The following is a 48,394-nucleotide window of genomic DNA, read 5'->3' as shown; positions in this document are numbered from 1 at the left end:
CCGAAAAGGCGGCCACAGCCGTGCGCGGCCATTGGGGCATCGAGAACCGGCTTCACTGGGTGCTCGACGTCCTGTTCAAGGACGATCAGTCTCGCCTGCGCAAAGGCCACGGCGCCAGGAACATGGCTGTCGTCCGGCACTTCGCGCTCAATCTCATCCGAACGGCCAAAGACAAGAAGTCCCTCAAATCACGCCGAAAACTCGCCGGATGGTCGCCAGACTACCTCGCCAGCCTCCTCGATCAGACGCAATGAAACATGGATTCGGAGCCCTGAGAACATCTGGGCCTATCTGCGCGCAAACAAGCTCGCCATCAGTGTCTTCGACAGCTACGACGACATCGTCGATCGCTGCTGCGAGGCCTGGAACTTCTTCGCAAACGATCCTGACCGCATCCGATCGATCGCTGATCGGCAATACGCACAAGCGGTCAGAGATTAGGGCCGTTGGTATAACGGTCGTCCGTGATGTTCGAAGGGCCGGTTCTGCGCCTGAGAATCGTCTTGTCCTCCTCGAAACCCCCGCTGCGTCATGCGGCAGCAACATGGCGGCCGGACGGCTCGCATGGTTCTTCATGGCATCGTTGCCATGGCCGCAGCAACAGCTTTGTGACGGGAAATTCGGCAAAAGGCCATGGGTGTCGCGCAAGTCGGCAGACGACGTCGGCGCGCCGGGCCCGGCGAGGGAGCCTGCGCCGGGTTGCCCGGCCTGCCGGAGATGGCGACGCATTCCCGCGGCAATGGCCGCGCCCGGCGCGGCGGAGATCTGCGATCTCGACGATCCCTCGAAGCCCTCGGAACCCCCATCGCGAGGGCGATGACGTTTTGGGCTCGACGACTTCGCCGGCGCTCAGCCGTCGAAGCGCGCTGCGGCGATGCGCTTTGCCGCGTCGAGCGGCGGGGCAGGGGTGCGGGTGTCGAGGTCGCTGCGGGAAAACACGATCGGCGTTCTGAGGCCGGGAACGCCGCCTGCCTCGATCTTCAGGCCGCGGGCCGCGATCTGCGGCTCGGCGAGCGCTTCTGAGACGGTGTTGATCGGCCCGCCCGGAACGCCTGCCGCTTCCAGCATGGCGATGAAGGCGGCGCGGCTCTGCCGGGCGATCGCCGGGCCGAGCAGCGCGGTCAGGCGATCGCGGTTCTCGACGCGGGCGGGATTGGTGGCGAAGGCCGGGTCGGCCGCCAGCCCGCCGAGATCGAGCACGCCGCAGAGGCTCGCGAACTGCCGGTCGTTGCCGCAGGCGACGATGACGTGGCCGTCGCTCGCGGCGAAGACCTGATAGGGAACGATGTTCGGATGGGCGTTGCCCATCCGGCGCGGCGACCTGCCGGAGACCAGTGCGTTCATCGCCTGGTTGGCGAGCGCCGCGACGCCGCAGTCGAGAAGCGCGAGGTCGACATGCTGGCCGAGGCCGGATCGCTGGCGCTCGATGAGCGCCGCCTCAACGGCGATCACCCCGTAGAGGCCGGTGAGGATGTCGATCCAGGCGACGCCGATCTTCTGGGGCTCGCCCTTTGGGTCGCCGGTCAGATCCATGATCCCGCAGAGGCCCTGGATCAGGAAGTCGTAGCCGGGGCGCGCCGCCTCCGGCCCGGTCTGTCCGAAGCCGGTGATCGAGGCGTAGACGAGGCGCGGATTGCGGGCCGAAAGGCTCTCGTAGTCGAGGCCGAAGCGCTTCAGCCCGCCGACCTTGAAGTTCTCGACGACGACGTCGGCGCCGTCGATCAGGGATTTGAGGGCCTCGAGTTCGGCGGCGTCGCGGAAGTCGCAGACGAAGCTCTCCTTGCCGCGGTTGGCGGCATGGAAATAGGCGGCGCTGCGGCCGCCTTCCTTTTCGACGAAGGGCGGGCCCCATGTCCTTGTGTCGTCGCCTTCCGGCGCCTCCACCTTGATCACCTCGGCGCCGAGATCGGCCAGCGTCTGGCCGATCCAGGGGCCGGCGAGAATGCGGGCGAGCTCGACGACCTTCAGGCCCTTGAGCGGCGCATCCGCCATCAGAAGAAGGCCTGCAGGCCGGTGATGGCCCGCCCGAGGATCAGCGCATGGACGTCGTGGGTGCCCTCGTAGGTATTGACGGTCTCGAGGTTGATCATGTGGCGCATTACCGGGAACTCCTCCGAGATGCCGTTGCCGCCGTGCATGTCGCGGGCCTGCCGGGCGATGTCGAGCGCCTTGCCGCAGTTGTTGCGCTTGACGAGCGAGATCATCTCCGGCGCGGCGTTCGCCTCGTCCATCAGGCGGCCGACCCTGAGCGAGGCCTGCAGGCCGAGGGCGATCTCGGTCGCCATGTCGGCGAGCTTCTTCTGGTAGAGCTGCGTCTGGGCGAGCGGGCGGCCGAACTGCCTGCGGTCGAGGCCGTATTGCCGCGCGGCGTGGAGGCAGGCCTCGGCGGCGCCCATGACGCCCCAGGAAATGCCGTAACGCGCCCGGTTGAGGCAGCCGAACGGGCCCTTCAGCCCCTCGACGTTCGGCAAGAGCGCGTCTTCGGAGACCTCGACGCCGTCGAGCACGATCTCGCCGGTGACGCTCGCCCGCAGGGACAGCTTGCCGCCGATCTTCGGCGCCGAGAGGCCCTTCGCGCCCTTTTCCAGGACGAAGCCCTTGATCTTGCCGCCATGCGCTTCGGACTTCGCCCAGACCACGAAGACGTCGGCGATCGGCGCGTTGGAGATCCACATCTTCGAGCCGGAGAGGACGTAGCCGCCGGCGGTCTTCTTCGCCACCGTCTTCATCGAGCCGGGGTCGGAGCCGGCATCGGGCTCGGTGAGGCCGAAGCAGCCGATGAATTCGCCGCTCGCGAGCTTCGGCAGGTAACGCCTGCGCTGCTCCTCGGTGCCGTAGGCATGGATCGGATACATCACCAGCGACGACTGCACCGACATCATCGAGCGATAGCCGGAATCGACCCGCTCGATCTCGCGGGCGACGAGGCCGTAGGCGACGTAGGAGGCGCCGATGCCGCCGTATTCCTCCGGGATGGTCACGCCGAGGAGGCCCATCTCGCCCATTGCCCGGAAGATCGAGGCGTCGACCGTCTCCTCGCGCGCCGCCTCGGTGACGGCAGGGGCGAGGCGGCTCTTGGCGAAGCTCGCCGCCGCCTCCGCGAGCATGCGCTCTTCCTCGGAGAGCTGGTCGGCGAGGCGGAACGGATCCGCCCAGTCGAAGCGGCCGAGGTCGGGTGCGTCCTTGGGCTTCAGGGCCATGAGATTTTCTCCCGAATGTCTGTGTGTCGGTCGCGGTGATAGCACCGCGGCGGGTGCGGCTTCAAACGAATTGGACTTGCAATCTCATGAGGATTTGTCATGAAGTCGGGTCATTGACAGATAGGCCGCCCTCTCTCCCCCCTTGCGATTTCCATCGTTTAGGCGCTTCGCGACTTAGTCGATGAAGTCGCTTTCGCTCCCGCAAGGGGGAGAGAGGGCGCCCGGCCTGCCACCTCGCTGCGAGGCCATCCCCCATGCGCCGCTCCTACACCCCGACGATCGGCGAGCTGCAGGCCTTCCGGGCGCTCGCCCAGGCAGGTTCCGCCACGAGCGCCGCCCAGACCCTCGGCCTCACCCAGAGCGCCGTCAGCCGCTCGCTGCAGAGCCTCGAGGAGCGGCTCGGCGTCAGGCTGTTCCACCGGGTGCGCCAGCGCCTCGGCCTGTCGGATGCGGGCCGCGCCTTCCTGCGCGACGCCGAGCGGATCCTCGCCGAGATCGACGGCGCCGTGCTCACCGTCATGTCCTTCGGCGGACGCGAGAAGCTGCTGCGCCTGAAGGTCCTGCCGACCTTCGCCAGCACCTGGCTGATCCCGCGGCTGAAGAGTTTTGCGGCGATCGCTCCGGAAATCACCCTCGACGTCACCTCCGCCCTCGGCCCCGTCGACTTTTCCCGCGATCCCGCCGACGCGGCGATCCAGCGGCTCGAGCTGCGCTCGCGCGGGGCGGAGGCGATCGCGCTTCTCGACGAGACGCTGATCGTCGTCGCGTGCCCTGAGGTCGCCGGCGGCGCCGGGGCGCTGGACGATGCGGCGATCGCCAAGCTGCCGCTGCTGCAACAGGCGACGCGGCCGGACCTGTGGCTCGCCTTCTTTCAGGAGGCGCGGATGGACGCGGTGAGCATCCTCAGGGGGCCGCGCTTCGAACATTTCGGCATGGTGCTCGCGGCGGCGCGCGCCGGCCTCGGCGCGGCGCTGGTTCCCGAAATCCTCGTCGCGCCGGATCTTGCCGCCGGAACGCTGGTCCGGGCCTCGCCGCGCACCATGGACGGCGGCTCGCCCTACGGCCTGATCTTTCCGCCGGAGCGGGCGGACAATGACGGCTTCCGCCTGTTCCGCGACTGGCTGATCGCCGAGGCGCGCGGCGGTGCCGATCCGGCCGGGGCGGGGAACGGCGCCTGAACAGTGCGCCGTCGCACGGAGCCGCCTTCGCGCAGACGATGGCACGCGACCGCAATTTCGTCGGCTTTCGGGCGCCATCGAAAAAGAGGATCAACGACGGACGATCGCGACGATGGCCGGTCCCTTCGCAACGCCGCAGTTCACGCGTCGCCGCTGCGCCCGCGGTTTCACCGCCCCCGCGCTTGGTCTCGCACTGGCCTTTGCGCTCGCGGCGCCGCCGGCGCGGGCGCAGCAGGCGGGCGATCCGCCGAGCCCGCTTCTCGCCCGGCTCGAGGCGCTGGCGGGGCATGGCGGCGGAGCCCGGAGCTTCGGCTCGCAATCCATCCTGTCGTCCTGCTGGAGCCCGGCCGAACTCGCCGCCGGGGGCCCGGCGGAAAAGGCGATCACCCGCCGCGGTGCCGACGTCAGGCTCGGGCCGCCGGCGCGGCAGCGGCCGTCGCTCGCCGCCCCCGTCCTGCCCGCGGTGATGCGCAATTCCATCCGCCGGGTCGACACCGGCGGCGAGAAGCTCGTGGCGCTGACCTTCGACGTCTGCGAACAGAACGGCGAAAAGGCCGGCTATGACGGGGCGATCGTCGACTATCTCAGGGCGAACGGCGTCGCCGCCACCTTCTTTCTCGGCGGCAAGTGGATGGCGACGCATCAGGAGCGGGCGATGCAGATCATCGCCGACCCGCTGTTCGAGGCAGGCAATCACGCCTGGACCCACGGCAACATGCGCGTCCTCACCGGCAAGGACATGCAGGACCAGATCGACTTCACCCAGGCCGAATACGAGCTGACGGTGGAGCGGCTTCTCGAAAGGCCCTGCGCCCAGGCGGCGGGCGCCGCCGAAGCCGTCCGCATTCCGCTGCGTATGTCGGCCTTCCGCTATCCCTACGGGACCTGCAGCGCCGAGTCGCTTTCCGCCGTCAACGCCGCCGGGCTCGCCGCCGTGCAATGGGACGTCGTCACCGGCGATCCAGCGAAGGGCACCTCGGCCAGGGCCATCGAGGCGACCGTGGCGGGCCGGGTGAAGCCCGGCTCGATCGTCGTCATGCATGCCAACGGCCGCGGCTGGCACACCTCCGAGGCGCTGCCGGTGCTCGTCGCCGCGCTGAAGGCCAAGGGCTACCGTTTCGTCACCGTCGGCACGCTCCTCGCCGCCGGGCGACCCGTCGCTGCGGCGAGCTGCTACGAGCTGAAGCCCGGCGACAATGGCCGCTACGACCGGATCTTCGGCCGCGGCACCGGCGACCGGCCGGTCAAGACCGCGACCAGGGGCTGAGACGCGCGGTGGGGATCTTGGGACGGAGCGCCGATCCGCAGGCCGCGGCCGACCATCATCCCTTCATGGCGCCCCGATACGACGTCGCGGGCCATCGCATCGCGCCGCTGACGGCAGCCGAGGCGCGTCGCCTCGCCGAGGAGATGGCCGGGCTCGATCCCTGGGCGCGGCTCGGAATAAGCGCGGCGTCGCTGGCGGCGACCCTCGGACCCGGCGCGGATTCCTCGCCTTATGCGGTGCGGGGTTTCGGCCTGTTCGATCCGGTGGGCGAGATGGAACCGCTGGGGGCGGCGGCGATCCGCCCGCGGTTTCTCAACGGGCCCTATCTGGCGCTGATCTTCGTGCGGCCCGGCTGCCAGTCGCGCGGCACCGGCCGGGCGGCGCTCGCCTTCATGGAGGAAGAGGCGCGGCGGAGCGGGGCGAACGGCCTCTGGGTGTCGGTCTCGGCCTTCAACGAGCGGGCCTTCGCCTTCTACCGGCGCTTCGGCTTCGAGGAGATCGGCCGGGTTCCCGGCCTGATCCGGCCGGGCGAGGACGAAAGGCTGATGCGCAAGCCGCTGTGACGCCGGCGCTGCCGGGCCTTGCTACCGGCGATAGGGCCCGTCGAAGAGGTCGCCGAGGGCGAGGCGCATGCGCAGCGTCAGGCGGCGCTTGCGAAGGTTCCACGGCCGGTCGTGGTTGAGATGGCAGCGCTGGCAGAGCGCCGCGAGGTTCGTGGCGGCGTTGTTGGCGGTGTCCTGGTCGAGATGGGCGCAGGCGAGCCGCACCCGCGTCGTTGCCGGCCGCGATACGGCCCAGAGAACCCCCGGGGCCGGCTGCGAGACGAGGCCGGGATCGGGCGCCGCCAGGCCGCGCCGCAACAGCCGCCCCCGGCCGTCGCGCCAGCGCCCGGCCGCTTCGTCGAACCAGCGCCCGTCGCCGAGGTGATAGACGAGCCCGCCGTGCGGCCTGCCGCATCCCTCGCAGCGGCCCTTGGCCCGGCCGAAGCGGATCGACGCCGAGAGTTCGCGCCAGTCGATGGGATAGAAATGACGGTCTTCACGCCGGATCGGCATCGCGCTCCTCCTCCCGGGCGTTGGCGGGCGCCAGCGCCTCGCGGATCCGGCGGATGGTCGTGCGGCTGACGCCGTGGCGCCGGGCGAGTTCGGAGACGGAGGCGCCGGCGGCGAGCCGCTCGGTCACCTCGCGGCGCGCCGGGGCCGACAGGCTTGGCCGGCGGCCGAGCCGCTTGCCGGCGCCGCGCGCCCGGTCGAGACCGGCGCGTGTGCGCTCGATCATCAGGTCGCGTTCGAACTCGGCGACGGCATTGATGACGCCCATGGTCATCCGGCCCGCGGCGCTCGACAGGTCGACGCCGCCGAGCGCCAGGCAATGGGTGCGCACGCCGCGCCCGGCCAGCGCCTCGACGGTGGCACGCACGTCCATGGCGTTGCGGCCGAGCCGGTCGAGCCGGGTGACGACGAGGACGTCGCCGGCCTCGAGCCGGTCGACGAGGCGCGCGAAGCCCTCCCGCTCGAAGGCGGCGACGGAGCCCGACACCGTCTCGGCGACGACGCGGTGCGGCGCGACGGCGAAGCCGGCGGAGCGGATCTCGCCGAGCTGGTTGTCGGTGGTCTGGCCGAGGGTCGAGACCCTCAGATAGGCGAAGCTGCGCGACATGGCGGCGAAGGCGGGGCTTTCGGATGGACGCAAACGCCGCGAGCATATCGTCCATGGCCGAAGATCGCCAGGGCCTGGTTTCGTTCATCCCCAGCCACGATGGACGAAACCGATCGGTTTCGGCCGGGCGGTTCCATGGCGGGCGCGGCGGGCCGATGCCGCCCGCCTGTCAGCGCGACGCCGCGACGGACAGTCCGACCCGGGCGAGTTCGTCGGCGGCGATCCGCGAGAAGCGCAGCAGCGTCTCGTCGTCGAGATCGGCGGCCATGCCGGTGATCGTCAGGGTGCCGAGAAACGTGCCGTCGCCCTCGAAGACCGGCACGGCGACCGACGCCAGATGGCGGTTGCGCTCGCCCCGCGAAATGTAGCGCGCCTCGCTCCTTATCTTCGCGTGCGCCGGGCTGTCGGGATCGGTGTAGGCGAGGAGCAGCCGCGCCGCCGCGCCGCCGTCGGCGAGCGGCACCGTGGCGCCCACCTCGATGAAATAGCGGAAATCGCGATGGACGTTGTCGCGGGCGAGGCAGACGCGCTCGCCGTTCGAGCGGACGAAGAACGACGTCGTCTGGCCGATCGCGTCGCTGATCGAAACGATCGCGCCCTCGATGCGGCGCACGAAATTCGACGTCTGGCGGTAGATCGCGGCCATGCGGAGATTGGCCGGACCCGGCGAATAGGAGCCGTCGGGCCGCTTCTCCAGATAGCCCCAGGCGACGAGCGTCTTCAGCGCCCGCAGGATGGTCGCCTTGTCCAGCCCCGAGGCGGCCGAGAGGTCCTTCAGCTGCAGAACCGGCGTCTGCTGGGTGAACAGCGACAGGAGGAGCAGCCCGCGTTCCAGCACCCCGGTCGGCGGCAGGTCTCTCGGTGGGGTCATCAGTTCGCCTTCTTCCGGCTTGACGGGCTTCGTCGCGAGTGTTTTATTATATGAACCACATTTCATTTAATGAAACAAGAGGCAACAAGTGGCCGACCGATATTACGACGCTGCGGACGCGGGATTCCGGATGGAGATGTCCAAGCTCGCGCCGGAGGACTTCAAGGCTTGGATGAACCTCAACATGATCCCCGGCAAGGATCACGGCCAGATCCCGCCGAAGGTGCGCGAGCTCATCGCCATCGCCGTCGCCCATGCGACCGGCTGCCCCTACTGCATCGAATCGCACGTCACGAAGGGCAAGGCGGTCGGCGTGACCAAGGCCGAGGTCGCCGAGGCGGTGCTGATCTCCGCCGCGCTCTGCGCCGGCGCCGCCGCCGCCCATGGCGGCCTCGCCATGAAGTTCTACGGCGAGGAATGACGCGGGTTCGACCGTGTCACGCGACTGCGGCCAGGAGGGCCCGATGAACGTATCCGTCTTCGACATGACGACCATGCAGCACCTCTGGAGCACGCCGGAGGTCCGGGAGATCTTCTCCGAGCGCAATCGTCTGCAGAAATGGCTGGACTTCGAGGCGGCGCTCGCCCTGACCCAGGCCGAGCTCGGCGTCGTGCCGAAGGCCGCGGCCGAGGAGATCGCCGCCGCCGCCGACATCGACCGCATCGACCTTCAGGCGGTCGCCGCCGAGGTCCGCCGCATCAAGCACACGCTGGTGCCGCTGCTGAAGGGCATGCAGGCGGGTCTCTCCCGGGATGCCGTCGAATATCTGCATTACGGCGCGACGACGCAGGACGTCGTGGACACCGGCCTCGTCCTGCAGCTTCGCGAGTTCGACCGGGTGGTCCGACGCGATCTCGGCGCCGTCGGGCGGCAACTGATCCGCCTCGCCGAGGAGCACCGCGACACGGTGATGGTCGGGCGCACCCACGGCGTCCAGGCCCTGCCGATCACCTTCGGCCACAAATGCGCGATCTGGCTGGACGAGCTCTCGCGCCATGCCGAGCGGCTCGATCAGGCCGGGCCGCGCGTCTTCGTCATCATGCTGGTCGGCGCCGTCGGCACCCAGGCCTCCTACGGCCCGCGGGCCGCCGAGATCGAGGCGGGCACCGCCAAGCGGCTCGGCCTTGGCGCCTCCGACATCAGCTGGGCGCCCTCGCGCGACCGGATCGCCGAATACGTCACGCTCCTCGCGATGATCGCCGGCACGCTGGGGAAGATCGGCAACGAGCTGTTCAACCTGCAGCGCAACGAGTTCGCCGAAGTCGAGGAGGGCTTCACCGAGGGCAAGCTCGGCTCGTCGACCATGCCGCACAAGCGCAACCCCGTCGCGGCGGAGAACGTCGCGATGCTGTCGCGCAGCGTGCGCTATTCGGCGGCGATGATGCTGGAGGCGATGGTCCAGGAGCACGAGCGAGACGGCATCGCCTGGAAGTCGGAATGGAAGGCCGTGCCCGAGGCGTGCCTCGTCACCGGCGCCATCCTGATGCAGGCCGAGGCGCTGTTGAAGGGTCTGCGCATCGACCGCAAGGCGATGGATCGCAACGTCGCGCTGATGAAGGGCTATCTCCTGTCGGAAAAGGTGATGCTCGAACTCGGCGAGCGCGTCGGCAAGAACACCGCGCACGAATGGCTCTACGAGGCCTCGATGCAGGGCATCCAGAAGGGCACGAGCTTCGGCGACGCGCTGGCCGCCCATCCGCACATCGCCGACGCCTTCACCGCCGAGGAGATCGACCAGCTGACCGAGCCGTCCGGCTATCTCGGCACGGTGGGCGAGGCGATCGACCGGGTCGTCGCGCGCGAGAAAGATGCCGCCTGGCTGGCCGATGCCGGCGCCGGACCGCAGGCGTCAAGCCCGCCCGTCCGCCGGACTGCTTAGCGGTCTAGGCGGCATTGCAGCGGCAGGCGCGGCGGAGGAGGCCGCGTCCGCCGTCTTCCATCTTCATCAAAGGGAGGAACCCATGAAGAGACTGCTTCTCACCCTCGCGGCCGCGCTGCTCGCCTCGCCGGCCCTGGCCTTTCCGGACAAGCCGATCGAGCTCGTCGTGCCGTTCAGCCCAGGCGGCGGCTCCGACGTCTCGGCGCGGGTCTTCGCCCAGTGCGTCGAACCGATCCTCGGCCAGAAGGTGCTGATCAAGAACATCACCGGCGCCAGAGGCAAGATCGCCGAAGTCGAGGTGCGGGACGCCCGACCCGACGGCTACAAGCTGCTCTGGGCGCATCAGGGCATGGACATGGGCCTCGCCACCGGCCGCTCCGACTACAACTACACCGCCTTCGCCCCGGTCGCGAGTTCCGTCGCCATGAACTACGGCGTCTTCGCCGGCGCCAGCAGCGGCATCAAGGACGTCGACACGCTGCGCGAGAAGGTCAAGGAAAACCCCGGCAAATACACGATCGGCACCGCGCTGGCGGGCTTCTCGCACTTCGCCGTCCTCGACTTCCTCGATGCCGCGGGCGTCAATATCGACGATCTGCACACCATCCCGATGTCCGGCGACAAGGAGCGCATCGTCGCCTCGATCCAGGGCAATCTCACCCTCGTGCCGGTCGCGGTCGGCTCGGCGGCGCCTTACGTCGAATCCGGCGACGTCGTGCCGGTGGCGATCCAGTCCGACAAGCCCGATCCGCGGCTGAAGGATGCCAAGACCGCCGAGGCGCAGGGCGTCGACAGTCATTTCGCCATGTACTTCACGACCTTCGCGCCGAAGAACACGCCGAAGGAGGCGATCGACACGCTCGCCGACGCCTGGGTCAAGGCGGCGAACGATCCCGACTGCCAGGCCGAGCTCGCCAAGCGCTCGATGACGACGGTGCCGGCGAAGGGCGAGGAACTCGATCGCGATCTCGCCAAGCGCTACGACCGCATCCTGACCCTGGCGAAGAAGTTCAACCTCGGCGAACAGTCCTGATCGCCGGCTCCATGACGCAGACCTTCCACGTCTTCGACGGGCCGCGCGCTTCCAGCGCGGCCCGTCGGGGTCAACGCTCACGGGTGGCGCGATGCGCAAGACCGATCTGATCTTCTCGGCCGTCTTCATCCTCGCTTTCCTCGTCGCCGCGTCGCAGCTCTTCGCGCTTTCCGATCTCAACTCGGCGGTGGTGTCGGCGAAGCTGTTTCCCTGGCTCGTCGTCGGGCTCGGCCTGTTGATGGGCGTGCTCGAGACCGGCCGGACCCTCGTTGCGGGCGATCCTTCGGGAGTAAGCTTCGCCGAGGTCTGGGCGCAGGCCTTCGCGCGGCGGCGCATGCTGCTGCTCGTCCTGTTCGTCGTCTATCTCTTCGCGATCCAGCCGGTCGGCTTTCTCCTGGCGACGGGCCTGTTCTGCTTCCTCACCGTGGTGCTGCTCGCGCCGAAACGCTCGCCCGCGGTCGTCGCCGCGGCGGCGGCGCTCGCGATCGGCTCGGTGGCCTTCATCTACATTCTGCTCGTCGTCTATCTTCAGGCGTTCCTGCCGTAGGGGCATTGCGACAATGTACGACCTGTTTCTCTCCGGCGTGGACGCGGTCTTCCAGCCCTGGACGCTGCTCGCGGTCATGCTCGGCGTCGCCGGCGGCCTGGTCATCGGCTCGATTCCCGGCCTGACCAGCACCATGGCGATCGCGCTCCTGGTGCCGCTCACCTATTCGCTCGACATCAAGGCGACGATCCCGCTCCTGATGGGCGTCTATTGCGGCGCGATCTCCGGCGGCCTCGTCGGCGCGATCCTGCTCAACATCCCCGGCACGCCGGCCTCGGCCGCGACCTGCCTCGACGGCCATCCCATGGCCGCCCGCGGCGAAGCCGTGCGGGCCCTCGGCCTCGGCGTCTACGCCTCGATGATCGGCGGCGTGCTGTCGGGCCTCGCGCTCGTCCTCATCGCGCCGCTGCTCGCCCGCGTCGCGCTGAGCTTCGGGCCGTGGGAATATTTCTCGCTGGTCGTCTTCACCTTCAGCTGCATCTCGGCGATGTCGCCGAAGGGCCGCGCGATCAAGGCGTTCATGGCCGCATTCCTCGGCATCCTGCTGTCGCTCGTCGGCCTCGACGAGGCCTCGGGCCAGACCCGCCTCACCTTCGGCTTCACGGCGCTCGAATCCGGCTTCTACGAACTGCCCGCCTTGATCGGCCTCTACGCCATCCCGCAGCTCCTCGCCGATACCGACGACATCGGCCGGGCGGCCAAGGTGCTGAAGGTGCGCTACGAGCTCGGCACCTTCGTCAGGACGTTCCGGGAGGTCATCTCCTGCCGGCGCGATCTCGCCCGCTCGACTGTGATCGGAATCATCATCGGCATCCTGCCGGGCGTCGGGCCGGGCCTGTCGAACATCGTCGCCTACAGCCAGGCGCACCGGGCGTCGCGGCGGCCGGAGCTCTTCGGCAAGGGCGTCCTGCCGGAATCGATCGTCTCGCCGGAAGCTGCCAACAACGCCTCGATGGGCGGCGCGCTGATCCCGATGCTGACCCTCGGCATCCCGGGCGACGCCTCCACCCTGATGATGCTCGGCGCCTTCATGCTGCACGGCATCGACCCGGGGCCGCTGCTCTTCCGCGACCACGGCGACATCATCTGGATGGTGTTCATCTCCTTCTTCGTCGCCTTCTTCTTCTGCACCGTGCTCTACCACTTCTTCATTCCGCTGACGGTGAAGGCGGTGTCCGTGCCGCGGCAGTTCGTCGTGCCGGTGCTTCTGATCCTCTGCACGGTCGGCTGCTATTCGCTGAACAACCGCATGTTCGACGTCTACTGCTTCCTCGGCTTCGGGCTGCTCGGCTATTTCCTCAACATCGCCCGCGTCCCCGTCCTGCCGGTCATTCTCGGCCTGATCCTCGGGCCGATGGCCGAGCGCCAGCTCAGCCTCGCGCTGGCCTTCGGCAACGAGTCCGTCCTGCCGTTCCTCACCCGGCCGGTTTCCGGCGGCATTCTCCTGATCGCCGCGCTCAGCATCATCCTGCCGCCGCTTCTCGGGCGCCGGCGCCGCCGGTTCGAGGACGCGCCGGCCTGACATCTGAATGGAGTGACCCCAATGACCGCCCCGCTTCCCGCGCTGGTCGACTGCGGCTGGCTGAAGAGCCAGCTCGGCGCCGCCAATCTCGTCCTCGTCGATGCGAGCTGGTACATGCCGGCGGAAAAGCGCGATCCGGACGCTGAATTTACGGCCGCGCACATTCCCGGCGCCCGGCGCTTCGACTTCGACCGCGACGTCGCCGACACCTCCTCGCCGCTGCCGCACATGATGCCGAGCCCGGCGCTCTTCGAAGAGAAGGTGCGCGCGATCGGCGTCGGCCGCGACAGCCGCGTCGTCGTCTATGACGGGGCCGGCATCTTCGCCGCGCCGCGCGCCTGGTGGATGTTCAAGGCGATGGGCCACGCCGCCGTCGCGGTGCTCGACGGCGGCCTTCCGGCCTGGCGGGCGGCGGGCGGCGAGATCTCTTCCGGACAGCCGGAGCCGGTGGCGCCGGGCGACTTCGTCGCGCGGCCGGACGAGACGCGCATCGCCGATGCGGCATCCGTCCTGTCCGGCCTTCAGTCCAAGGCCATCCAGGTGGTCGACGCCCGCTCGGCGGCGCGTTTCGAAGGCAGCCAGCCGGAGCCGCGGGCGGGCCTTCGCTCCGGCCACATGCCGGGCGCCCGCAACCTGCCCTTCGACCGCATCCTCGCGGACGGCCGCTACCGCGCGCCGGACGAGGTCCGCGCGGCGTTCGACGCGGCGGGCGTCGACGCCGGCGCGCCGATCGTCGCCTCCTGCGGCTCCGGCGTCACCGCATCGGTGCTCGCCCTCGGCGCCGAGGTCGCGGGCCTCGGCCCCCTCGCCGTCTATGACGGCTCCTGGTCGGAATGGGGCCAGGAGACGCGCCCCGAATTGCCCGTCGTCACCGGAGCGGCAGAGCGATGAGCGCCCTGCCGAAACACGCCGAAACCTACATGACCGCCGAACTCGCGCCGCTCGCCGCCCGGGTCGCTGGACTGCCGGACGAGGCCGGGCCGGCGCTGCGCGAGCGGCTCTTCGCCACCATGCTCGACTGGTCGACGGCGCTGATCGCCGGCATCGGCCACGAGCATCATGCCCGCTATGTCGAGGCGCTGCTCTCGCCGCTCGAAAGCGGCCCGGCCCGGGTGGCCGGCACCGGCGGCCGCCATCCGCTGGCGGGCGCGGCGGCGGCCAACGCCGCGATCGGGCATTTCTGGGAAGTCGACGACGCGCATCGCATCTCCACCAGCCATCCGGGCATCACCGTCATTCCGGCGGTCGTCGCGCTCGCCGAGGCCTATCCGGAGAATGCGGCGGAGCGCGCGCGCCCGGCGATCGTCGCCGGCTTCGAGGCAGTGCTGCGCGTCGGCTCGCATCTCGGCACCGCGCATTACGCCGCCAACCACACCACCGCCACCGCCGGCTGCTTCGGCGCGGCCGCCGCCGCCGCGCGCTTCATGGGCCTCGACGCGCAGACGACCCTGTCCGCCTTCGGCCATGCCGGCACCCAGGCCGCCGGCCTGTGGCAGATCCTCGACGACCGCGCCTTTGCCGCCAAGGCCTTCCACGCCTCCACCGCCGTGCGCAACGGGCTCGCCGCGGCCTTCATGGCGAAGGCCGGGATCGCCGGCGCCGCGCGCGTCCTCGAAGGGCGGCGCGGCATGCGCAACGCCTGGAAGCTCGAGGCCTGCGACCCTTCGTGGCTTCTGCCCGCCGACGTGCCGATGATCTTCGACGTCACCATCAAGGCCTGGCCGACCTGCGGCCAGACGCACACCGCGCTCGACTGCGCGGCGGCGATCGCGGCACGGCTCGGCTCTCAGGGCAAACAAGGTGCGGGCGAGATCCGCCGCATCGTCGTCGACGTGCCGCAGGCCGCGCTCGACATCGCCGGGGTCACCGAGCCGGGCACGGTGGGCGACGCGAAATTCTCCACGAGCTTCTGCGTCGCCGCCACGGTGGGCGGCCGCCCGCCGGACTTCTGCGGCCTGACGCCGGATCTCGTCGCCGACCCCTCGATCCGGGCCCTCGCCGAACGCACCAGCGTTCGCCACGAACCCGCCTTCACCGCCCGCTTCCCGCGGGAGCGACCGGCCCGGGTGACGGTCGAGACGGCGGACGGCACGTTGTTCACCGAGGAGCGTTCCTTCCGCAACGGCGATCCGGAGCAGCCCTGGAGCGAGCCGGCGCTGATCGCCCGGACCCGTGACATCCTGCGGCTCGCCGGCACCCCGGTCGATGCCGACCGCCTCGTCGGCTGGGCCCGGCGCTTCGCCGGCATGGAGGCGGCGACGGGCGACGGCTGGTCTGCCGGTGAACTCTTCGACATCGCGCCGCAGGGCGCAAACGGGTCTGGAAATCGACGATGACAGAGGGCGAACGAGGCGCCATCGGGGATCTGGCGATACGGCTGGAACAGGCCGTCGGGGCGCGCGCCATCCTCACCGAGGCGGGCGAGCGCGAGCGCTATCTCGTCGAGGAGCGGGGCCTCTTCCGCGGCGAGGCGGGGATCGTCATCGTCCCCGAAAGCGCCGCGGATCTGGCGAAGGCCGTCGAGATCTGCGCCGCAGCCGGCGTCGGCATGGTGCCGCAGGGCGGCAATACCGGCCTCGTCGGCGGGTCGGTCACGACCGAGGCGGAGGTGCTCGTCTCCTTCCGCCGGATGAACCGCATCCGGGCGGTCGATCCGACGAACTTCACGATCACCGTCGAGGCCGGGGCGATCCTCGCCGACGTCCAGGCGGCGGCGGCCGAGCGGGGCTGCTTCTTTCCCCTGAGCCTCGGCGCCGAGGGCAGCTGCACCATCGGCGGCAACATCGCCAGCAATGCCGGCGGCATCGGCGTTCTCAAATACGGCAACACGCGCGACCTGACGCTCGGCCTCGAAGTGGTGCTGCCGGACGGGCGGATCTGGGACGGCATGCGGCCGCTCCACAAGGACAACAGCGGCTATTCGCTGAAGAACCTCTTCGTCGGCAGCGAGGGCTCGCTCGGCTTCGTGACGGCGGCGGTGATGAAGCTGTTTCCGCGCCGCGAGCAGATCCAGACGGCCTATTGCGCCCTCCCCAGCACAAAGGCGGCGCTGGAACTCCTGGCGCTGGCGCGCAGGAGGAGCGGAGACGAGGTGACGGCCTTCGAACTGATGTCGGAATTCTCGCTGTCGATCGTCTGCGCCCATGCCGGCGGCCAGCGGCCGCTGGCGGACCCCTCGCCCTGGTACGCGCTGATCGAGCTCTCGACCTCGCGCCCCGGCGAGGACCTGCGGCCGACCTTCGAGGGCCTTCTCGAGGAAGCGTTCGAAACCGGGCTGGTGACGGATGCCGTGGTCGCCGAAACCATCGACCAGGGCCAGCGCCTGTGGCGCCTGCGCGAGGGAATTCCGGAAGCGCAGAAGCGCGCCGGCGGATCGATCAAGCACGACATCTCGGTGCCGGTCTCGGCGGTCCCGACCTTCATCGCCGAGGCCAGCCGGGCGGTCGAGGCCTACATGCCGGGGATCCACGTCTGCGCCTTCGGCCATGTCGGCGACGGCAACGTCCACTACAACCTCACCCAGCCGGACGGCATGGACAAGGCGGCATTCCTCGCGCACTGGGACGCCGTCAACCACATCGTCCACGAGATCGCGACCGGGCTGAACGGCTCGATCTCGGCCGAGCACGGCGTCGGGCTGCTCAAGGTCGAGGAGATCGACCGCTACCGCTCGGCGGTGGAGCAGAGCCTGATGCGCTCGATCAAGACCGCGCTCGATCCGCGGGCGGTGATGAATCCCGGCAAGACGGTCGCGCTCGGCATCTCCTCCGGCGCGAGATAGGCGCCCCCGGTCGCCGGTGCCGCCGGCGGCCGGAGAGCTTCGCCCTGCGGCCCGGGCGCGGCCCCGGGGGAGGTCCGGCGAGGCGTGGCCGAGGCGCCCTCCCCCTACTCCGCCGCCACCGGCTCGTCGCCGGCCTCGCGGTGGCCGAAGCGCCGGCGCGTCCAGTCGACGAGACCGATGATCACCACGTAGAACACCGGCACGAAGAACACCCCGAGCAGCGTCGCCGCGATCATGCCGCCCATGACGCCGATGCCGATCGCCTTCTGGGCGCCGGAGCCGGCACCGGTGGCGATGGCGAGCGGCGTGACGCCGAGGATGAAGGCGAAGGAGGTCATCAGGATCGGCCTCAGCCGCATGCGTGCGGCATGCAGCGTCGCCTCGATCAGCTTTTCGCCCTCCTGCCGCAGTTCCTGGGCGAATTCGACGATCAGGATGGCGTTCTTCGCCGCGAGGCCGATCGTCGTCAGCAGGCCGACCTTGAAGTAGATGTCGTTGTCCTGCCCGGTGAGCGTTGCGGCGAGCACCGCGCCGAAGATGCCGACCGGCACGACGAGGATGACCGAGAACGGTACCGACCAGCTCTCGTAGAGCGCCGCGAGGCAGAGGAAGACGACCAGCGTCGAGATGCCGTAGAGCAGCGTCGACTGCGAGCCCGACAGCCGCTCCTGATAGGACTGCCCGGTCCATTCGAGCGACAGGCCCTGGCCGAGGCCGTCGACGAGGCTCTGCATCTCGTTCATCGCCTCGCCGGAGCTGACGCCGGTCGCCGGCGAGCCCTGGATCTCCACCGCCGCGACGCCGTTGTAGCGCTCCAGCCGCGGCGCGCCCTGGCTCCAGCTGGTGCTGGTGAAGGCCGAGAAGGGCACCATCTCGCCGGCGCTGTTGCGCACGTACCAGCGGTCGATGTCGCTCGGCACCATGCGGAACGGCGCGTCGGCCTGGACATAGACCGGCTTGACCTTCCCCTCGTTGATGAAGTCGTTGACGTAGCTGCCGGCCCAGGCGGTCGAGAGGGTGCTGTTGATGTCGGAGACGCCGACGCCGAGCGCGCCGGCGAGGCGGTTGTCGATGTCGACGTGGAACTGCGGCTGCTGCGGCTGGCCGTTGCGCCGCACCGAGGAAAGCTGCGGATCGGCGTTGGCCTTGGCGATCAGCTGGCTCGCAGCTGCCTCCAGCCCGTCGGTGCCGAGGCCGCCGGTGTCCTTCAGATACATGTCGAAGCCGCCCGCCGTGCCGAGGCCGCGGATCGCCGGCGGCGACAGCGCGATGACGGTGGCGTCGCGGATCTGCGAAAAGGCGCCCATCGCCCGGCCCGCGATCGCCGCCGCACCCGCCGAGGGTGCCTCGCGCGCGTCGAAGTCCTTCAGCTTGACGAAGACCAGCGCGTTGTTCTGGCCGGTGCCGGCGAAGGAGAAGCCGAGCGCCGCGAAGACGCTGTCGACATTGTCCTTCTCGGCGTCGAGATAATAGTGCTCGACCTGTTCGACGACCTTTTCCGTGCGGTCGCTGGTGGCGCCCGGCGGCAGCTCGATCATGGTCATCAGCACGCCCTGGTCCTCGGCGGGAAGGAACGAACTCGGCAGGTTGGCGAAGAGATAGTAGGCGCCGCCGGCAAGCAGCACGAAGACGACCAGCGCCGGCAGAGGCCGGCGCGACAGGCTGCCGGCGCCGCCGACATAGCCGTCGTTGACGCGGTCGAAGCCGGCGTCGAAGCCGCGGAAGACGAAGTTCTTGCGCTTGCCGTGGGTCGGCTTGAGGATCGTCGCGCAGAGCGCCGGGGTCAGGACGAGCGCGACCAGCACCGACAGGAGCATCGCCGAGACGATGGTGATCGAGAACTGCTGGTAGATCACCCCGACGGACCCGCCGAAGAAGGCCATCGGCAGGAACACCGCCGACAGGACGAGGGCGATGCCGACGAGGGCGCCGGTGATCTCGCCCATCGACTTCTCGGTGGCCCGGAGCGGCGAGAGCCCCTCCTCCGACATGATGCGCTCGACGTTCTCGACGACGACGATGGCGTCGTCGACCAGAAGCCCGATCGCCAGCACCATCGCGAACATCGTCAGCGTGTTGATCGAGAAGCCCGCCACGGAGAGCACGCCGAAGGTGCCGAGCAGGACCACCGGCACGGCGATCGTCGGGATCAGCGTCGCCCGCAGGTTCTGCAGGAAGACGAGCATCACCAGGAAGACGAGGCCGACCGCCTCGAACAGCGTGTGATAGACCTTCTCGATCGAAAGCTGGACGAAGGGCGTCGTGTCGTAGGGATAGACGATCGACACGTCCGACGGCAGCGTCGACTTCAGGCCTTCCAAGGCGGCGCGCACGCCTTCGGCGGTGTCGATGGCGTTGGCGCCCGCCGCGAGCGACACGCCGAAGCCCGCCGCCGGATGGCCGTCGTAACGCGCTTCCGACTGGTAGCTCTCGGCGCCGATCTCGACCCGCGCGACGTCGCCGAGGGTGACCAGCGAGCCGTCGCTCTCGGTCTTCAGGATGATCGAGCGGAACTGTGCCGGGGTCTCGAGCTGGCTCTGCGAGGTGACGGTGTAGTTCATCTGCGCCCCGGGCGTCTGCGGCAGCGCGCCGAGCTGGCCGACCGAGACCTGGACGTTCTGGGCCTCGATCGCGCCGGTGACGTCCGCCGGCGTCAGCTGGAACTCGGCCAGCTTGTCGGGATCGAGCCAGACGCGCATCGCATAGCCCGAGCCGAAGACGTTGAGGTCGCCGACGCCCTCGACGCGGCGCACCGTGTCCTCGAGATTGGTGGAGATCAGGTCGGCGAGGTCGGTGGAGCTGTATTTCGCGTTCTCGGAGGTCAGCGCCGCGACCATCAGGATGCCCGAGGACGCCTTGGTGACGGTGACGCCCTGGCTCTGCACGGCGTCGGGGAGCTGCGATTCGACGAGCGACAGCTTGTTCTGCGCCTGCACCTGCGCGATGTCGGGATCGGTGCCGGTCTCGAAGGTGAGGGTGATCTGCGCCTGGCCGGAATTCGTCGAGGAGGAGGAGATGTAGAGCAGGCCGTCGAGGCCGGTCATGTTCTGCTCGATGATCTTGGTCACCGAATTCTCGACGGTCGCCGCGCTCGCGCCGGGATAGGAGGCGCTGATCTGCACCGAAGGCGGCGCGACGTCGGGATATTGCGCGATCGGCAGCCGGTAGAGCGCGAGGACGCCGAACAGCATCAGGCCGATCGCGATCACCCAGGCGAAGACCGGGCGATGGATGAAGAACTGCGCCATCCGCCCTACTCCTTCGCGCCGCTCGTCGCGGCGTCGGCCCCGTCGCCGGAGTCTTGACCGGCGCCGTCGTCGGCGCCGTCAGCGGTCTTGCCGCCGGTAGCCGGCGCATCCGCCGCCGCGGAGCCGGCTTCGGCTTCGGCCTCGGCGCTCGCCCCGGCCTTTGCGGCGGCCGCCGGCGTATCGGCGGCGTCGTTCCCGGCCGTTGCGCCCTTTTTCGCCGTGTTCGCGCCGTCGTCGGCGGGCGTCTTGCCGGTGCCGTCCGCCGGCTGGACGAGGCCGTCGGCGTCGACGGTGACGGGCACCGCCGCGACCTTGGCGCCGTCGCGGACCTTCTGCAGGCCGTCGACGACCAGCCGGTCGCCCGCCGCAACGCCCTTGGTCACCATCCACTCATTGCCGATGTCGGCGGAGACCTCGATCACCCGGGTCTCGGCGGTGCCGTCGGCGGTGACGAAGAGCGCCGTCGCCTCGCCCTTGGCGTTGCGCGAGACCGCCCGCTGCGGCACCAGGAAGCCGTGCTCGTCGACGGCGAGACGGACCGTGCCCCTAACGTACATGCCCGGCAGAAGCACGGCGTCGGGATTGGGAAAGCGCGTGCGCACGGTGAAGCTCGAGGTGGTCTCGGAGACGAACTGGTCGGCCGCTGCGATGGTGCCGGCCTCGGGATAGGCCGAGCCGTCGGCGAACCGCACGTGCACCTCGGCGGGGCCGGGGCTTTCGGCGCCGACCAGCGGCTTGACGCCGCCGCGCCGGATCTGGTCGCGGAAGGCGAGGAGGTTGCCCGAGGATTCGGTGAAGTCGACATAGACCGGGTCGATCTGCCGGATCGTCGCGAGCGCCGTCGACTGGCTGGCCGTGACCAGCGTGCCGGCATCGACGGTGTCGGTGCCGATCCGCCCGGAGATCGGCGCCGCGACCTCGGTGTAGGCGAGATTGAGCTTGGCGGTCTCGAGCGCCGCCTCGGCCGCCGCGATGTCGGCCTGGGCCTGGCGGTAGGTCGAGAGCGCGTCGTCCCGGTCCTGCTTGGAGACGACGTTGGAACTCGTGAGGTTCTGGTAGCGCTCGTATTGCAGCTTGGCCGATTCCGCCGCCGCCTGGTTCTTCTGCAGCGTCGCCACGGCGGAATCGACCGCCGCCTGATAGGAGCGGTCGTCGATCTTGTAGAGGACGTCGCCCTTGGCGACCTTGCTGCCGTCCTTGAAGTTCTTCTGGCTGATCAGGCCGCCGACCTGGGGCCTGACCTCGGCGGTCTGGAAGGCGACCACCCGCCCGGCGACATGGGCGGTGATCACCACCTCCTGCGGCTCGGCGGTGATGACCCCGACCTTGGCCGGTGCCGCCTGCCCGCCCCCCGCACCGGCTCCGGCCTTTTCCGCTCCGCCGGAACCGCCGCTGTCGGAACAGCCGGCGACGAGCGCGAGGGCGAGGGCGAGGGCCGAGGCCGCAACGAGGATCCGGCTTCGTCCGACGCGGCCGGGACGCAGGTCTGATTTCATCGAATTCTCCAGCCGCAGGCGGGGCGCCGGCTTGACAGTTTTATTTAGGCGCACATCTGATGCACGAGTGCATATAATGCAAGGCCACCGAGATGTCGCGCCCGGTTCCTGGCGAAATCGTGAACGCCCTCCATCGCCTGCACGCCTCGGTGATGGCCGAGGTGATCCCGCATCTGGCGCGGTTCCTCAAGGGCCAGGAACTGCCGGTGCAGCACCTCGTCGCGATGTTCAAGATCCTCGTCGACGGGCCGCAGAGCGTCGCCGCGATCGCGACCGAGGTGGGGCTGACCCAGACGGCGGCAAGCCGCATGGTCGACAAGATGGTGAGGGCCGGCCTCGTCGACCGGACGGAAAATCCCGACGACCGGCGCCGCAAGCGCCTGACGCTGACGAAAAAGGGCGAAACGCTGCTGGAAGAGTTGCCGGTGGTGACGATCCGCGTCTACGAGGATATCCTGTCGGCGCTTCCCGGCGACGTCATCGCCGACCTTTCGGCACCGCTGGCGGCGCTGTGTCGCGCCCTGCCGGAACCGCCGCGGCCGCTGCGGGCCGCCCGCGACGACGCCGTGCCGGCAATGGCCTCCGGCGGCGTTGGCGACCGCTGACCGCCGGGCCGAGGACCGGATTGCCCGGCGCTGCCGGATCGGTCATGTTCAACGCAAATGAAAAGTGTTGAACATGGACCGTCACTCCCCCCTCGCCCACGCCGCCTATCACGATCTCCTGCGTTCGCTGCTCGACATGGAGGCCGGCGAACTGCGCGGGACGCCGACGCGGGTCGAGCGCTCCGGCAAGGTCTACTGGTACGACAGCTACAGGGTCGGGACAGAGGTCAAGAAGCGCTATGTCGGGGAGGACTCGCCGGCGCTTTCCGACCGGCTGGCCCGCCACGCCGCGATCGCGGCCGCAGCCGCCACGAGCCAGGCCGAGCGGGCGCGGCTGATCCGCATCCTGCGGGCGGAAGGCTTCATGGGCCTCGACGCCGCCACCGGCAGCCTCCTCGCGGCGATGGCGAAGGCCGGGCTGTTCCGCCTCGGCGGCACCATCGTCGGCACCAATGCCTTCCGGCTCTACGAGGGCGAGCTCGGGGTCCGCTACCGGCTCGACGACACCGCCCGCACCGACGACCTCGACATTGCGAGCTTCGAGCGGCTGTCGCTGGCGATCGACGACGCGGCGGCGCCGCCGCTCGCCGAGGTGCTGGCGGATTTCGATTTCGACCCGGTTCCATCGCTAGAGGGCAACGCCACCTGGCGATGGCGCCAGACCAGGGGCAATGCGCTGGTCGAGTTCCTGACGCCGGCCTTCGGCGAGGAGGGGCTGAAGCCCCTGAAGGCGCTCGGCGTCAGCGCCCGGGCGCTCAACCATCTCAACTATCTCATCGCCGAGCCGATCGCCGCGGCGCTCGCCTATCGCGCCGGGGTCCTGGTCCAGATCCCGCGTCCCGAGCGTTTCGCGGTCCACAAGCTGATCGTCGCCGCGCGCCGCGAAGGGAACGACCGGATCAAGGCCGAGAAGGACCGGCGCCAGGCGGCCTTCCTGATCGACGCGCTGGCCGAGGATCGCCCGGACGATCTCGGCGACGCCTACCGGGACGCGCTTTCCCGCGGTCCGCGCTGGCGCGAGCACCTCGCCGCGAGCCTTACCCGCCTGCCGCAGGCCGCAGCGCGGCTCGAAAGCGCCGGCGCAAGCTGAGCGGCGCCTGATCCAAGCTTGCGCGAGGCTCGCGCCGCCGCTATCGCCGCTTGACTCGACTCACCGGCTTGCCCATCGTCCCGCTAACGGAAAACAAGCGTCGATCCATCCTCGAAGCGTAACAAGGGATTCGCAGCGCAGCCGCATCGCCCGCTCGTAGGTCGGCCGGTCGATCGGCCTCCGCCGTTCCGGGCCGGTGCAGCAAGGGCTTAAAGCCGGGGCCCGGGCGGCGCGGGAGCGACGGGGGAGCGTTGCACTTCCCCCTCGGGCCGGGCGACGGGGTGGGGTGCGCGATCGTGACGACGGACGGGCCGGAGCGGGGCGATGCGCCCGGCGAAGCGAAAGACGGGACGAAGGCCGTGGCGGAAAGGGAACGAGAAGCGGCGACGACGACGCGGGCCGACGGCCGCGCCGACGAGGCGATCGCGCGCGACGCCGAGCTCCTGTCGGCCCAGCTCAGCCAGATGCGCGAGCGGCTGTTCCCGCCCTCCGCGAAGAAGGCGCTGCGCCCCTTCACCTCCGGCGAGGCGGCGAAGCTGATCGGCGTCTCCGACGGCTATCTGCGCCAGCTCTCGATCTCCGGCGAGGGGCCGCAGCCGGATACCGGCGCCGGCGGGCGCCGCTCCTATACGCTGGAGACGATCAACGCGCTGCGCCGCCATCTCGCCGCCCAGCACGACAAGGCGAGCCCGAAGGCGCGGCAATATCTGAAATGGCGCGAGCCGGGCGAGCATCTGCAGGTGATCGCCGTCACCAACTTCAAGGGCGGCTCCGGCAAGACCACCACCTCGGCCCATCTCGCCCAGTATCTGGCGCTCGAAGGCTATCGCACTCTGGCGATCGACCTCGATCCCCAGGCCTCCTTCTCCGCGCTTCTCGGCTACCAGCCCGAGCTCGACCTTGAGGGCAACGACACGCTCTACGGCGCGATCCGCTACGACGAGCTGCGCCGACCGCTGCGCGAGATCCTGCGTCCCACCTATTTCGACGGGCTGACGCTGGTCCCCGGCAATCTCGAACTGCAGGAATTCGAACACACGACGCCACGCCAGCTCGCCGAGCGCGGGGCGCGCGACGATCTGCCGTTCTTCGCGCGGATCGGCGCGGTGATCGAGGAGGTGGAGGCCGATTTCGACGTCGTCGTCATCGATTGCCCGCCGCAGCTCGGCTTCCTGACCCTCGGGGCGCTCTGTGCCGCGACCTCGGTCGTCGTCACCGTGCATCCGCAGATGCTCGACGTCGCCTCGATGAGCCAGTTCCTGTTCATGACCGCCGATCTCCTGGCGGTGGTGCGCGAGGCCGGCGGCGCGCTCGGCTTCGACTTCCTGCGCTATCTCGTCACCCGCTACGAGCCGCATGACGGGCCGCAGGCGCAGATCGCCGGCTTCCTGCGGGCACAGTTCGGCGAGCGCGTCCTCACCAACGCCATGCTGAAGTCGACGGCGATCTCGGATGCGGGCCTCACCAAGCAGACGCTCTACGAGGTCGGGCGCGAGAACTTCACCCGCGGCACCTACGACCGGGCGATGGAATCGCTGACGGCGGTGAACGGCGAGATCGAGGCGCTGATTCGCGCCTCTTGGGGGCGGGGAAGATGAGGATGTCTCGTTTTCGCCGAAACCCCGCGCGCAAACCCGGCGCTTCGGCCAAATCGTTTTTCTGTTCAAGGTCTTATAGGGGAAAGGCGGGTCGCGGCCGTGGTCCGGAAGGCATCGCGCCGGCGAAAACTTATCCCCGCCCGTCGCAGTCCGGTTCATCTTTTCGCGGCGAGCCGGCGGTCCCGGCGGCAGGGTTCGAGAGGCGGAAGGGCAGACGATGGTGAAACGCAAGGACGCCCTGCGCGCCCTGCTTTCCGGAAGCCCCGAGAGCAGCAAGAGCACCGCCACGACCACCACCGGCGACGACGGCTCGCTGGGCGCGCCCGATCGGCCGGCGCAGGCTGCCGCCACGTCCGCCACGTCCGGAGCGTCGGCGCCCTCCCCTTCGCCTTCGCCTTTGTCGTCCGCGTCGTCAGAAGCGGCGCCGGTGCATCGCGACCATGCCCGCTCCGGCGCGATCAACGCCATGCGCGCCTCCTGGGGAGAACTCCAGAAGGAGGCGGAGGCCGCCCGGCAGCTGCGCGAGGCGGCGCGGGCGGGCGGCCATGTGGTGCTCGTCGATCCGGACCGGATTCTCCCCTCCCCGGTCGTCGACCGGCTGTCGCGCGACGGCATGCTCGATCCGGGCTTCGAGGCGCTGAAGGCCTCGCTCGCCGCCGACGGGCAGAGCGTGCCTGTGCTGCTGCGCCCGCATTCGGACCCTGCCAAGGCGGCAGAGGGCTATTTCGAGACCGCCTACGGCCATCGCCGGGTGCGCGCGGCAAAGGACCTCGGCATCGCCGTCAAGGCGATCGTCCGGCCGCTTTCCGACGACGAGCTGGTGCTCGCCCAGGGGCGGGAAAACGCCGAGCGACGCGACCTCACCTTCATCGAGCGCGCCTATTTCGCCAAGGGTCTCGAGGCGCGCGGCTTTTCCCGCGAAACGATGCGCGCCGCCCTCGGCGTCCTCAATTCCGAGCTCACCCGGCTGCTGCAGGTCGCTCACCGCATCCCGCGGCCGATCGCCTTCGCCATCGGCCCGGCGCCGAAGGCGGGGCGGCCGCGCTGGAGCGAGCTCGGCGAGGCGATGGCCGGGCAGGCGAACCGCGAGCGCGCCATGGCTTTCGTGCATCGCCCGGAATTTTCGCGGCTGACGGATACCGATGCCCGATTTCGGGCGCTCCACCGGCATCTGCAGCGCGGTGCCGGCAAGGACGACGCCGCCGAGGCGGAGCCGGTCACCGCCGGAGACGGCACGGTGCTGGCGCTGGTCCGGCACGGCTCCCGTTCCGGCCCGACGCTCTCCTTCCGCACGGAAGACGGCGGGGCGTTCTCGGCCTTCGTCGCCGCGCAGCTTCCGGAGCTCTACGAGAGTTTCAGGGCGGCAGCCGGCGATGGGGCGGAGCCGGTCGAAGCCGAAAAGACGGATGCGTCCGGCGAGGCCGGCGCCGCCGGCAGGACCCGCCGCAGATCCGGGGCCTGAGGCCCGAAACGTGATTTCACCGTCCCGGCGCGCGATGCGTCCGGGACACAGCCGCAGCAAGGACGGAGACGCGAAAACGGCAAAAGAAAAGGCCCCGAAGCGGGAGCCGCCACAGGACCTGATCTTCAAGACTAGACACCTTCGGATCTAGGACCTTCCGACTCACACGTCAAGCAGTGCTGCGGTTTCCCGCCACGGGCTTTTCTTGCCTCGCGCAAGGAAGGCCAGAGTGACGGAACGAGGATGGCGTGCGCCCGGCGCACGGAAGACGCCCGGCCGAAAGACGGCTTCGGGGCTCGAATTGTCACGCCCCAAAGAGCCCACGCCGGGCCGCTTCTCCCGGGAGCCGGCGGAGGGCGTCGCCTCTTCTCCATGTGCTGCGGCGCCCTCGCCGCTCTTCACCGCGAAGGCCGCGATCTGGGCGGATTTCCGCGCCGGCCTGATCTCGCTGAAGGAGGCCGAGCGCCGCTCGGCCGCGGTCTCTACGCCGGAACGCGACACCGCTTCCCCGGACGTGCGGACCGGCTTTCCCGCGGCGCCGAAGGGCCGCCCTCCCCTCGCCCGGCCCCGGCACTCGCGTCCCGCCCCGCGTCCCTCCCGGCAATATGCCAATCATATCGCCACCACCGCGATGCGCGACGACCGGCTGACGCCCGGCGCCAAGGCGCTGCTCGTCGTCCTCAGGGCCCGCTGCGGCAAGGGCCGGGTGACCGAGGCGGCGAAGGCGACGCTCGCCGCGACGATGTCCCGCTCGTCCCGCACGGTCCGCCGTTATCTCCTCGACCTCGAACGGCTCGGCTATATCGCGACGCGCATCCGCACCTGCGCCCGCGGGCTTCACACCGGGCTGGTGATCACGCTGACGGAGAAGGTCCTGCCGTTCTTTGCCGAACAGTCCGGTCTCGCCGCCTGGCTCGGCGAGACGCCCGAACACGGACGGCTGCCGTTCCGGCCCTTCGTGTCTCGGCTTCCTCTCCCGATCCCGGAGCGCGTGGCATCCTTTCCGGGAAATCGTCTCGCACCGGCAGGTGTGACAGTTCTGTCGCCCAACAACCAATCCCATAAAGATCCTTTCTTCAAGCGAAGATCGGCTCGGGAAAAATGGGGGTGCGGCAGGGCGCCGGGGAGCGCCTGAACCGCCAGAGCGGGAACACATAGGAAAAAAGATCGAAGAATCCGGCGCTGCCTGGGCAGCGAAGGTGATCGCACGACCAGGACGGATCGAGCACCGGAACGCCGGACCCGACCGGGCGCCCGGCAGCACCGCGATTGCCGTTGACAGCTGTCAACGCAGCATCGGGCGGCATGCGACATGCCGCAAGGGCGGATTTTCGAAGACGACAGAGGATCTTCGGGACATCTTTCGCAAGACAAGCGTCGTCGCACCCCGACGCCCTGCGTTGCAGGTCAAATGCGGCTGCTTTAAGCTGTGGCAAAGAACAAGGGAGGATCTGTGGTGGCCGACGACGAGCAGACCGAGACCGGAGCGACCCACAGCTCTCCCGCCATCCCGCCTGCAGCGAGACCCGCGCTCGAATGCGACCTGATCATGAAAGGCGGCATCACCTCGGGCGTCGTCTATCCCGGCGCCATCTTCGCGATTGCCGAGAAATACCGTCTCCGCGACATCGGCGGCTCCTCCGCCGGCGCGATCGCCGCGACCTTCGCCGCCGCGGCCGAATACCGCCGGCAGACCAACGGTGGTGCCGACATGGCGGGTTTCATCGAACTTGACGCCGCGGGCAAAAGCCTGGGCGACGGGCTCAAGGCGCTGTTCCAGCCGACGCCGGCGCTGAAGCCGCTGTTCAGGCTCCTCGAGGCAGCCATCGCGACCCCGCACCCGCGCTTCGGGAAATGGCCGGCGATCCTCCGGGCGGTCGGGCTGGCCTTCTGGCCGGTCTGGGTCGCGGCGGTCGTCGCGATCATCGCCGTCGCCTCCTACGGCCTCACCCACGGCTTCTTCTGGGTGATCGTCATCGAGAAGTTGTTCGTCATTCTCGTCGCGCTCGGCGTGGTGACGGGCTATCTGGCCTATCTCGTCTTCTGGGAGCTGCCGAAAAACGATTTCGGCCTCTGCGCGGGCCTGAACGTGAAGGGAGGCAACGGTCAGGGCTTCTGCGAATGGATCGCCGATCGGATCGACACGATCGCCGGCAAGGGAAGTCCGGCAACCGGCTTCTGCGATCCGCTGACGATCGGCGACCTCGGCAAGTTCGGCGACTGCGAGAGCATCCCTGTCGCAGCGGATCCATGTAAGGGCATCCGCGTCGCGGCGATGACCACCGACCTCTCCTCGGGCCGGCCCTACCAGCTGCCGCTGAAGGACGCGATCCACTGGTTCAGCCGCGGCGAGTTCGAACTGCTGTTCCCGCAGCGCGTCGTCAACTATCTCTGCCGGAAAGGCGAGCGGCGCACGCCGCGCCCGGACGATCCGCCGGATCTGCCGCGCGACCTCTACCCGCTCCCGGTCGGCGACGATTTTCCGGTGCTCCTCGTCGCGCGCCTCAGCCTCAGCTTCCCGATCCTCATCCGGGCCGTGCCGCTGTGGCGGGAAGACGACAGCGTGACGCGGGCGCCTGCCCGGCCCATCCGCCGCTGCCTGTTTTCCGACGGCGGCATCTCCTCGAACTTTCCGATCCACTTCTTCGACGCCCTGCTGCCGTCGCGGCCGACCTTCGGCATCGCGCTCGACGCATTCGACTGCAAGCGCCACACCACCGTGGTCTACGGGCCGGGCAACCCCGAAGCCTTGAAAATATGCAACGAGGACCACCTTGCCGCCGAGCGGGTGCATCTGCCGGACCAGCCCAGCCCGGGCGGGCCGACTACGTCCATGACCGGACTTCCGGTTCGCGACATCGGCCGGATCGTCGACTTCTTCTATCGGATCGTCAACGTCGCCAAGGACTGGCAGGATACGCTGCAATCGCGGCTTCCGGGCTATGCCGAGCGCATCGTCACGGTCCGCCTCGTCGACGGCGTCGAGGGCGGCATGAAGCTCGACATGGAGAAGCCGACCGTTCTGCGGCTGGTTGCGCTCGGCAAAGAGGCGGGCACGCTGCTTGCGACGACGTTCGACATGACGCAGCATCGCTGGAACCGGGCGCTCACCAATTTTTCGGCAATCGAGCCGGCGCTTTCCGGCCTCGCCCAGGCCTATCAGACGCCCTACCCGGACGGCGGCGGCAACTCTCGCTCCTACGACTGGGTGCTGACCCAATATGCACTCGGCGGCACGGCCCCCGCCGCGCCATGGCGCAGCGACGTGCTCGCCCCGTTCGCGCGCGATCTCGCGAATTTCGGTGTCGCGGCGCGGCTGCGCTACGACACGCACGGCAGCATCTACCAGACTTCCACCCAGGAATTCGACGGCAGCCTGCGCCTCGTCGCCTCGCCGGACCGCGTCCCGACACAATCGCGCGGCTGGGCTCCGTGGTGCGCGCCCGACGCGCCGACCGTTGTCCGTTGACAGCTGTCAACGGCAATCGCCGGCTTGGCTGAGCGCCCGGTCCGATCCGCGACGCAGGTCCGGCGATTGGCCTGATCTCCCCCTCGCGGGAAGACGCCGACAGGCCCGCCATGCGCCCGGATGCGAGCGACGCCTGCGCCTGCCATGTGCGGTTCCGATCCACTCCTCCGGACGTCCTTCACCCAGCCGGACGTCCCGATGCCCGACGCCCCTCCATAGCCTCTGCAAATTGCATGCAATCTGGTCGATTGCTCAAAGAATGGACGTTTTCGGTCCGCGCGCCGACGTGCAAGCCGTTGATCGGCTTGGCATGGAGACTTGGCACGGCCATTGCATGCAATCTTTCCGGAACCGCCGAGAGCCCGGCGGGGCCGCCGCAGCCCGCAGGGACGCGCGTTCAACGGAGAGGATGAAGAGCCATGTTCGAGATCAACCGCCGCCGCCTGCTGAAGGCCGGCGCCGCCCTTTCGGCCGCCCCGCTCGTCTCGCGGATCAACCCGGCCTTCGCCGCCTCGCTGACCGCCGGCTTCATCTATGTCGGCCCGCGCGACGACTACGGCTACAACCAGGCCCATGCCGAAGGCGCCGCGGCGATCAAGGACATGGACGGGCTGACCATCGTCGAGGAGGAGAACGTCCCCGAGAGCGACGCGGTGGTCAAGACGATGGAGTCGATGATCCAGCTCGACGGCGCCTCGCTGCTCTTTCCGACCTCCTTCGGCTATTACAATCCCTTCGTCGTCGACACGGCGAAGAACTATCCGGACGTCCAGTTCCGCCATTGCGGCGGGCTGTGGACCGACAAGGACCCGAAGAACGCCGGCTCCTATTTCGGCTATATCGGCACGGCGCAGTACATCTGCGGCATCATCGCCGGCCACATGACCAAGTCGAAGCGTCTCGGCTTCGTGGCGGCCAAGCCCATTCCCCAGGTCCTCCTCAACATCAACGCCTATACGCTCGGGGCGAAGTCGGTGGATCCGGAGATCACCACCCAGGTGATCTTCACCGGCGACTGGGCGATGCCGGTCAAGGAAGCCGAAGCCGTCAACGCCCTCGTCGACCAGCGCGCCGACGTCCTCACCTGCCACGTCGACAGCCCCAAGGTCTTCGCCCAGACCGCGGCGGGCCGCGGCGCCTACGTCACCGGCTACCACACCAGCCAGGCGAAGCTCGCCCCGGAGAAATATCTCACCGGCGCCGAATGGCACTGGGCGACGGTCTACAAGATGTTCGCCGAAAAGGCGCTGGCCGGCGAGGAGCTGCCGAATTTCGTGCGCGGCGGCCTCGCCGAGGACTTCGTCAAGATCAGCCCCTACGGCCCGGCCGTCACCGACGCCGCCAAGAGCCAGGCGGACGCGGTCAAGGCCGAGGTGATGAAGGGCGGCTTTGCCGTCATCAAGGGGCCGCTGAAGGACAACAAGGGCAAGGAAGTCGTCGCGGCGGGCCAGGAATATCCGGAGTCCGCCATCGAGCTGGAAAAGATGGACTACCTCGTCGAGGGCGTCATCGGCTCGACCTCGTGAGGCGGCGATGAGCGAGATCACCCGAGACGCTCCCCGGCTTTCCAGCCTTTCTTCCCGCCTCCAGCTGTCCGAGGCCGGGCGGCGGCGGCTGGAAGGCGCGCTCATCCCGCTGATCGCGCTTCTCGCCGGGCTTCTCGTCTTCGGCGCCTTCATCGCGCTGAACGGCAAGAGCCCGGAAGAGTTCTACTGGCTGGTCTATCGCGGCGGTTTCGGCACCTGGTTCTCGCTTCAGAACACCATGACGCGGGCGGCGCCGCTGCTCCTGACCGCGCTCTGCGTGGCGCTGCCGGCGCAGCTCGGCCTCGTCGTCATCGGCGGGGAGGGGGCCTTCGTGCTCGGCGGTCTCGCCGCCGCCGTCGTCGGCCCGCTCTTCGGCTTCGCGCCCGGCCCGGTGGCGATCCTCATGATGGCGCTCGCCGGCATCTGCGCCGGCGGGCTGTGGATCGGCCTCGTCGGCGCGATGCGTCATTACCGCGGCATCAACGAGACGATCTCCAGCCTCCTGATGGCCTATATCGCCATCGCCCTGATGCATCATTTCGTCGAGGGGCCGCTGAAGGACCCGGCAAGCCTCAACAAGCCCTCCACCGTGCCGCTGGAACCTGCGATGCGGATCGGCGAGATCCCCGGCATGGACGTCCACTGGGGCTTTGCGGTGGGCATTCTCGCCTGCCTCGCCGCTGGCTTCGTCCTGTCGCGCACCACCTTCGGCTTTGCGGCGCGGATCGCCGGCGGCAACGCCCGCGCCGCAGCGGTGCAGGGGCTTCCCGTCGGGCGGCTGATCCTCGCCTTCACCGGCCTTGCCGGAGCGGCCGCCGGCCTTGCCGGCATGATCCAGGTCGCCGCGGTGCAGGGTTCGGCGAACGCCTCGCTCGCCGCCGGCTACGGCTATACCGGCATCCTCATCGCCTTCCTCGCCCGGCAGAACCCCGTCGCGATCATCCCGATGGCGCTGCTGATCGGCGGCATCGACGCCGCCGGCGGCTTCATCCAGCGGCGGATGGAGCTTCCCGACGCGACGGTGCTCGTGCTGCAGGGCATTCTCTTCGTCGCGATCCTCGTCTCCGAAACCATGTCGGGCCGGCTGCTGCCGAGCCGCAACGCCAAGAGCTGAGGGGAGGGCGCGATGAACACCGATCTCGGGCTGTGGGCCGTGCCGATCGCCGTCCTCGGCGGCATGCTGCGGGTCTCGACGCCGTTCCTCTTCGTCAGCCTCGGCGAATGCGTGACGGAGAAGTCGGGCCGCATCAATCTCGGCCTCGAGGGCACGCTCGTTTTCGGCGCCATGGCCGGCTACGGCGGCTCCTATCTCACCGGCTCTCCCTGGGCCGGCGTTCTTCTCGCCGGTCTCGCGGGGACACTCTTCGGCCTTCTCCATGCCGGCCTCTGCTCGCTGCCGAAGGTCAACGACATCGCCGTCGGCATCGCGCTGATGATCCTCGGGACGGGGCTCGCCTTCTTCTTCGGCAAGCCGCTGATCCAGCCGGCGGCGCCGATGCTGCCGGGCCTGTCGCTCGGCGGCTGGTCGGACGTGCCGCAGCTGCGCTCGGCGCTGGAGGTCTCGCCGCTGCTCCTCGTCGGCGTCGCGATCGCCGTCTGCCTGCTCTTCGTCTTCAGGCGCACGCGGGTCGGACTGATCCTCAGAATGGTCGGCGACAGCGCCGACGCCGCACGGGCGATGGGCTATCCGATCATCCCGGTGCGGGTCGCGGCCACCGCCTTCGGCGGCTTCATGGCCGGCATAGCGGGGGCCTATCTCTCGCTCTATTATCCGGGCTCGTGGAACGAGCACATCTCGTCGGGCCAGGGGCTGATCGCCGTCGCGCTGGTGATCTTCGCCCGATGGAACCCGCTCGCCTGTCTCGGCGCCGCGCTGATCTTCGGCGGGGCAGGGGCGCTCGGCCCGGCGCTGCAGTCGGTCGGCGTCACCTCCGGCTACTATCTGTTCTATGCCGCGCCCTACGTGCTGACGCTGCTCATTCTCTTCCTCACGTCCTCGCCGCGCCGGGCGCTCGAAGGGGCGCCGCGCGAACTGTCGATCACCAAGTAAAGGAGCCACCATGAACGGATTGGGCGGTCTCAACAAATCCGAAAACGGCGTCGTCATCGGCTGCGTCCAGCTGCAATTGCCGTCCGTCGTCACCAAGGCGGATCTCGCGGCGCAGACGGAGAAGATCGTCGCCATGGTCGGCAAGGCCCGGCGAAACCTTTCGACGATGGATCTCGTCGTCTTCCCGGAATATTCGCTGCACGGCCTGTCGATGGACACCAATCCGGAGATCATGTGCCGGGTCGACGGGCCGGAGGTCGCGGCGTTCAAAAAGGCCTGCGTCGACAACGGGATCTGGGGCTGCTTCTCGATCATGGAGCTGAACCCCGGCGGCATGCCCTACAACACCGGGCTCGTCATCGACGACAAGGGCGAGATCGTCCTCAACTACCGCAAGCTTCATCCCTGGGTGCCGGTCGAGCCGTGGGAGCCGGGCGACAGGGGCATTCCGGTGATCGACGGGCCGAACGGCTGCAAGCTCGCGCTGATCATCTGCCATGACGGCATGTTCCCCGAGATGGCCCGCGAATGCGCCTACAAGGGCGCCGAGATCATGCTCAGGACCGCCGGCTATACCGCGCCGATCCGTCAGAGCTGGCGCTTCACCAACCAGGCGAATTCCTTCCAGAACCTGATGGTCACCGCAAACGTCTGCATGTGCGGCTCCGACGGCTCCTTCGATTCCATGGGCGAGGGGATGATCGTCGACTTCGACGGCACGGTGATCGCCCACGGCACGACCGGCCGGGCCGACGAGATCATCACGGCGGAAGTCAGGCCGGACCTCGTGCGCGAGGCGCGCGCCGGCTGGGGTGTCGAAAACAACATCTACCAGCTCGGCCACCGCGGCTACGTGGCGGTGAAGGGCGGCGCGCAGGACTGTCCCTATACGTTCATGCACGACATGGTGGCGGGGAAATACCGGCTGCCCTGGGAAGACGCGGTCAAGGTCACCGACGGGACGTCGTGCGGCTTCCCGGCCCCGACGCGCGCCTTCGGCGAGCGCTTCAAGGACGCCGCGGAGTGAGGGGGATGGTTCCCTGGCGCATCGCCGGCAAGGCGGAGGCGTCATCCCTTGCAGTCGTGGCGGCTGGTACACCCCCCTCTGCCTGCCGGCATCTCCCCCGCAAGGGGGGAGATCGATCTCGCCCGGACGCCTGCGGCGACTTGGCGACAGGAAAGACTGCGCAAAGGTCCACGGAAGAGGCGGAGCCCGTGCCACTGCCGATCTCCCCCCTTGCGGGGGAGATGTCCGGCAGGACAGAGGGGGGTCGCCCGCGCCCGACCCCAAGCCCCCGCCACAACCTCGGCCACTCCAGCCACGTCGTCATCCTCGGGCTTGTCCCGAGGATCTACCGTCCCCTCCGCTCCAGAAGCGTTGCCGAATGGCCGAGCGCCGACGGTCGGTTCTTCGATCCGGCGGCAGGAGATCCTCGGGACAAGCCCGAGGATGACGCTGCGTCGAGCTCCAAGCGGCTCTACCGGAGTGCCCGACAGCATCGACGGTTTGGAATGGATCCCGGCTCCTTGGCCGGGATGACGAAGCGTCGGAGCCCGCAGCCATTCTGCCTCGTCGACAACCGTGGCCAGCTATTCCGAGCCAACACCGTCGAAACGCCGAGCCAACACCGTCGAAACGCCGGGACGATGCCGAAGCACAAGCTCGAGGACGCCGCCGCGGCGAGGGTCCCCGCAAATCGCCGACCTCCTGTCCGAAGCGCCATGAACCGACAAGGACCCCACCCATGACGAACACCCTCGACGAACGCATCGATGCGGCCTTCGTGCCGGGCGGGCGGACGGTCGCGTCCGACCCCTATCCCTGGCCCTTCGACGGCGACCTGAGGCCCGAAAACACCGCCATCGTCGTCATCGACATGCAGGTCGATTTCTGCGCTCCCGGCGGCTACGTCGATTCCATGGGCTACGACCTCTCCAATACGAGAGCCCCGATCGAGCCGATCGCCCGGCTGCTCGAGGTCGCGAGAGCCGCGGATTTCACCGTCATCCACACCCGCGAGGGCCACAAGCCGGACCTTTCCGACCTGCCGGCCAACAAGCGCTGGCGCTCGCAGCGGATCGGCGCCGGTATCGGCGACCAGGGCCCGTGCGGCCGCATCCTGGTGCGCGGCGAGCCGGGCTGGGAGATCATCCCCGAACTCCAGCCGCTTGCCGGCGAGCCGATCATCGACAAGCCGGGCAAGGGCTCGTTCCTCGCCACCGACTTCGACCTCGTCCTGCAGACGCGGCGCGTCCGCAACATCGTGCTTTGCGGCGTCACCACCGACGTCTGCGTCCACACGACGATGCGCGACGCCAACGACCGCGGCTACGAGTGCCTGATCCTGTCCGACTGCACCGGCGCCACCAAGACGGAGAACCATCTCGCCGCCCTCGACATGGTGAAGATGCAGGGCGGCGTCTTCGGCGCGGTGGCGACGAGCGGCGCCTTCATCGAGGCGATCCGATGAGCGCGCTCGCCCGCAGCCTGCCCGAGGCGGCGACGCCTGCCGGCGCCTCGGAGATCGGGGGCGCCGAGCGCCCGCTGCTCGAGGCGGTCGGCCTCACCAAGCGCTTCGGGGCCTTCACCGCCCTCGACGACGTCTCGATCGCGCTTGCCGCCGGCGAGTTCCACGCGCTGCTCGGCGAGAACGGCGCCGGCAAGTCGACCCTCGTCAAATGCATGCTCGGCTACTACCACCCCGACGAGGGCGGCGTGATCCTCGACGGGCGGGAACAGACGATCGCCAGCCCGCGCGATGCGCGGCGCCTCGGCATCGGCATGGTCTACCAGCATTTCACCCTGGTGCCGTCGATGACCGTCCTCGAAAACCTCGTGATGTCGCGCAGCGAGGTGCCGGGCGTCATCGACTGGAGGAAGGAGCGCAGGGCGCTCTCCGACTTCCTTCAGACCATGCCGCTGAAAGTGCCGCTCGACACCAAGGTCGACCGGCTCTCCTCCGGCGAGCGCCAGAAGACCGAGATCCTGAAGCAGCTCTATCTCGGCAGCCGCATCCTCGTCCTCGACGAGCCGACCTCGGTGCTGACGCCGGACGAGGCGCGCGAGGTGCTCGGCTTTTTGCGCGCCCGCGCCCTCGAAACCGGCATGTCGGTGCTTCTGATCACCCACAAATTCGCCGAGGTGACGGCCTTCTGCGACCGGGTGACGGTGCTGCGCAAGGGCGCCAAGGTCGGCGAGGGGAAGGTTGCGGCCCTCTCGACCGCCGACATGGCCGGCATGATGATCGGCGAACGCGAACTCGCCGCGGTGCCGGAGCGCGTCGTCAACGCCGCCGCGCGCGAGTCGGTGCTCTTCGCCCGCAACCTCGTCTCCGGCGATGCCGGGACGCGGGGCTCCGTCGCGATCGAGGCGCTGGACGTGCGGGCAGGGGAGATCGTCGGCATCGCCGGCATTTCCGGCAACGGCCAGACGCGGCTGGTCGAGCTGATCTCCGGCCAGGCCCGGCCCGATGCCGGCGAGATCCGCGTGAAGGGGGCGCCCTACGACGCGAGCCGCGCCGCCGCCCAGGCGATGAAGGTCCGCTGCCTGCCGGAAGAGCCGCTGCGCAACGCCTGCGTCGGGCGGATGAGCGTTGCCGAAAACCTCGCCTTCCGCTCCTTCGACCGGGGCGCGGACGGGGCGCCGCGGCGCCTCCTCGACAGAAGCTTCATGCGCCGCGAGGCGGAGCGGCTGATCGCCGCCTATCAGGTCAAGACGCAGTCGCCTTCCGCGCGCATCGAGACGCTCTCCGGCGGCAACGTGCAGCGGGCGGTGCTCGCCCGGGAACTCTCCGGCGAGACCGACCTCCTCGTCGCCGCAAACCCTTGCTTCGGCCTGGATTTCGGCGCCGTCGCCGACATCAGGGCGCAGATCCTCAAGGCGCGCAACGAGGGCGCCGCGGTGCTTCTCGTCTCCGAGGACCTCGACGAGATCGTCGCTCTGTCGGACCGTATCGCGGTGATGTTCGAAGGCCGCATCGTCTTCGAATGCGCCGGCGGCGAAAAGGCCGACACGCGCGAGATCGGCGCCCACATGGCCGGCCATGCGGCGGCAGAAACCGGAGGGACGCACTGATGGCGAGCGTCACGGCACGGCCCTTCGATTTCCCGCTCGATCCCGCCCGGGCGGCGCTGATCGTCATCGACATGCAGCGCGATTTCCTGGAGCCCGGCGGCTTCGGCGAGAGCCTCGGCAACGACGTCTCGCGGCTCCAGGCGATCGTGCCGGCGACGGCCCGGCTGATCGAAGGCTTCCGGGCAGCAAGGCTGCCGGTGATCCACACCCGCGAGTGCCACCGGCCCGATCTTTCCGACTGTCCGCCGGCCAAGCGCCTGCGCGGCGCGCCGGGTCTGCGGATCGGCGATCCGGGGCCGATGGGCCGCATCCTGATCGCCGGCGAGCCGGGGGCGGAGATCGTGCCGGCGCTTTGTCCGGCAGCCGGCGAAGCGGTGATCGACAAGCCGGGGAAGGGCGCCTTCCACGCCACCGGGCTGACCGACCATCTGGCGGGCCTCGGCATCACCCAGCTGGTCTTTGCCGGCGTGACCACGGAAGTCTGCGTCCAGACGACGATGCGCGAGGCGAACGACCGCGGCTACGAGTGCCTCCTCGCCGAGGACGCGACGGAGAGCTACTTCGCCGAATTCAAGCGCGTCGCGATCGACATGATCACCGCGCAGGGGGCGATCGTCGGCTGGGCCGCACCGGTCGCGGCGATCCTCGAAGGTCTTGCCGCGCGCCAACCGGATGAACCGGACGAGCCGAAACAGCGGGCGCCGAAGCCGGCGGAAGCGGGCGAGCGCCCGGCAGATCCGCTTTCGGCGACGCCGATCGGCTTCGGGACGGTGCTCTGATGCCGGTCGTCCTTCCCCGGCTGCTCGACCTCGATCCCGCCGCGATCCGCTTCGAGCCGTTCCGCGCGGGCGTCGAGATCGCCCGGCTTTCCGGTGATGGCGAAAAGGGCGAGACGGCGCTCCTGCGCTACGCGCCCGGCGCTTGCGTCCCGCTGCACGAACACACCGGGCTCGAGACGATCCTCGTCCTTTCCGGCGCCCAGAGCGACGATGCCGGCACCTACCGGGCCGGCGACCTCGTCCTCAACGAGCCGGGCAGCCGCCACCGCGTCTGGTCCGACGAGGGCTGCCTGGTGCTGATATCCTGGGCCGCGCCGGTGCGGATTTTGGAGGACGAAGGGTGACGGCTCGCCTGGTCGCACCCCGAAGGGCGCCACGTTCAGCTCGCCCCGCTTCGCGCTTGCCTGGGCAAACGAACATAACAAACTGAGCCCCCCGGGAGGGGACCGATGACAGAGCTTCCGACGATCCTCGATTTCGCCAGCCTGCGGGCGATGTACGCCGCCGGCGCCAGCCCCGCCGACGTCATGGACATGGTCGCGGCGCGGATGGAGACCTGCGACCCTGCGGCCTTCATTCTCAAGCGCTCACGCGCCGACCTGCGCGCCGACGCCGCGGCGCTTTCCGCCCGCGCGCCGGCGCCGAATTCGCTGCCGCTCTGGGGCATTCCCTTCGCGGTGAAGGACAATATCGACGTCGCCGGCATGCCGACCACCGCCGCCTGCCCCGACTATGCCTATGTGCCCGAAAAGGACGCGACGGCCGTCGCCAGGCTGCGGGAGGCCGGCGCGATCCTCGTCGGCAAGACCAATCTCGACCAGTTCGCCACCGGTCTCAACGGCACCCGCTCGCCCTATGGCGCGCCGCGCTGCGTCTTCGACGCGGCCTATGTCTCCGGCGGCTCGTCCTCGGGGTCGGCGGTCGCCGTCGCGGCGGGCATCGCCGCCTTTTCGCTCGGCACCGACACGGCAGGTTCCGGCCGCGTCCCCGCCGCCTTCAACAACATCGTCGGCATCAAGCCGTCGCCCGGCCGCGTCTCGACCGCAGGCGTCGTGCCGGCCTGCCGCTCGATCGACTGCGTCACGGTCTTCGCGCCAAGCGTTGCCGACGGGATCATCGCCCGCCGGGCGGCGGAAGGCTTCGACGCGGCCGACGCCTATGCAAGGCGGTTCGGCGATGCGGCCCTGCCGGATCGCCTGCGGATCGGCGTTCCCGAAGCCGGCGAATGCGAGTTCTTCGGAAACGACGCATATCGGCGGCTCTACGACAAGGCCGCGGAGCGGGCCTCGAGCCTCGGCGCGGCCGTCGTCACCTTCGACTACCGGCCGTTCCGCGAGGCGGCGGCGCTCCTTTACGATGGGCCGTGGGTCGCCGAGCGGCTGGCGGCGATCGAAGAATTCCTCGCCGAGCGCCCGGACAGCCTCGATCCGACGGTGCGCCGGATCGTCGAGGGAGGCCGGGCGATGAGCGCCGCCGACGCCTTTCGCGGCGCCTATCGGCTCGAAGAGCTGCGCCGCGAGGCGGAAGCCGAATGGGCGAAGCTCGACGCGCTGCTCCTGCCGACCTCGCCGGACATTACGACCGTCGCGGCGATGCGGGCCGATCCGATCGCCCTCAATGCGCGGTTCGGCCGCTTCACCAACTTCGCCAATTTCTTCGGCTGCGCGGCGATCGCCGTTCCCGCCGGTTTCACCGAGGCCGGACTTCCCTTCGGCGTCCAGCTCGTCGCCCCGCGCGACAGCGACGAGGCGCTCGCACCCTTCGCCGCGGCGATGCACGCGGCTGCCGCATGCGGCGCCGGCCTCGCCCGCGATTTCGCGCCCGGCACGACAGGTGAGCCGGCTAACGACATCGTTTCCGGCAGCGGGGGCGGCGGCTCCGACACCATCGAGATCGCCGTCGTCGGGGCGCATCTCACCGGCATGGCGCTCAACCACGAACTCACCGGCCGGGGCGCCCGGCTCCTGCGCAAGACGACGACGCGGCCGGACTACCGCCTCTTCGCCCTCGACACCGAGCCGCCGAAGCCGGGCCTCCTGCGCGAGCCGGGCTTTGCCGGTCCGGGCATCGAGGTCGAGGTCTGGCAGATGGCGCCCGCCGCCTTCGGCAGCTTCGTCGCGGCGATCCCCGCGCCGCTCGGCATCGGCAAACTGTCGCTTGAAGACGGCTCGACGGTCCCGGGCTTTCTCTGCGAAGCCGCGGCCCTTGCCGGCGCGGTGGAAATTACCGGCTTTGCCGGCTGGAAAAACTTCCTGGCTTCCCGCAAGAAGGCGGTCTGACGAAAGATTGCATGCAAGGACCGGCGCGGCGTGACGAAGCGTACCCAGGTGGACGTAATCCGCGAGGCCGTCGCGGACCGCATCGTCCATGGCCATCTGAAACCGGGGGAGCCTCTCGACGAGGTCTCGCTGGCGGCGGAATTCGGCGTCTCGCGCACCCCCATCCGCGAGGCGCTGCGCCAGCTCGAGGCGAACGGACTCGCCCTGTCGCGGCCGCATCGCGGCGCAATCGTCACCAAGCTGTCGCCGCAGCAGCTCGACGAGACCTTCGTCGTCATGGCCGAGCTCGAGGCGCTGTCCGCCCGGCTCTGCGCCGAGGTCCTCGCGGGCGGGGCGCTGGCGGCGCTCGAGGCGCTGCACGAAAGCGGCGCGAGGCCGGCGCGGGAGAACGACGTCGCCGCGTACCGCCTGCACAACGAGCGCTTCCACGCGGCGATTTATGCCGGCTCGGGCAACGCCTTCCTGGAGGAGACGGCGCTCGCCGTGCGCCGCCGTCTCGCGCCGTTCCGCAATCTGCAATTCGAGGGCTACCAGCGCCCCGAAGCCTCGCACCGGGAACATGCGGCGATCGTGGCGGCGATCGTCGCCGGCGACGGCGCGCGCGCCGCAAAGGCGATGCGCGACCACATCCTGATCGTCCGCGAGGCGGTCGAGGCCGTCGAGGCGATCGACCGGGCGCCGCCGCATCGGGCTTGAGGGCCCGGCCTTCCAGAGTGCGCCCTGTGGCTCTCGGCGGCCCATGCCGTCAGGGTCTCGGTGGTCGACGACCTGCTGGTCCCGGTCGGCGCCCTGGTGAACGGCTCGACCATCCGGCAGGTCCAGCTCGACCGGATCGCCTACTATCATATCGAGCTCGACGGCCACGACGTCCTTCTCGCCAACGGTCTGCCGGCGGAAAGCTATCTCGACTGCGGCAACCGTCGCTTCTTCCTCGGGGCCGACATCGTGCCCGAGGACGGACGCGTCGACGCCCACGACCTGCCCTTCTGCCTGCCTTTCACCACCGATCCGGAGATCCTCGGCGCCGTGCGCGCCCGGCTGATGGCGCAGGCGCGCCGCCTCGGCTGGACCGAGGAGCCGGCTGGCCCGGAAATCAGGGTCGAGATCGAGGCCGACGCGGCGGGTGAGGCCGGAATGCTGGCACTGCCGCTCGCCGCCGACGAGGCGCTGCGGCTGACGCTCCCCGCCGATGCCGGCGATGCCTGGCTGCTGTCGTCCTGCTGGGTTCCGGCGCATCACGGAGGCACGGCGGACAAGAGCACGCTGGGCGTGGTGTTCCGCGGCCTGACGCTCACCGACGAGACCGGGGCGACGCAGCGGATCGCGGCGGACGACTCGCGGCTGACGCTGGGCTTCCACCCGCTCGAGGGCGACTGGCGCTGGACCACCGGCCGGGCGCTGCTGCCTGCCGCGCTCTGGGAGGGGCTCTCCGGTGAGGTGACGCTGACGCTCGACCTGCTACCGGGACAGACGCGTCGCTGGGTGGCGCCGGCAGCCGTTGCCGAAGAGCCGGTCCGGCCGGTACGCGAGCGCGCTCTCGCCAGCGCCTGATCCCGGCAGCCTGGAGCCCGGTACCAATGTCGCACAGGCGGAGCGGGCCCGAGCCCGGCCCCGCCTGTGCCACGAGGACGAAAAGCCCGCGATGGAAAGTTCCGCACAGGCCCTGTGCCGCTGTGGCAGCGGCCTGCGAGCGGCCAAATGCTGCGACATCGAACCGCTTGCGCCACGCGTGGCGCCGGAAACCGGGCAGGCGGGCTCGGTCCGCACGCCGCGGCCCCCGGTCGATCCCGACGCACGGGCCGAGAACCACCAGCAGTTCGCCCAGAAGATCGGCGAGGCGCTGGCGGCCTTCGAGCGCGCCGATGCGGCCACCGCCGCGCGCATCGCCGTCGAGGTGCTGGAGGCCGAGCCGCGGCATGGCGCGATGCTGCAGCTCCTGGCGCGGATCCGCGAGGCGGAACGCAAGCCGGCGGCGGTGCGTGCGCTGCTGGCCCGGCTGCTGGAGGGCGATCCGACGAATCTCTGGGCGATGAACAGGCTGTGCCAGCTGGAACTTTCCCAGGGAAATCTCGAAAAGGCCGAGATTCATGCGCGGGCCGCCGTGCGCCTCGCACCGACCCTGCCGCAGGCCCACAACCTGATGGCCATGCTGATGACCGAGGCGCATCAGCCGGTCGTCGCGGTCCATCACTGCCGCGGGGCGCTGGAACTCGGCGACGAGCGCTATCCGATCGTGCTGTCGAACCTCGCGCTCAACCTGCGCCGGCTCGGCCGGGTCGAGGAGGCGCGGAGCCTCTACCGCGAGATGACCGCGGCGGCGCCCGACAATGTCAGGACCTGGATCGCCTTCGCGCAGCTCGAAGAGGCGGACCGCCGGTTCGAGGCCGCCCACGCCGTTCTCGACGAGGTCGAACGCCGGGCGCCGAACTCCTCGGCCCTGGCGCTCACCCGCGCGACGGTGCTCGGTCGGCAGGGGCGCTACGAGGAAGCGCTCGGCGCGCTGCAGCGCTCCCGGCGAGACGAGACGGTGCGGCTGAGGCCGGTCGAACAGCTCGAACGGGGCCGGCTCCTCGACCGGATGGGCCGCTACGACGAGGCCTGGGCGGACTTTGCCGCCGGCAAGGCCCGGGCCCTCGAACTCGGCGCGCCGGCCTATCTTCGCGACGAGGCGCGGGAACTCGCCGAGCGGCTTCGCCAGTATTTCCGGCGCAGCCGTCTCGATCTCCTGCCGCGCGCGCCGGCGCGGCAGGACGTGCCGCAGCCGATCTTCATCCTCGGTTTTCCCCGGTCCGGCACGACGCTCGTCGAGCAGACGCTGTCGAGCGTCGACGCCATCGCCGCCGGCGACGAGTTGCCGCTGCTGCGCGAGATCGCCGCCGTGGCGCCGCGCCTGCTGGCGTCGCCGCTGCCATATCCGGAGGCACTGAGCGAGGTCTGGCTGGGCGACCGGCGGCACGGCTTCGAGACGTTGCGGGACCACTATCTGCTGAGGGCCGCACAGATGGGGCTCGGCGGCGAGGGCGCCCGTTTCTTCACCGACAAGATGCCTCTGAACGAGGTGCATATGGGGCTGATCGGGCTGATCTTTCCCGCCGCGCCGCTGCTCCACGTCATCCGCCATCCGCTCGACGTCATGGTGTCGGCCATGTCGAACTTCTTCACCCATGGCGGCTACTGCGCGTCGAAGCTGGAAACCGCCGCGACCCACCTCGTCCTCACCCACGACCTCGTCGCGCACTACAGGACGGAGATGGACCTGCGCTACGTGCCGGTGCGCTACGAGGACGTCGTCATGGATCAGGAGCGGACGGTGCGCGGCCTGTTCGAGGCGATCGGCGTCGCCTTCGAGGAAAAGGCGCTGCGCTTTGAGGAAAACACCCGCTATGCCCGCACGGCGAGCTACGCGCAGGTGACCGAGAAGCTCTACGACCGCTCCTGCTACCGTTTCCGCAACTACCGCCGCCATCTGGAGCCGGCGCTGCCGATCCTCGCGCCGCTGATCGAGCGGCTGGGATACGCGATCGACTGAGCGTCGCTCTTCCCGTCGAGGCATGATCCTTGCCGAGGGCCGGTTTCCGGCTTCTCAGCATCATGCTCGAGGCTCCGCGACCCTTCTGGAGCTCCGGCCCGAAACCGCGGGCCAGCGAGACCAGTCGTCCGCCTGCCAGGCCGGTCCCGCCGCCCATGCCATGCCGGGGGGTGCCGCCGAGAACCGTCGTCCCGGCGGCATATGCTCTACAGCGTGAAGTAGATGTCCGCCGCCTGGAAGGGGTCTGCTCCGGTAGGGGGCCAAATCGTACGTTAGGCGGCTTCGTCATTTTTCCGGCCATCGATATTCGCCGGTGAGGAGGATATGTGCCCATCCGAGAGGAGAGATGTGGGCGAGGAGATTGGGCGGGCAGTCGAACCCGGCCTTTCGGCGAGCGGCGACGGCATGGCCGAGATGCAGGGTGTTCCAGTAGATCACGATGGCTGCGAGAAGGTTCAGGCCCGCCATGCGGTAATGCTGGCCTTCGGCGGTACGGTCGCGGATTTCGCCCTGCCTTCCGATCCGCAGGGCGTTCTTGAGCGCATGATGGGCCTCGCCCTTGTTCAGGCCGATCTGCGCGCGGCGCTGCATGTCGGTGTCGAGCAACCATTCGACAATGAAGAGCGTACGCTCGATCCGTCCGATTTCGCGTAAGGCCACGGCCAGATCGTGCCGGCGCGGATAGGCGGCGAATTTACGCAGGAGCTGACTGGGCGGCATGATCCCGGCGACCATGGTGGCGGCGCTGCGCAGGATATCCGGCCAGTTGGCGGTGATCGTGCCCTCCCTGATCTTGCCGCCGATCAGGGGCTTCAGCGATTTGGGCACCATGTACGGATCGAAGACGTAAAGTCGTTTCGAGGGCAGGTCGCGGATGCGCGGAACGAACCGGTAGCCAAGAAGTGCGGTCACAGCAAAGACATGATCGGTGAAGCCACCGGTATCGGCGTATTGCTCCCTGATCCTTTTGCCGGTCTCGTTCATAAGCAGACCATCGAGGATGTAGGGCGCCTCGCCCACAGTGGCCGGGATGTTTTGAGTGGCAAAGGGTCCGAACACGTCGGACACATGGGTGTAGACTTTCAGCCCCGGTTCGCTGCCGTACTTTGCGTTGATCAGGTTCATCGCCTCGCCCTGCCGGGCGGCGGAGAAGAACTGGCCGTCGCTGGAAGCGGTGTCGCCTGCGCCCCAGAATCGAGCTATCGGCAGCGCCGCCTGTCCTTCGATCACCATGGCGAGCGCGCGGTTGATCGCCTCGCTCTCGACATGCCAGCGCGACAGGCGGGAGAGCTGGAAATAATCATGAGTGTTGGAGGCCTCGGCCATCTTGCTCAGGCCGAGATTGATCCCCTCGGCGAGCAGGACATTCAAGAGCCCGATCCGATCCTTGCATGGCGCGCCGGTGCGCAGATGGCTGAACGCATCGGTGAAGCCGGTGGCCGCATCGACCTCCAGCATGATGTCGGTGATCCGGACATCAGGCAGGCGGCGGTAGAGATCGAGCACCAACTCGTCGGCCTCGGTAGGAATGGTAGCGGTCAGCCGCTCCGTCTTTCTTTAGGGCTCCGTCAACAATGGACCCGCCCGGTATCGCGCCGGTTCGGGCTGCCTTTGCCAACCGGTCAAGCGCATCAACCATGCGCGTCTTGCGATCCTGAAGCCACTCGGCGGGATCGAAGGGTGCGATCAGCTTCGTGGTTGCCCGCGCTGCCGCGATCGGTACGAGAGCCTTCTTCAGATCGCCATATCGCCGGGACCGCGCCAGCCAGATATCGCCGGAACGGAAGGCATCGCGCAGATGAAACAGCACCGCGACCTCCCAAAGCCGATGGTCATCCGTGTCTTGTGCCTTCAGGTGCCGGAGCCATTTCGAGCGCGGGCCGAGGAAGTCGGTTGGCCGGTCCGATCCTCCAGACCTGACGATCTCCGCCGCCGCAATCAGCGGCGTCGCGACCAGCGCGGCGCTGATATCGAGCGCCTTCAGCATCCGCAGCGCATAGCGCCGGAAGCGGTGATACCCTTGAACGACATGGTCGAGCGGATCGGCTTTTATCGTGTCCGTCAGCCTGGCGGAACTGGCGACCAACTTTTACAGCCCATCCCAGCCGCAGCTTGTCGCGATCGTCTCGTAAAGCGGCGCGTCGTCGCTCTTTGCCGTCAGCAACGCGGTGCCGAGCGAGAAGAAGGCTCGCAGGGTGTCCTCAACGGACGCCTTGGCGTCGACGATCCGTGCGTCGCAAAGGCGACTGGCGTCTCGCCATGTCTTGCCAACGATACGGTCGTGGGTCTCGACGACGGCATCCGCGATGGCCGAACGCCACTCCACCGCGCAGACCGCAAGGATGGCAAGGCGGCGATTGCCGGAGATGTCCTGCAATCCGTCCGTAAAGTACCGCTCGCCCTGTCGACGCAGGCGCGTGATCCGGTGCGGCGGAACCCCGTCCAGACAACCGGCATCGAGATCAATCCGTTGCAGGGCTTCCAGCCGATCCAGCAAGCGGCTCATGTCGGCGGAATTGTTGCCCACCTCGAACCGGCGCAGCCAGATGAACCGGCTCGTCTTCCCGTCGACCGTCTCGGTGAGCAGCGCGTCGAGCGATGCGCGCATGTCCTTGTCGATCCGATCCGCAATGCGCGCCTCGATCCGCCGCTCGGCGGTGACCAATGCATCGGCACAGAACCGCTCGATACGCGAGATGCCGGGCAGTATGGTCTGCGTCCGGCGACATTCCTCGACGAAGTGCCGGGCCAGATCCTCACCGGACTGCGCGGCCTCGGCCTCGCGGTCGAGCCATGCCTTCAGTTCGCTCGCGCGATGGCCCGCGAACATCCTGTAGCCATAGATCATGCGAAGGCTTTGCAGGTGTTCCCGCCGCGTCTCTCGCCGGACGGCATAGCCTTCGAGATCGTGCGGCTGGACATCGATTTGAGCACCGACGAAATCGAGCACGCCGGAGGGAATAACCTCGCCGGCGCGCAGCAGGCGGCCCGGATATCGGAAAGCACAGAGTTGAAGCGCGAAGCCCAGCCTGTTCTGCGACCGTCGGCGCGCCTGGACATGTTCGATATCATCGTCGGCCAGTGTGTAGTGTCGCAGGAGAGCTGTTTCGTCAGTCGGCAAGTCGAAGAGGGCGGAACGCTGGCGATCCGTCAGAATATGGCGTCTGGGCATGGGGTTTCCCGGGAGATGAGTGTGTCCGCAAGAGGATCGATCAGCGGACGATCGAACACAGGAGGACATGTCCCGGAAACAGCCGCCCTGAACTGTATCATAAGACTGGTACGATATGATTTGCGGTGAAGGCACCCTTATCGTACACTTCGACCATGAAAAGCACCCGGATCGGCTACGCACGGTGTTCTACTGACAAGCAGGACCTTGCCGCTCAGCATGATGCGCTCTTGGAACTGGGTGTCGCGCCGGATCGCATCTATACCGATCACGGCCTGACGGGGCGCACACGCGCGCGGCCAGGTCTCGATCAGGCGCTTGCCGCCGTGCGAGCGGGAGATACTCTCGTCGTCACGAAGCTCGATCGGCTGGCTCGTTCCGCGCCCGATGCCCGAGAAATCGCTGACGGTCTCGTCACGCGTGGCGTCAGCCTGGCGCTTGGCGGGGCTGTCTACGATCCTGCCGATCCAATGGGGAGAATGTTCTTCAACATTCTCGCGACCTTTGCCGAATTCGAATCCGACCTCATTCGCATGCGGACCCGCGAAGGCATGAAGATCGCCCGCGCCAAGGGAAAACTGCGCGGCAAGAAGCCGAAACTCTCAGACAGGCAGCACCGGGAACTCCGCCGCATGTACGATACCGGCGACTACAGCGTCAGCGATCTCGCGGAGTTGTTCTCGGTCTCGCGACCAACCGTCTATCGAACCCTAAACCGAAACGCTCACCCTTAGCGTACGATTTGGCCCCATACCGGAGCAGACCCGTGGAACGCCTTGCGCATGAGTTCCTGGCCGCGCTGCACCGAAAAATGCTCCGCCACGAAGTCGCGCCCGTTGGTCGAAAGCTTGGTCCAGAGCGCGTCGTCTTCGAGCAGCCGGCTGACGTGGTCGGCCCAGGTGGCGGGGTCGTCATCCGTGAAGTATCGCTGACGGCTTGATAGGGTTTGGCTTTTTGGCTTCGGCAAGGTTTCGATTTTGCAGGAAAGCTGGGTTTTGACACCGGGTTTCTTGCGATTTCGGATTCCCAATTCCGCCGGTTTGTGGTCCGATTCACCTCGCGATCAGCGGAGGGTTCG

Annotated in this window: 37 protein-coding genes and 3 pseudogenes; 31 read left to right on the top strand and 9 right to left on the bottom strand. The window is 68.9% G+C overall.

From position 1 onward, the window contains the following. Positions 1-254, top strand: a 254-nt coding sequence (locus J1C47_RS21335) for an ISAs1 family transposase (RefSeq protein WP_207350506.1), incomplete at its 5' end; no start/stop codon positions are given. A 595-nt stretch (positions 255-849) separates the two neighbouring features. Here the strand turns inward: J1C47_RS21335 and J1C47_RS21330 are convergent. Both J1C47_RS21330 and J1C47_RS21325 read right to left on the bottom strand, forming a co-directional pair. Further along, on the bottom strand, positions 850-1,992 hold the full coding sequence (locus J1C47_RS21330; RefSeq protein WP_207352829.1) for a CaiB/BaiF CoA transferase family protein: 1,143 nt from the start codon (positions 1,990-1,992) through the stop codon (positions 850-852). Further along, positions 1,992-3,200, bottom strand: coding sequence for an acyl-CoA dehydrogenase (locus J1C47_RS21325; RefSeq protein WP_207352828.1), 1,209 nt, complete (start codon positions 3,198-3,200; stop codon positions 1,992-1,994). The genes J1C47_RS21330 and J1C47_RS21325 overlap by 1 nt, the downstream gene beginning before the upstream one ends. A gap of 254 nt (positions 3,201-3,454) precedes the next feature. On the opposite strand from J1C47_RS21325, the gene J1C47_RS21320 reads away from it, so the two are divergent. The 3 genes from J1C47_RS21320 to J1C47_RS21310 all read left to right on the top strand — a co-directional run bounded on the left by J1C47_RS21320 (position 3,455) and on the right by J1C47_RS21310 (position 6,208). Then, the gene (locus J1C47_RS21320; protein WP_207352827.1) at positions 3,455-4,378 is read left to right on the top strand and encodes a LysR substrate-binding domain-containing protein; all 924 of its coding nucleotides are present in this window, start codon (positions 3,455-3,457) and stop codon (positions 4,376-4,378) included. Between the two features lie 112 nt (positions 4,379-4,490). Then, positions 4,491-5,645 (top strand): polysaccharide deacetylase family protein, encoded by a 1,155-nt coding sequence (locus J1C47_RS21315; RefSeq protein ID WP_207352826.1) that lies wholly within the window; start codon positions 4,491-4,493, stop codon positions 5,643-5,645. Positions 5,646-5,662: 17 nt separating this feature from the next. Further along, complete coding sequence (locus J1C47_RS21310; RefSeq protein WP_207352825.1) at positions 5,663-6,208, top strand: GNAT family N-acetyltransferase; 546 nt, start codon at positions 5,663-5,665, stop codon at positions 6,206-6,208. 21 nt (positions 6,209-6,229) lie between these two features. On the opposite strand, the gene J1C47_RS21305 is transcribed toward J1C47_RS21310, so the two are convergent. From J1C47_RS21305 to J1C47_RS21295, 3 genes are all read right to left on the bottom strand, one after another. Then, the gene (locus J1C47_RS21305) at positions 6,230-6,700 is read right to left on the bottom strand and encodes a hypothetical protein (protein WP_207352824.1); all 471 of its coding nucleotides are present in this window, start codon (positions 6,698-6,700) and stop codon (positions 6,230-6,232) included. Beyond that, entirely contained in the window at positions 6,684-7,304 is a 621-nt protein-coding gene (locus J1C47_RS21300) for a recombinase family protein (RefSeq protein WP_207352831.1), read from the bottom strand. The genes J1C47_RS21305 and J1C47_RS21300 overlap by 17 nt, the downstream gene beginning before the upstream one ends. Before the next feature lie 169 nt (positions 7,305-7,473). After that, entirely contained in the window at positions 7,474-8,175 is a 702-nt protein-coding gene (locus J1C47_RS21295; RefSeq protein ID WP_207352823.1) for an IclR family transcriptional regulator, read from the bottom strand. 88 nt (positions 8,176-8,263) lie between these two features. Here J1C47_RS21295 and J1C47_RS21290 point away from each other — a divergent pair, with 88 nt between their 5' ends. The 8 genes from J1C47_RS21290 to J1C47_RS21255 all read left to right on the top strand — a co-directional run bounded on the left by J1C47_RS21290 (position 8,264) and on the right by J1C47_RS21255 (position 16,938). Further along, on the top strand, positions 8,264-8,596 hold the full coding sequence (locus J1C47_RS21290; protein WP_207352822.1) for a carboxymuconolactone decarboxylase family protein: 333 nt from the start codon (positions 8,264-8,266) through the stop codon (positions 8,594-8,596). Between the two features lie 43 nt (positions 8,597-8,639). Next, positions 8,640-10,055 carry an adenylosuccinate lyase gene (purB, locus tag J1C47_RS21285; protein ID WP_207352821.1) on the top strand — a complete coding sequence of 472 codons (1,416 nt, stop codon included), beginning with the start codon at positions 8,640-8,642 and terminating at the stop codon, positions 10,053-10,055. Between the two features lie 82 nt (positions 10,056-10,137). Continuing rightward, positions 10,138-11,088 carry a tripartite tricarboxylate transporter substrate binding protein gene (locus tag J1C47_RS21280; RefSeq protein WP_207352820.1) on the top strand — a complete coding sequence of 317 codons (951 nt, stop codon included), beginning with the start codon at positions 10,138-10,140 and terminating at the stop codon, positions 11,086-11,088. Between the two features lie 91 nt (positions 11,089-11,179). Continuing rightward, entirely contained in the window at positions 11,180-11,635 is a 456-nt protein-coding gene (locus J1C47_RS21275; RefSeq protein WP_207352819.1) for a tripartite tricarboxylate transporter TctB family protein, read from the top strand. A 13-nt stretch (positions 11,636-11,648) separates the two neighbouring features. Beyond that, a complete protein-coding gene (locus J1C47_RS21270) occupies positions 11,649-13,157 on the top strand; it encodes a tripartite tricarboxylate transporter permease (RefSeq protein ID WP_207352818.1) in 1,509 nt (502 codons plus the stop codon). 21 nt (positions 13,158-13,178) lie between these two features. Beyond that, positions 13,179-14,048 (top strand): 3-mercaptopyruvate sulfurtransferase, encoded by an 870-nt coding sequence (gene sseA, locus J1C47_RS21265; protein ID WP_207352817.1) that lies wholly within the window; start codon positions 13,179-13,181, stop codon positions 14,046-14,048. Then, positions 14,045-15,493 carry an MmgE/PrpD family protein gene (locus J1C47_RS21260; RefSeq protein WP_207352816.1) on the top strand — a complete coding sequence of 483 codons (1,449 nt, stop codon included), beginning with the start codon at positions 14,045-14,047 and terminating at the stop codon, positions 15,491-15,493. The genes sseA and J1C47_RS21260 overlap by 4 nt, the downstream gene beginning before the upstream one ends. Next, complete coding sequence (locus J1C47_RS21255) at positions 15,490-16,938, top strand: FAD-binding oxidoreductase (RefSeq protein ID WP_207352815.1); 1,449 nt, start codon at positions 15,490-15,492, stop codon at positions 16,936-16,938. The genes J1C47_RS21260 and J1C47_RS21255 overlap by 4 nt, the downstream gene beginning before the upstream one ends. 104 nt (positions 16,939-17,042) lie before the next feature. Here the strand turns inward: J1C47_RS21255 and J1C47_RS21250 are convergent, their stop codons facing one another. Continuing rightward, the gene (locus tag J1C47_RS21250) at positions 17,043-20,186 is read right to left on the bottom strand and encodes an efflux RND transporter permease subunit (RefSeq protein ID WP_207352814.1); all 3,144 of its coding nucleotides are present in this window, start codon (positions 20,184-20,186) and stop codon (positions 17,043-17,045) included. Between the two features lie 5 nt (positions 20,187-20,191). Beyond that, on the bottom strand, positions 20,192-21,682 hold the full coding sequence (locus J1C47_RS21245) for an efflux RND transporter periplasmic adaptor subunit (protein WP_207352813.1): 1,491 nt from the start codon (positions 21,680-21,682) through the stop codon (positions 20,192-20,194). 119 nt (positions 21,683-21,801) lie between these two features. Between J1C47_RS21245 and J1C47_RS21240 the strand changes: the two genes are divergently transcribed. From J1C47_RS21240 to J1C47_RS21155, 18 genes and pseudogenes are all read left to right on the top strand, one after another. Further along, a complete protein-coding gene (locus tag J1C47_RS21240) occupies positions 21,802-22,287 on the top strand; it encodes a MarR family transcriptional regulator (RefSeq protein ID WP_207352812.1) in 486 nt (161 codons plus the stop codon). Between the two features lie 73 nt (positions 22,288-22,360). Beyond that, positions 22,361-23,377, top strand: coding sequence for a nucleotidyltransferase family protein (locus tag J1C47_RS21235; RefSeq protein ID WP_207352811.1), 1,017 nt, complete (start codon positions 22,361-22,363; stop codon positions 23,375-23,377). Positions 23,378-23,736: 359 nt separating this feature from the next. Then, complete coding sequence (gene repA / locus J1C47_RS21230; RefSeq protein ID WP_207352810.1) at positions 23,737-24,975, top strand: plasmid partitioning protein RepA; 1,239 nt, start codon at positions 23,737-23,739, stop codon at positions 24,973-24,975. A 217-nt stretch (positions 24,976-25,192) separates the two neighbouring features. Further along, on the top strand, positions 25,193-26,437 hold the full coding sequence (gene repB / locus J1C47_RS21225; RefSeq protein ID WP_207352809.1) for a plasmid partitioning protein RepB: 1,245 nt from the start codon (positions 25,193-25,195) through the stop codon (positions 26,435-26,437). 301 nt (positions 26,438-26,738) lie between these two features. Continuing rightward, complete coding sequence (locus tag J1C47_RS21220; protein ID WP_207352808.1) at positions 26,739-27,572, top strand: helix-turn-helix domain-containing protein; 834 nt, start codon at positions 26,739-26,741, stop codon at positions 27,570-27,572. A 321-nt stretch (positions 27,573-27,893) separates the two neighbouring features. After that, the gene (locus J1C47_RS21215) at positions 27,894-29,906 is read left to right on the top strand and encodes a patatin-like phospholipase domain-containing protein (RefSeq protein ID WP_207352807.1); all 2,013 of its coding nucleotides are present in this window, start codon (positions 27,894-27,896) and stop codon (positions 29,904-29,906) included. Positions 29,907-30,325: 419 nt separating this feature from the next. Then, positions 30,326-31,432, top strand: coding sequence for a BMP family ABC transporter substrate-binding protein (locus tag J1C47_RS21210; protein ID WP_207352806.1), 1,107 nt, complete (start codon positions 30,326-30,328; stop codon positions 31,430-31,432). A gap of 7 nt (positions 31,433-31,439) precedes the next feature. Continuing rightward, a complete protein-coding gene (locus tag J1C47_RS21205) occupies positions 31,440-32,546 on the top strand; it encodes an ABC transporter permease (protein WP_207352805.1) in 1,107 nt (368 codons plus the stop codon). A gap of 12 nt (positions 32,547-32,558) precedes the next feature. Continuing rightward, positions 32,559-33,482: an ABC transporter permease gene (locus J1C47_RS21200; RefSeq protein ID WP_207352804.1), complete on the top strand. Its 924-nt coding sequence runs from the start codon at positions 32,559-32,561 to the stop codon at positions 33,480-33,482. Positions 33,483-33,492: 10 nt separating this feature from the next. Further along, on the top strand, positions 33,493-34,509 hold the full coding sequence (locus tag J1C47_RS21195; RefSeq protein WP_207352803.1) for a formamidase: 1,017 nt from the start codon (positions 33,493-33,495) through the stop codon (positions 34,507-34,509). A gap of 718 nt (positions 34,510-35,227) precedes the next feature. After that, a complete protein-coding gene (gene biuH, locus J1C47_RS21190; RefSeq protein ID WP_207352802.1) occupies positions 35,228-35,953 on the top strand; it encodes a biuret amidohydrolase in 726 nt (241 codons plus the stop codon). Further along, the gene (locus tag J1C47_RS21185; RefSeq protein WP_207352801.1) at positions 35,950-37,557 is read left to right on the top strand and encodes an ABC transporter ATP-binding protein; all 1,608 of its coding nucleotides are present in this window, start codon (positions 35,950-35,952) and stop codon (positions 37,555-37,557) included. The genes biuH and J1C47_RS21185 overlap by 4 nt, the downstream gene beginning before the upstream one ends. After that, positions 37,557-38,216, top strand: a pseudogene (locus J1C47_RS21180) (cysteine hydrolase family protein); the annotation flags it as partial. The gene J1C47_RS21185 and the pseudogene J1C47_RS21180, both read left to right, overlap by 1 nt. A gap of 119 nt (positions 38,217-38,335) precedes the next feature. Then, complete coding sequence (locus J1C47_RS21175) at positions 38,336-38,680, top strand: cupin domain-containing protein (RefSeq protein ID WP_207352799.1); 345 nt, start codon at positions 38,336-38,338, stop codon at positions 38,678-38,680. A 105-nt stretch (positions 38,681-38,785) separates the two neighbouring features. Then, on the top strand, positions 38,786-40,615 hold the full coding sequence (gene atzF, locus J1C47_RS21170) for an allophanate hydrolase (RefSeq protein WP_207352798.1): 1,830 nt from the start codon (positions 38,786-38,788) through the stop codon (positions 40,613-40,615). A 30-nt stretch (positions 40,616-40,645) separates the two neighbouring features. After that, on the top strand, positions 40,646-41,311 hold the full coding sequence (locus tag J1C47_RS24170; RefSeq protein WP_207352797.1) for an FCD domain-containing protein: 666 nt from the start codon (positions 40,646-40,648) through the stop codon (positions 41,309-41,311). Between the two features lie 12 nt (positions 41,312-41,323). Next, positions 41,324-42,166: pseudogene (locus tag J1C47_RS21160) on the top strand (Hint domain-containing protein); the annotation flags it as partial. A gap of 178 nt (positions 42,167-42,344) precedes the next feature. Continuing rightward, on the top strand, positions 42,345-44,144 hold the full coding sequence (locus J1C47_RS21155; RefSeq protein ID WP_342592034.1) for a tetratricopeptide repeat-containing sulfotransferase family protein: 1,800 nt from the start codon (positions 42,345-42,347) through the stop codon (positions 44,142-44,144). A 285-nt stretch (positions 44,145-44,429) separates the two neighbouring features. Here J1C47_RS21155 and J1C47_RS21150 read toward each other — a convergent pair. After that, positions 44,430-47,316 (bottom strand): annotated as a pseudogene (locus tag J1C47_RS21150) (Tn3 family transposase). 155 nt (positions 47,317-47,471) lie between these two features. On the opposite strand from J1C47_RS21150, the gene J1C47_RS21145 reads away from it, so the two are divergent. Next, positions 47,472-48,050 (top strand): recombinase family protein, encoded by a 579-nt coding sequence (locus J1C47_RS21145; RefSeq protein ID WP_207352795.1) that lies wholly within the window; start codon positions 47,472-47,474, stop codon positions 48,048-48,050. Here the strand turns inward: J1C47_RS21145 and J1C47_RS21140 are convergent. Then, positions 48,047-48,346: a glycosyltransferase gene (locus J1C47_RS21140; RefSeq protein ID WP_207352794.1), complete on the bottom strand. Its 300-nt coding sequence runs from the start codon at positions 48,344-48,346 to the stop codon at positions 48,047-48,049. The genes J1C47_RS21145 and J1C47_RS21140 overlap by 4 nt on opposite strands. Positions 48,347-48,394 lie beyond the last annotated feature (48 nt).

It is taken from the genome of Jiella sonneratiae (assembly GCF_017353515.1).
GTDB classification, from domain to species: domain Bacteria; phylum Pseudomonadota; class Alphaproteobacteria; order Rhizobiales; family Rhizobiaceae; genus Jiella; species Jiella sonneratiae.
Note: the sequence above shows the minus strand (reverse complement) of the source record. Positions and strands in the feature narration are given on the sequence as shown.

Bases quoted from the DNA above. Each gene is read 5' to 3' on its own strand.
- J1C47_RS21330 (WP_207352829.1), bottom strand. From the start codon at position 1,992: ATGGCGGATGCGCCGCTCAAGGGCCTGAAGGTCGTCGAGCTCGCCCGC.
- J1C47_RS21325 (WP_207352828.1), bottom strand. From the start codon at position 3,200: ATGGCCCTGAAGCCCAAGGACGCACCCGACCTCGGCCGCTTCGACTGG.
- J1C47_RS21320 (WP_207352827.1), top strand. From the start codon at position 3,455: ATGCGCCGCTCCTACACCCCGACGATCGGCGAGCTGCAGGCCTTCCGG.
- J1C47_RS21315 (WP_207352826.1), top strand. From the start codon at position 4,491: ATGGCCGGTCCCTTCGCAACGCCGCAGTTCACGCGTCGCCGCTGCGCC.
- J1C47_RS21305 (WP_207352824.1), bottom strand. From the start codon at position 6,700: ATGCCGATCCGGCGTGAAGACCGTCATTTCTATCCCATCGACTGGCGC.
- J1C47_RS21300 (WP_207352831.1), bottom strand. From the start codon at position 7,304: ATGTCGCGCAGCTTCGCCTATCTGAGGGTCTCGACCCTCGGCCAGACC.
- J1C47_RS21295 (WP_207352823.1), bottom strand. From the start codon at position 8,175: ATGACCCCACCGAGAGACCTGCCGCCGACCGGGGTGCTGGAACGCGGG.
- purB (WP_207352821.1), top strand. From the start codon at position 8,640: ATGAACGTATCCGTCTTCGACATGACGACCATGCAGCACCTCTGGAGC.
- J1C47_RS21280 (WP_207352820.1), top strand. From the start codon at position 10,138: ATGAAGAGACTGCTTCTCACCCTCGCGGCCGCGCTGCTCGCCTCGCCG.
- J1C47_RS21275 (WP_207352819.1), top strand. From the start codon at position 11,180: ATGCGCAAGACCGATCTGATCTTCTCGGCCGTCTTCATCCTCGCTTTC.
- J1C47_RS21270 (WP_207352818.1), top strand. From the start codon at position 11,649: ATGTACGACCTGTTTCTCTCCGGCGTGGACGCGGTCTTCCAGCCCTGG.
- sseA (WP_207352817.1), top strand. From the start codon at position 13,179: ATGACCGCCCCGCTTCCCGCGCTGGTCGACTGCGGCTGGCTGAAGAGC.
- J1C47_RS21260 (WP_207352816.1), top strand. From the start codon at position 14,045: ATGAGCGCCCTGCCGAAACACGCCGAAACCTACATGACCGCCGAACTC.
- J1C47_RS21255 (WP_207352815.1), top strand. From the start codon at position 15,490: ATGACAGAGGGCGAACGAGGCGCCATCGGGGATCTGGCGATACGGCTG.
- J1C47_RS21250 (WP_207352814.1), bottom strand. From the start codon at position 20,186: ATGGCGCAGTTCTTCATCCATCGCCCGGTCTTCGCCTGGGTGATCGCG.
- J1C47_RS21245 (WP_207352813.1), bottom strand. From the start codon at position 21,682: ATGAAATCAGACCTGCGTCCCGGCCGCGTCGGACGAAGCCGGATCCTC.
- J1C47_RS21235 (WP_207352811.1), top strand. From the start codon at position 22,361: ATGGACCGTCACTCCCCCCTCGCCCACGCCGCCTATCACGATCTCCTG.
- repB (WP_207352809.1), top strand. From the start codon at position 25,193: ATGGTGAAACGCAAGGACGCCCTGCGCGCCCTGCTTTCCGGAAGCCCC.
- J1C47_RS21210 (WP_207352806.1), top strand. From the start codon at position 30,326: ATGTTCGAGATCAACCGCCGCCGCCTGCTGAAGGCCGGCGCCGCCCTT.
- J1C47_RS21205 (WP_207352805.1), top strand. From the start codon at position 31,440: ATGAGCGAGATCACCCGAGACGCTCCCCGGCTTTCCAGCCTTTCTTCC.
- J1C47_RS21200 (WP_207352804.1), top strand. From the start codon at position 32,559: ATGAACACCGATCTCGGGCTGTGGGCCGTGCCGATCGCCGTCCTCGGC.
- J1C47_RS21195 (WP_207352803.1), top strand. From the start codon at position 33,493: ATGAACGGATTGGGCGGTCTCAACAAATCCGAAAACGGCGTCGTCATC.
- biuH (WP_207352802.1), top strand. From the start codon at position 35,228: ATGACGAACACCCTCGACGAACGCATCGATGCGGCCTTCGTGCCGGGC.
- J1C47_RS21185 (WP_207352801.1), top strand. From the start codon at position 35,950: ATGAGCGCGCTCGCCCGCAGCCTGCCCGAGGCGGCGACGCCTGCCGGC.
- J1C47_RS21175 (WP_207352799.1), top strand. From the start codon at position 38,336: ATGCCGGTCGTCCTTCCCCGGCTGCTCGACCTCGATCCCGCCGCGATC.
- atzF (WP_207352798.1), top strand. From the start codon at position 38,786: ATGACAGAGCTTCCGACGATCCTCGATTTCGCCAGCCTGCGGGCGATG.
- J1C47_RS21145 (WP_207352795.1), top strand. From the start codon at position 47,472: ATGAAAAGCACCCGGATCGGCTACGCACGGTGTTCTACTGACAAGCAG.